This window comes from Halorutilus salinus (assembly GCF_026242195.1).
Taxonomy (GTDB): Archaea; Halobacteriota; Halobacteria; order Halobacteriales; family Halorutilaceae; genus Halorutilus; species Halorutilus salinus.
Genome location: NZ_RKLV01000012.1, coordinates 1 through 57193, shown reverse-complemented (window position 1 = coordinate 57193; position 57193 = coordinate 1). Strand labels below are relative to the sequence as shown.

59 protein-coding genes and 1 pseudogene (1 of these 60 cut by a window edge) are annotated in these 57193 nt (G+C 52.2%); 31 read left to right on the top strand and 29 right to left on the bottom strand.

Annotation, left to right across the window (positions count from 1 at the left end; genetic code table 11):
• The 4 genes from EGH25_RS10810 to EGH25_RS10795 all read right to left on the bottom strand — a co-directional run.
• Nucleotides 1-174, bottom strand: partial view of a sodium:calcium antiporter gene (locus EGH25_RS10810; RefSeq protein WP_266088470.1) — the 5' portion only. 879 nt of this gene lie to the left of the window's left edge; the window shows 174 of its 1053 coding nt (coding positions 1-174); its start codon is at nt 172-174; its stop codon lies beyond the left edge, outside the window.
• 265 nt (nt 175-439) lie between these two features.
• Nucleotides 440-2344, bottom strand: coding sequence for a heavy metal translocating P-type ATPase (locus EGH25_RS10805; RefSeq protein WP_266088468.1), 1905 nt, complete (start codon nt 2342-2344; stop codon nt 440-442).
• Nucleotides 2345-2415: 71 nt separating this feature from the next.
• Entirely contained in the window at nt 2416-3165 is a 750-nt protein-coding gene (locus EGH25_RS10800) for a helix-turn-helix domain-containing protein (RefSeq protein WP_266088466.1), read from the bottom strand.
• Between the two features lie 103 nt (nt 3166-3268).
• Entirely contained in the window at nt 3269-3544 is a 276-nt protein-coding gene (locus EGH25_RS10795; RefSeq protein ID WP_266088464.1) for a DUF7967 family protein, read from the bottom strand.
• Nucleotides 3545-3751: 207 nt separating this feature from the next.
• On the opposite strand from EGH25_RS10795, the gene EGH25_RS10790 reads away from it, so the two are divergent.
• Together EGH25_RS10790 and EGH25_RS10785 are read left to right on the top strand one after the other, a co-directional pair.
• Nucleotides 3752-4756 (top strand): Cdc6/Cdc18 family protein, encoded by a 1005-nt coding sequence (locus tag EGH25_RS10790; RefSeq protein ID WP_266088462.1) that lies wholly within the window; start codon nt 3752-3754, stop codon nt 4754-4756.
• Between the two features lie 97 nt (nt 4757-4853).
• Nucleotides 4854-5987 carry a PD-(D/E)XK nuclease family protein gene (locus EGH25_RS10785; RefSeq protein ID WP_266088460.1) on the top strand — a complete coding sequence of 378 codons (1134 nt, stop codon included), beginning with the start codon at nt 4854-4856 and terminating at the stop codon, nt 5985-5987.
• 29 nt (nt 5988-6016) lie between these two features.
• On the opposite strand, the gene EGH25_RS10780 is transcribed toward EGH25_RS10785, so the two are convergent.
• A complete protein-coding gene (locus tag EGH25_RS10780; RefSeq protein WP_266088458.1) occupies nt 6017-6553 on the bottom strand; it encodes a winged helix-turn-helix transcriptional regulator in 537 nt (178 codons plus the stop codon).
• 317 nt (nt 6554-6870) lie between these two features.
• On the opposite strand from EGH25_RS10780, the gene EGH25_RS10775 reads away from it, so the two are divergent.
• The 5 genes from EGH25_RS10775 to EGH25_RS10755 all read left to right on the top strand — a co-directional run bounded on the left by EGH25_RS10775 (nt 6871) and on the right by EGH25_RS10755 (nt 16374).
• The gene (locus EGH25_RS10775) at nt 6871-8640 is read left to right on the top strand and encodes a transposase (protein WP_266088456.1); all 1770 of its coding nucleotides are present in this window, start codon (nt 6871-6873) and stop codon (nt 8638-8640) included.
• Nucleotides 8641-9104: 464 nt separating this feature from the next.
• Entirely contained in the window at nt 9105-13511 is a 4407-nt protein-coding gene (locus EGH25_RS10770; RefSeq protein ID WP_266088454.1) for an NACHT domain-containing protein, read from the top strand.
• Between the two features lie 300 nt (nt 13512-13811).
• Nucleotides 13812-14633 (top strand): hypothetical protein, encoded by an 822-nt coding sequence (locus EGH25_RS10765; protein WP_266088452.1) that lies wholly within the window; start codon nt 13812-13814, stop codon nt 14631-14633.
• 452 nt (nt 14634-15085) lie between these two features.
• On the top strand, nt 15086-15886 hold the full coding sequence (locus EGH25_RS10760) for a ParA family protein (RefSeq protein ID WP_266088450.1): 801 nt from the start codon (nt 15086-15088) through the stop codon (nt 15884-15886).
• Nucleotides 15883-16374 carry a hypothetical protein gene (locus EGH25_RS10755; RefSeq protein WP_266088448.1) on the top strand — a complete coding sequence of 164 codons (492 nt, stop codon included), beginning with the start codon at nt 15883-15885 and terminating at the stop codon, nt 16372-16374. The genes EGH25_RS10760 and EGH25_RS10755 overlap by 4 nt, the downstream gene beginning before the upstream one ends.
• Nucleotides 16375-16766: 392 nt before the next feature.
• On the opposite strand, the gene EGH25_RS10750 is transcribed toward EGH25_RS10755, so the two are convergent.
• The 9 genes from EGH25_RS10750 to EGH25_RS10710 form a co-directional block, all read right to left on the bottom strand.
• Nucleotides 16767-17219, bottom strand: a complete 453-nt coding sequence (locus EGH25_RS10750) for a universal stress protein (RefSeq protein WP_266088446.1) — start codon at nt 17217-17219, stop codon at nt 16767-16769.
• Nucleotides 17220-17264: 45 nt separating this feature from the next.
• The gene (locus tag EGH25_RS10745; RefSeq protein ID WP_266088444.1) at nt 17265-18644 is read right to left on the bottom strand and encodes a permease; all 1380 of its coding nucleotides are present in this window, start codon (nt 18642-18644) and stop codon (nt 17265-17267) included.
• A 6-nt stretch (nt 18645-18650) separates the two neighbouring features.
• On the bottom strand, nt 18651-18986 hold the full coding sequence (locus EGH25_RS10740; protein WP_266088442.1) for an SHOCT domain-containing protein: 336 nt from the start codon (nt 18984-18986) through the stop codon (nt 18651-18653).
• On the bottom strand, nt 18983-19174 hold the full coding sequence (locus EGH25_RS10735) for a cation transporter (RefSeq protein WP_266088440.1): 192 nt from the start codon (nt 19172-19174) through the stop codon (nt 18983-18985). Before EGH25_RS10735 ends, EGH25_RS10740 begins: the two co-directional genes overlap by 4 nt.
• Before the next feature lie 77 nt (nt 19175-19251).
• Nucleotides 19252-21486, bottom strand: coding sequence for a copper-translocating P-type ATPase (locus tag EGH25_RS10730; protein WP_266088438.1), 2235 nt, complete (start codon nt 21484-21486; stop codon nt 19252-19254).
• A gap of 146 nt (nt 21487-21632) precedes the next feature.
• A complete protein-coding gene (locus tag EGH25_RS10725) occupies nt 21633-21830 on the bottom strand; it encodes a heavy-metal-associated domain-containing protein (RefSeq protein WP_266088436.1) in 198 nt (65 codons plus the stop codon).
• 145 nt (nt 21831-21975) lie between these two features.
• Nucleotides 21976-22371 carry a hypothetical protein gene (locus EGH25_RS10720; protein WP_266088434.1) on the bottom strand — a complete coding sequence of 132 codons (396 nt, stop codon included), beginning with the start codon at nt 22369-22371 and terminating at the stop codon, nt 21976-21978.
• A 137-nt stretch (nt 22372-22508) separates the two neighbouring features.
• Nucleotides 22509-22784 carry a DUF7521 family protein gene (locus EGH25_RS10715; protein ID WP_266088432.1) on the bottom strand — a complete coding sequence of 92 codons (276 nt, stop codon included), beginning with the start codon at nt 22782-22784 and terminating at the stop codon, nt 22509-22511.
• Nucleotides 22785-22787: 3 nt separating this feature from the next.
• Nucleotides 22788-23138 carry an ArsR/SmtB family transcription factor gene (locus EGH25_RS10710; protein WP_066419127.1) on the bottom strand — a complete coding sequence of 117 codons (351 nt, stop codon included), beginning with the start codon at nt 23136-23138 and terminating at the stop codon, nt 22788-22790.
• Between the two features lie 114 nt (nt 23139-23252).
• On the opposite strand from EGH25_RS10710, the gene EGH25_RS10705 reads away from it, so the two are divergent.
• Both EGH25_RS10705 and EGH25_RS10700 read left to right on the top strand, forming a co-directional pair.
• A complete protein-coding gene (locus EGH25_RS10705) occupies nt 23253-23813 on the top strand; it encodes a DoxX family protein (RefSeq protein WP_058365957.1) in 561 nt (186 codons plus the stop codon).
• A gap of 112 nt (nt 23814-23925) precedes the next feature.
• Entirely contained in the window at nt 23926-24240 is a 315-nt protein-coding gene (locus tag EGH25_RS10700; protein WP_266088424.1) for an SHOCT domain-containing protein, read from the top strand.
• Between the two features lie 11 nt (nt 24241-24251).
• On the opposite strand, the pseudogene acnA reads toward EGH25_RS10700, so the two are convergent.
• From acnA to EGH25_RS10680, 4 genes and pseudogenes are all read right to left on the bottom strand, one after another.
• A pseudogene (gene acnA, locus EGH25_RS10690) lies at nt 24252-27034 on the bottom strand (aconitate hydratase AcnA).
• A 96-nt stretch (nt 27035-27130) separates the two neighbouring features.
• Nucleotides 27131-27406, bottom strand: a complete 276-nt coding sequence (locus EGH25_RS12330) for a DUF7521 family protein (protein ID WP_123538929.1) — start codon at nt 27404-27406, stop codon at nt 27131-27133.
• Nucleotides 27403-27702 (bottom strand): DUF7521 family protein, encoded by a 300-nt coding sequence (locus EGH25_RS10685; RefSeq protein ID WP_123538928.1) that lies wholly within the window; start codon nt 27700-27702, stop codon nt 27403-27405. The genes EGH25_RS12330 and EGH25_RS10685 overlap by 4 nt, the downstream gene beginning before the upstream one ends.
• Nucleotides 27703-27704: 2 nt before the next feature.
• On the bottom strand, nt 27705-28055 hold the full coding sequence (locus EGH25_RS10680; RefSeq protein ID WP_123538927.1) for a winged helix-turn-helix domain-containing protein: 351 nt from the start codon (nt 28053-28055) through the stop codon (nt 27705-27707).
• Nucleotides 28056-28219: 164 nt separating this feature from the next.
• Between EGH25_RS10680 and EGH25_RS10675 the strand changes: the two genes are divergently transcribed.
• Nucleotides 28220-28834 (top strand): cupredoxin domain-containing protein, encoded by a 615-nt coding sequence (locus tag EGH25_RS10675; protein ID WP_123538926.1) that lies wholly within the window; start codon nt 28220-28222, stop codon nt 28832-28834.
• Between the two features lie 24 nt (nt 28835-28858).
• Here EGH25_RS10675 and EGH25_RS10670 read toward each other — a convergent pair whose 3' ends face one another.
• Nucleotides 28859-29341, bottom strand: coding sequence for a hypothetical protein (locus EGH25_RS10670; RefSeq protein ID WP_206425147.1), 483 nt, complete (start codon nt 29339-29341; stop codon nt 28859-28861).
• A 367-nt stretch (nt 29342-29708) separates the two neighbouring features.
• Here EGH25_RS10670 and EGH25_RS10665 point away from each other — a divergent pair, with 367 nt between their 5' ends.
• Nucleotides 29709-30284: a S16 family serine protease gene (locus tag EGH25_RS10665; protein ID WP_266088412.1), complete on the top strand. Its 576-nt coding sequence runs from the start codon at nt 29709-29711 to the stop codon at nt 30282-30284.
• A gap of 55 nt (nt 30285-30339) precedes the next feature.
• On the opposite strand, the gene EGH25_RS10660 is transcribed toward EGH25_RS10665, so the two are convergent.
• A complete protein-coding gene (locus EGH25_RS10660; RefSeq protein ID WP_123538924.1) occupies nt 30340-30537 on the bottom strand; it encodes a heavy-metal-associated domain-containing protein in 198 nt (65 codons plus the stop codon).
• 134 nt (nt 30538-30671) lie between these two features.
• Between EGH25_RS10660 and EGH25_RS10655 the strand changes: the two genes are divergently transcribed.
• From EGH25_RS10655 to EGH25_RS10625, 8 genes are all read left to right on the top strand, one after another.
• Nucleotides 30672-31262 carry an AsnC family transcriptional regulator gene (locus tag EGH25_RS10655; RefSeq protein WP_266088408.1) on the top strand — a complete coding sequence of 197 codons (591 nt, stop codon included), beginning with the start codon at nt 30672-30674 and terminating at the stop codon, nt 31260-31262.
• A gap of 94 nt (nt 31263-31356) precedes the next feature.
• On the top strand, nt 31357-33963 hold the full coding sequence (locus EGH25_RS10650; protein WP_266088406.1) for a heavy metal translocating P-type ATPase: 2607 nt from the start codon (nt 31357-31359) through the stop codon (nt 33961-33963).
• Nucleotides 33964-33980: 17 nt separating this feature from the next.
• Nucleotides 33981-34205 (top strand): DUF7123 family protein, encoded by a 225-nt coding sequence (locus EGH25_RS12325; RefSeq protein ID WP_420841102.1) that lies wholly within the window; start codon nt 33981-33983, stop codon nt 34203-34205.
• Nucleotides 34154-35203, top strand: a complete 1050-nt coding sequence (locus EGH25_RS10645) for a DUF63 family protein (protein WP_266088404.1) — start codon at nt 34154-34156, stop codon at nt 35201-35203. Before EGH25_RS12325 ends, EGH25_RS10645 begins: the two co-directional genes overlap by 52 nt.
• 2 nt (nt 35204-35205) lie before the next feature.
• Complete coding sequence (locus tag EGH25_RS10640; protein ID WP_266088402.1) at nt 35206-35670, top strand: hypothetical protein; 465 nt, start codon at nt 35206-35208, stop codon at nt 35668-35670.
• A gap of 5 nt (nt 35671-35675) precedes the next feature.
• Nucleotides 35676-36407: a DUF1405 domain-containing protein gene (locus EGH25_RS10635; RefSeq protein ID WP_266088476.1), complete on the top strand. Its 732-nt coding sequence runs from the start codon at nt 35676-35678 to the stop codon at nt 36405-36407.
• Entirely contained in the window at nt 36404-37114 is a 711-nt protein-coding gene (locus EGH25_RS10630) for a CPBP family intramembrane glutamic endopeptidase (RefSeq protein WP_266088400.1), read from the top strand. Before EGH25_RS10635 ends, EGH25_RS10630 begins: the two co-directional genes overlap by 4 nt.
• A 113-nt stretch (nt 37115-37227) precedes the next feature.
• Nucleotides 37228-37404, top strand: a complete 177-nt coding sequence (locus tag EGH25_RS10625; RefSeq protein WP_266088398.1) for a hypothetical protein — start codon at nt 37228-37230, stop codon at nt 37402-37404.
• Here EGH25_RS10625 and EGH25_RS10620 read toward each other — a convergent pair.
• The 4 genes from EGH25_RS10620 to EGH25_RS10605 form a co-directional block, all read right to left on the bottom strand.
• Nucleotides 37393-37908: a PDDEXK family nuclease gene (locus tag EGH25_RS10620; protein ID WP_266088396.1), complete on the bottom strand. Its 516-nt coding sequence runs from the start codon at nt 37906-37908 to the stop codon at nt 37393-37395. The genes EGH25_RS10625 and EGH25_RS10620 overlap by 12 nt on opposite strands.
• Nucleotides 37909-37913: 5 nt before the next feature.
• The gene (locus tag EGH25_RS10615) at nt 37914-38234 is read right to left on the bottom strand and encodes a hypothetical protein (RefSeq protein WP_266088394.1); all 321 of its coding nucleotides are present in this window, start codon (nt 38232-38234) and stop codon (nt 37914-37916) included.
• Nucleotides 38235-38624: 390 nt separating this feature from the next.
• Nucleotides 38625-38945: a hypothetical protein gene (locus EGH25_RS10610; RefSeq protein WP_266088392.1), complete on the bottom strand. Its 321-nt coding sequence runs from the start codon at nt 38943-38945 to the stop codon at nt 38625-38627.
• 313 nt (nt 38946-39258) lie between these two features.
• Nucleotides 39259-40563 (bottom strand): AAA family ATPase, encoded by a 1305-nt coding sequence (locus EGH25_RS10605; RefSeq protein WP_266088390.1) that lies wholly within the window; start codon nt 40561-40563, stop codon nt 39259-39261.
• A gap of 608 nt (nt 40564-41171) precedes the next feature.
• Here EGH25_RS10605 and EGH25_RS10600 point away from each other — a divergent pair.
• Nucleotides 41172-42173, top strand: coding sequence for a hypothetical protein (locus EGH25_RS10600; protein WP_266088388.1), 1002 nt, complete (start codon nt 41172-41174; stop codon nt 42171-42173).
• A gap of 131 nt (nt 42174-42304) precedes the next feature.
• Nucleotides 42305-42628, top strand: coding sequence for a hypothetical protein (locus EGH25_RS10595; RefSeq protein ID WP_266088386.1), 324 nt, complete (start codon nt 42305-42307; stop codon nt 42626-42628).
• Between the two features lie 30 nt (nt 42629-42658).
• Here the strand turns inward: EGH25_RS10595 and EGH25_RS10590 are convergent, their stop codons facing one another.
• Nucleotides 42659-43510 carry a DUF6036 family nucleotidyltransferase gene (locus EGH25_RS10590; RefSeq protein WP_266088385.1) on the bottom strand — a complete coding sequence of 284 codons (852 nt, stop codon included), beginning with the start codon at nt 43508-43510 and terminating at the stop codon, nt 42659-42661.
• Nucleotides 43510-44520 carry an ArsR family transcriptional regulator gene (locus EGH25_RS10585; RefSeq protein ID WP_266088383.1) on the bottom strand — a complete coding sequence of 337 codons (1011 nt, stop codon included), beginning with the start codon at nt 44518-44520 and terminating at the stop codon, nt 43510-43512. Before EGH25_RS10585 ends, EGH25_RS10590 begins: the two co-directional genes overlap by 1 nt.
• Nucleotides 44521-44639: 119 nt before the next feature.
• Between EGH25_RS10585 and EGH25_RS10580 the strand changes: the two genes are divergently transcribed.
• Complete coding sequence (locus EGH25_RS10580) at nt 44640-45260, top strand: hypothetical protein (protein ID WP_266088381.1); 621 nt, start codon at nt 44640-44642, stop codon at nt 45258-45260.
• 44 nt (nt 45261-45304) lie between these two features.
• On the opposite strand, the gene EGH25_RS10575 is transcribed toward EGH25_RS10580, so the two are convergent.
• Nucleotides 45305-45478, bottom strand: coding sequence for an AbrB/MazE/SpoVT family DNA-binding domain-containing protein (locus tag EGH25_RS10575; protein WP_266088379.1), 174 nt, complete (start codon nt 45476-45478; stop codon nt 45305-45307).
• Between the two features lie 105 nt (nt 45479-45583).
• On the opposite strand from EGH25_RS10575, the gene EGH25_RS10570 reads away from it, so the two are divergent.
• Genes EGH25_RS10570 through EGH25_RS10560 form a run of 3 tightly spaced genes read left to right on the top strand, consistent with a single transcriptional unit; the run spans nt 45584 to nt 48035 of the window.
• Nucleotides 45584-46327 carry a hypothetical protein gene (locus EGH25_RS10570; RefSeq protein ID WP_266088377.1) on the top strand — a complete coding sequence of 248 codons (744 nt, stop codon included), beginning with the start codon at nt 45584-45586 and terminating at the stop codon, nt 46325-46327.
• A complete protein-coding gene (locus tag EGH25_RS10565) occupies nt 46320-47108 on the top strand; it encodes a transcription initiation factor IIB (protein ID WP_266088375.1) in 789 nt (262 codons plus the stop codon). Before EGH25_RS10570 ends, EGH25_RS10565 begins: the two co-directional genes overlap by 8 nt.
• A 3-nt stretch (nt 47109-47111) precedes the next feature.
• A complete protein-coding gene (locus EGH25_RS10560) occupies nt 47112-48035 on the top strand; it encodes a recombinase family protein (RefSeq protein WP_266088373.1) in 924 nt (307 codons plus the stop codon).
• A gap of 42 nt (nt 48036-48077) precedes the next feature.
• Here EGH25_RS10560 and EGH25_RS10555 read toward each other — a convergent pair whose 3' ends face one another.
• Nucleotides 48078-49685: a recombinase family protein gene (locus EGH25_RS10555; protein ID WP_266088371.1), complete on the bottom strand. Its 1608-nt coding sequence runs from the start codon at nt 49683-49685 to the stop codon at nt 48078-48080.
• A gap of 176 nt (nt 49686-49861) precedes the next feature.
• On the opposite strand from EGH25_RS10555, the gene EGH25_RS10550 reads away from it, so the two are divergent.
• The 5 genes from EGH25_RS10550 (at nt 49862) to EGH25_RS10530 (ending at nt 55068) form a co-directional block, all read left to right on the top strand.
• On the top strand, nt 49862-51487 hold the full coding sequence (locus tag EGH25_RS10550) for a hypothetical protein (protein ID WP_266088369.1): 1626 nt from the start codon (nt 49862-49864) through the stop codon (nt 51485-51487).
• Between the two features lie 60 nt (nt 51488-51547).
• Nucleotides 51548-52783 (top strand): type I restriction endonuclease, encoded by a 1236-nt coding sequence (locus EGH25_RS10545; protein WP_266088367.1) that lies wholly within the window; start codon nt 51548-51550, stop codon nt 52781-52783.
• Nucleotides 52784-52965: 182 nt separating this feature from the next.
• On the top strand, nt 52966-53319 hold the full coding sequence (locus tag EGH25_RS10540) for a DUF5830 family protein (RefSeq protein ID WP_266088365.1): 354 nt from the start codon (nt 52966-52968) through the stop codon (nt 53317-53319).
• Between the two features lie 233 nt (nt 53320-53552).
• Nucleotides 53553-54605: a hypothetical protein gene (locus EGH25_RS10535; RefSeq protein WP_266088363.1), complete on the top strand. Its 1053-nt coding sequence runs from the start codon at nt 53553-53555 to the stop codon at nt 54603-54605.
• 103 nt (nt 54606-54708) lie between these two features.
• The gene (locus EGH25_RS10530; RefSeq protein WP_266088361.1) at nt 54709-55068 is read left to right on the top strand and encodes a DUF5830 family protein; all 360 of its coding nucleotides are present in this window, start codon (nt 54709-54711) and stop codon (nt 55066-55068) included.
• A gap of 20 nt (nt 55069-55088) precedes the next feature.
• Here the strand turns inward: EGH25_RS10530 and EGH25_RS10525 are convergent, their stop codons facing one another.
• Nucleotides 55089-56108 carry a hypothetical protein gene (locus tag EGH25_RS10525; RefSeq protein ID WP_266088359.1) on the bottom strand — a complete coding sequence of 340 codons (1020 nt, stop codon included), beginning with the start codon at nt 56106-56108 and terminating at the stop codon, nt 55089-55091.
• 93 nt (nt 56109-56201) lie between these two features.
• Between EGH25_RS10525 and EGH25_RS10520 the strand changes: the two genes are divergently transcribed.
• On the top strand, nt 56202-57182 hold the full coding sequence (locus tag EGH25_RS10520) for a minichromosome maintenance protein MCM (protein WP_266088357.1): 981 nt from the start codon (nt 56202-56204) through the stop codon (nt 57180-57182).
• The last annotated feature ends 11 nt before the right edge of the window (nt 57183-57193 follow it).

Genomic DNA, 57193 nt, shown 5'->3' with positions numbered 1-57193 from the left:
CCCGATTTCGGGACTGGCGGACGCGAGCCCAATCAGCGTCCCGCCAGCAACTGCTGTTATCCCCCACTGACGTCGCAGTTTCTTTAACGGATTGGCAAGTCTCTCTGCACCCCAGTGTGCGACGAAAACAGCAGCAAGGAGCACCCCGAACCAAAAGCCAATACGAAGAATCATTCCGGGCGTAGAAGGGGAGTAATTCTAGGGCAAACGCTGCTGGCCTGAGATTCGCACCACCTGTCCGTCTGGCATTTCCCTCGATTGGTCACACTAAGTCGCCGATACAGCTCACGATAGTAGGGAGACTTGGTGCGTGCGAAGGCCACGATCTCGGCGAGACAGTCGTATTGCCGCTTCGAGATCGCACTTGGGTCGTGCTTTCTGGCCGTGTGCGTGTCACGCAGTAACCCCAGGAAACTCTCGGTCATGATTTTCGTCCTCGTTAGCCGCGTCTCACCCGAAGCCCGTTCCCAATGGCCAGCAGCTCAGAGCCTTCATGCGCGACCACTGCAAGGGCGATCCCGATTACACCGAGCAGCGCACCGGGAATGAGCGCGGCCAACACAAGCAGCGAAAACACGATGTTCTGGCGGCTGATCCCCTGTGCTCGCTTTCCAAGTGACAGCGCGTACGTTACCTTCGCAATATCATCCGCCATGAGGGCGATGTCGGCAGCCTCAATCGCCGCATCTGTCCCTGCGGTCCCCATGGCGATCCCGACCGTTGCTTGGGCCAGCGCCGGTGCGTCGTTAATTCCGTCGCCCACCATAGCGACTGCCTCGTACTTCGCTGTGAGTTCTTTGACCGCCTCAACCTTCTCTTCCGGTTTCAGATCCGCTCGGACATCATCAATCCCGAGTTCTGCCGCGATGGCTTGCGCCGTTTCCTCATTGTCTCCCGTGAGCATGAGAACTTCAACACCCATCTCATGCAGGTCACTGATGACATCCTTAGCCTCTGGACGCGGCTCATCACGGAGGGCAATGACCCCCATGATCCGAGATTGGGTTCCAACAAGGACGACAGTCTTCCCTTCAGTTTGCAGTTCCTCAACCTCTGCAATCCCCTCCACGTCGAGCTCGAATCGGTCGAACAGCCCTGGTTTCCCGACGTAGACAGTCTCCTCCATGAGCTGGGCTTGTGCCCCATACCCGGTGATCGAGCTGAACTCAGATACCTCGGTCTGTTCGAGTCCGCGGTCAGCCGCGGCGTTCATAATCGCTTCACCAAGGTGATGTTCAGAGTATTGTTCGACACTCGCCGCTTGCCTGAGCACGTCGTCTTCGGTCCCCTCAAACGCAACAACATCCGTAACTATCGGTTCGCCCCGAGTGAGGGTCCCCGTCTTGTCAAAGGCGATTGCTTCGATTTTCCCGAGGTTTTCGAGGTGAATCCCACCCTTGACGAGCACGCCTGCTCGACCCGCTCGTCCAATACCGGATGCGATGGCAATCGGTGTGGACATAACCAAGGCACAAGGGGCAGCCGCGACGAGCAGAACGATTGCACGCCGTGCCCAGTAGTCCGGAAGACCGACAACAAACGGCGAAATCATGAGCCCGAGGGCAACCAGGAGAACAATCGGGGAGTAGACGCCACCGAATTTCTCGATGAAGAGTTGTGATTTCCCTTTTTCTTCCTGCGCCTCCTCAACGAGATGGATCATCTGCGAGAGCGTGTTATCCTCGAACGTCGTGGTCGCTTCAATATCGAGAACTCCTTCCTGATTGACGGTGCCAGCAAACACCTGATCATCCTCTTGCTTATCGACAGCAGCAGATTCACCGGTGACTGCTGCCTGATCGACAGTCGAACGCCCATCGACAACACGCCCGTCAGTCGGGATCGATTCGCCGGGTTTGACACGGAAGACATCACCGACGTCAAGTTCCCGTGCAGGAACCATCTCCGTGTTCCCGTCCGTGATGAGCCGAGCCTCTTCGGGCGCGAGATCGAGCAGGCTTCGGATTGAGGCGCGTGTCCGTGCGAACGTGTATTCCTCGACCCCTTCTGCAGCGCCGTAGAGAATAACGAGGAATGCTGCTTCCTCCCACAGTCCGAGCGCTACCGCTCCACCGGTGGCGGCTAACATCAGAATCTCAATATCGATCTCATACTCGCCAACTAATTCTTCGAATCCTTCTTGGGCCCAGTGGAAGCCCCCGAACAGCATCGCTACTGCGTACAGCCCGTTCTCTGCCAGCACTGGGAGATAGTCGTAGATGCTGAAAGCGAATGTGAGTATCGCTATAACGGCTGCAATGAGGGCGTTTCGAATCGGGGGAAAGAGGTACCACGGTCCACTCCACTGCGCGTGGCTTTCTTCTGAGTCGTCCGAATCTCTCATACCGGGATAGAGGAAGACTGACAGCATAAGACTTGATTTGGAATATTCTAAATCGAGTTAGAGCATACCGATTACGAAGTAGGTAGCGTGTCTGTTACCGGTTCGTGATCTATGAACTGTTTGGCGATCTGTGCCTCAGCACGCCGTACCCGGTATGTGAGCGTTGACCGCGGCACATCAAGTTTCTCAGCAAGCTCACCAAGATCGATCTCCCGAGGTGTCTCGTAATACCCGTGTTCTATAGCAGCGGTCAGCGCCTCGCGTTGTTCACGGGACAGTATCCCCTCGCCAGTGGTGAACTTCGTAGTAGGTGATGACGAAAAGCCCGTCAGGCGGACGATCTCCATTTCGACATCAGGGCCGAGTTCTCTGCGCAATGCATCGAAGAAGCCGTGGATGTCCGCGCCTTCTGAATGAATGATTTGCCATGTGTGGCGACGCTGTTCGTGCCGCGTTTCGAATAATAACCCGTCACCGAGATACTCTAGTGCGAGATGGGGGATGGATGTGCAGATTGACGTTCGTTGCCAGCACGTATAAAAGACGAGTGTTTCGTCTGTTCGGTCAAGGATTTGCGTTTCGGATTCCGCATCACACGGTTCGGCGGCGAGACAGTCTGCATAATAGTCAGCTGTGAGAAATGCTTCTTCGATAGCAGAGAGGGCTTCTGGTGACCCAGTAGCATGGTCAACGCGCCAGAGGCTGGTAGGTGTGGCGTGAAGAGATACAGACCGGATGTGAGCGTCTGGATGGCCGGCGAGGGTATCCGCGAGTGTATTCGTCCTTGGTTCGTAGTCCAGGGCGAAGACAAGTTCTCTCATATTCGGTAGTAGGATGGGCATGGACAAAACCAATCGGGATTCTCCCTACTACTCAATCTGCGTGTATGTGGGGAAGGCATCCTGAACATAAGAAAACGGTTAGTTAGATTGGGTCGTTAGAATCGTGGGTTTCAGCCATACGGGTGGCTTCTGAAGCGTATTGTTCTTGTTCGTTTTCGTTATCAACAGTTCCCAGATTGTCCGGGTCAACGTCTAGTGCAGCGGTCGTGTCGCGCATATCCGTGAAACTTGTGAGAGCGCGTTCTTTCCTGAAATATTGTTCCCCATCAGGAGTCGCGTAGATGAGGATGATCAGGTTTTGTTCGTCGTCAGAATACGTCCGCTCGACCAACCAGACACGGACTTTGTCGCTTTCCATACCCGTTTTATGTGCCTTGGAGTAAAATGAGTTCAGTTGTTTTATTCCAAACCAGGTGATAAGGCCCGGATTCAGGTGGGTTTCAGCTGGGATTACGGCAAAGATTCAGTCACTGGGTTAAGCAAGCTCAATGAGTGGTGGACATTTCGGAAATTCGGAAATCACACACTTCCATTTATTATCCTGGCAGTTCCCGTCGACGCACCCATGATAACAGATGCACGCGTCCTGCAACCAGAATTCATCCCTCGGGAGGTGCAACACCGGGATGCCGAAGTCAACTACCTCTCCAGCGTCCTCAATCCGATCACGGAAGGACAGCGAGCTGACCCAGCACTCCTCCATGGCCCATCAGGAGTAGGGAAAACGTGTATCGCACAGTTCCTCGTCGAGCAACTCCGCGAGGCCGTCGTGGATCTCAACTACCAGTACGTGAACTGCTGGGAAGACCATAGCCGGTTCAAAACGCTGTACAGACTGCTAGATGGTATCGGCCGAACCGTTGATGTCCACCGGCAATCCACTCCAAAGGACGTTCTGCTTGAACGGCTTCGGAACGCCGACGAGACACCATACGTCGTCATTCTGGATGAAGTAGACCAGTTAGAAGACAAGTCACTACTGTACGACCTGTACCGGATTCCGCACCTCACGATGATCCTTATCTCCAACGACGAAGAGGGTCTCTTCGCGGCTATCGATGACCGGTTGAACAGTCGTCTCACCGACTGTGAACGCATCCGATTCCGATCATACCACGAAGAGGAACTCGTTGCCATTCTTACTGACCGTGTTCGATGGGGACTCGCAGAGGACGTCATCGACACGCGCCGTTTGGAGTTGGTTGCGGCAAACGCCGCTGGAGATGCTCGTGTAGCAATCGGTATCCTCCGACGAGCCGCACGGAAAGCAAAACACGAGTCAGTTGCCGAGATCACAGCCGACATTATTCAGGAAGAGACTCCGGAAGCGAAATCGGAAATCAAACAGAAAACCATAGATCGACTCACAACGGACCAGGAACTCCTGTACAACATTATCTCGGAGCACGGAAAGATCACCCCACAGAAACTCTATGAGTCGTATTGTGCTACTGCAGGTGACCCGAAAACCAAGCGGATGGTCCGGAATTATCTTTCCAAACTCGAACACTACAACCTGATCCGCGCTGAGGGGAACACGAAGGCCCGAATCTACCGGACGAGAGTATGACTCGACACCCTTCAATGCGCTCACTTGGTCCATTGGTGAAGGATTCGGAAATTACACGCGGCTGCCTATTGTCCCCCATATTCTCACTCGAATTGTGATGAGCGGTCCATCCAGAGACAACCCTCTCGGAGCGGACTCACCGTCTCCGAATTCCGAACATGAAGCTCAACAGATCGTGCGTCAGCGCGTAACGAATCGTGAGTTCAACGAGTGGTACAGTGAACAGCAATTCCAGACGAACATCCTCGAAGGGAAGGCGTATTTCAACGGGCCGTCGCCATCCAAAGACCCGGAGCGTCATTCACCGAGCAAACTCCTCCAATGTCATCGGAAAGCTAGTTACGCCCGGAAGAACGCGCCACGCGAAGGCACCCCGCCGGAAGGCCTGTTCTGGATTGGATCCGAGTTCGAAGAACAGGTTATCGTCCCATTCTTGCAGCACATCACAACTCCAGAAACGTACGTAGCGAACTCACTATGGATTGACACCGAAATCGTCGTCGATGATACCTCACTCCACGTGCGCGGGTCAACTGACCCTGCAATCGTGAATACCGATGCAGACCCGTTGTTTCTGACGGAGATCAAAACGACAACCTCCGTCGATTATTTATCAGCCCCGAAGCCGCACCACCGGGCACAACTGCACGCGTACCTGTACGCACTCAACAACGAGTACGACCACTCAATTACGGACGGAATGATCGTGTATGGGAGCCGGACAACACTGGACATTGCAGCGTTCCACGTCGAATTTGATCCGGTATTCTGGGAGCGCGTCGTAAAATGGATGGCTACACAAACCCAGTACGAACAAGCATGTGAACTGCCTCCAGCCACACCTGAGCGCGACTGGGAGTGTAAATACTGTTCGTTCAAACATCGTTGTGGTGAGGCTGATACACCGTACGGAGATACCGGCTATGACGGTCTGCTTCCGGTGTTCGATAAGTACGACTGGCAGAACCTCCAAGAGTACCTGGAAGCACACAAAGAGCGTGACGCACAACTCACACCGACACTCGCTCACCGATTCCCTGATCTTGCCGAGGAGTACGGAGTCTACGATTGGAAGTGTTCTAGATGTGGTACCTCATTCGACTGGAATTCCGTTGACTGGGACGGCAACGCAGACAATCTCCCCTTCTGCCCGGATTGTGCTGAAGCTGGGGACCTTGTTACGTTGAGTGGTCCTGAAGCAGATTCGCAACTCAACACTGACCGTGAGTGAAACCACCACCAGGCCAGTTACCTAAGAGCCTACTCACCCACTTCGTCTTCTTCCCCATCCGGTTCAGTACCCCACTGCTCGACTCTGCCGAAATCTTCCTTAATCATTCTCTCATCGTCGTATTCCGGATCATCTCCGGTGTCAACAACAGACTCTCCAAAGGGGTCCTGATACGGTGTCTGGTCATCCAACCGTGCTAATTCCTCTTTGTGGGCTTCGACCCAGTCGAGTAAGTCAGGCAGTTCGCTTTCGACGTCTTGCTGGTAATCGAGGATCGTCCGAACAGCGTGGATGAGGCCCTGACTTTCCATACGTCGTGCAACGCGTTTCCCACGCGTCGTGATTCGGTATTCGTTGTTCACACTGGTTTCATCAGTGTCCATCCCGGGAACCACGAGCCCCAGGCCACGGGCTTCCGTGAGTCGCAAAGTGAGGGTCGATGAACTAATGGTGAGCTGCTCGTCTAAGTCTTTAAATCGCCGTCCGTCCGCCGTTGAGAGGAGTGTGAGAATCCCGAGAGCGCCGCGTTTCTGAAGGAAATCACTAATCGACTCAGATTCGGGCATTCACAGGACGGTTTCGTGTGGACCCTCTTAGAAACCGAAGGTAGGTCCGTTTCAAAGTACGCTTCGGTTCAAACCGATTTTGGTTTCGAATTCTGCTGTACGGTTCTCGGCTAATAACCGCAAGAACGTACGTTAATTCGGAAATTCGGAAATCTCGCCCGCGAGAATATGCTTCGATTCAAAGTAACCCTCTGGTACGCTATGGCTGATTCCCTGCTTTGCCCGATCACCTCCAGGGCGCAGTCGAGAAGCCATGCGTGGGTGACTGTTTACTCCCGCGTTAGCCAGCGGCTGCGTACTCTGCAGGGGTGGTGCCGGTGACGTCTGCCGATGCACCAGCTTCGCGGGACGAGATTCTCCAGTCTATAGAGGAGCAGACGGAGGATCTGTGCCACATTCACGACCACATCACCCGCATCATTACGAATCTCGACATAGAAGAGGACTGGTTCAGCGGATACGATGACCCAGGCCGTGCAAAGTTTGAACTGGAGCCGATGGTGCGGTTGTTCCTTTACAAGTACGCGCGCGAGTTGAACCAGTCAGAGCTTGCCCGCCGGTTGAGCGGAGCTGCGTACGTGTATCTGCGCCTCGGATTCGACCGGCCAGTCTCACAGCAGATCATCAGCCACAACAAGCGGCAACGGTTCGACCCAGCAGAGCGCAAACTTCTGCGAGACGCCGCTGAGGTGATTCGTACGGTGTGTAGCGAGCATGATGTTATCCGGACGAATGAGCCTGCGCTTGATCCTGCAGACGTCCAGCATGACCGGGTCAATGAAGCGGAGATTATGGATGCGGTGAAGCGCGCGACTGAGCTTGGATTCCGTGAATTCAGTGCTGATCGAGCCAGTAACGCGAAGTATCCGCTGGAAGCGTACTTCGAGCGGCAAGGTTACCTGAACATGTCTCGTGCCGGGACGACGACCGCATCACGACGATTCGCTCGACTCAGTGAACGGGAGACCGTCCCACACGGATCCTCGCACAATCGTACGATGAAGAAGGTCGCCAACCCGGAGTCACAGCTGACATTCGACGAATTCGTGACAGGGAGGCAGGAACCGGAGTGGAAGCGTATCCGTGACGAGGTGCTGGAGCCGTTCCATGCTGGCGTTGAGAACATCCTGGACGAACTCACCGATGATGACTACGATAATCCAGGGTTCAGAGAACCGGTGCATGCTGCGATTGACATCACCGCATGGAACTTCTGGGCATCACCGTTCATGTCCGAGAAGAAGGTCCGCAAGTCCGACAAGACACCCATCAAGGTAACCATCGATGGGAAAGAGAAATTGCTGGACCCTGACCACCCGGACCTGGTGTCCGGGCTCAAGGATAGCGATGAGCGCGGGTACAAGTTCGCCACGATCACGATTATCGCAGAGAACACGCCGATTGTACTTGGTGTGGAACCAGTACGCGATCAGCGACGGTGGGAAGCCGAGATGGGATGGGACGTTGAGCGGACATCTCGTGCTGACATCGTGGGGAGTTTGCTAGAGCAGGCTTCCCGCCACGTGGACATCAGTAAGGTGTTCCTCGACCGTGGGTTCAGTAGTCTCGAAACGCGTGACGTCATCGACCGGCGTGAGCATTTGTATGTGCTTGGGAAGCCGGCACGCGCACAGGTTGACAAAGACCACATCGACGAGATTCAGGAACACGATGTGTACGACAGTCGGATCGTGCATGGTTCCCAGACATTCGACGGTCGTGAGCACGACATCACGTACGTCTACACGCCGTCGAAGAAGGACGAGGACAAGTATGCGGTGTTCACGATCAACGAGCACGTTGACCATCACCGTGCGGAAGCGTTGCTCGGCCAGTACAGTCAACGCATGGAGATCGAGAACGAGTACAAGACCATCAAGAAACACTTCCTGCCGACGTCGGCGTCGAAAGACTTCCGGATTCGGTTCCTGTACTTCGTGATTGGAACGCTGCTATACAACGTGTGGCGAATGGCGAACTTTATCCTACGGGACGCAGTGGACGTCGATCTCGGTGAACACCCACCAATTCTGGCGGGCGAGCTCATCGAGCTGGTCGCATTCTGTCTGTTCGATCCTGGCGGCTGAGGACAGAGTTTTCTCCGCGTCATCACCGTTTTAACGAGCGACAGCTTTCTCCGTCCCACGCTATTTTCGCCGATGTTACCTCTGTTTCTTAGTAGAACAGTAACATAACTGTCAATTCGAGTGGCAGTTCGGTCTTCACGATCAGCTCAATCGGTGGAGGCGTCAACAACCCCTCCTTTTCGTTTGTAGAAATCCCAAACAGTCAGGTTGGGACTCTTCTATCGATACTCTCTCCATCTTATTTCTCTCTCCTCCGGTTTCTTACCAAACAAGTACTAGGATATATACCCGACTATGTTAGGTAAGAAAAGTAAACTTACCAGGCATGAGAGGAACTATCTACGCGAAACTCAGATAATAGGCAAAATAAGTTTCGGCAAAGCAACTCGTCTAGTCGGCGTATCACAACAGGAAATGCCTGACATTCCCCACGTTTTATTGTTAGAGGTGAAAACATATTGATAATGGGGAAGGGACTGGCCCCCACAGCCAGGGGGTATACGTTTCAAGACGTCATAGGCGGGTGTGCAGTACTCTCAGTAGTGTTCGAAGAAGCGGAAGCGGTAGCTATTGAGGACTCATTTCAGTCAGGAGATAAATTTGATGACCTTATCCTTGAGCAAGATAGTGATCAGATTTGCTTCCAAGTAAAAAACCGTCCAGGACAACAACTCAATTTGAGTGACTTGGAAAACGCCTCATCTAAATTTTATGTTGACAACTTCGTTGACTCGGCACGAGATCGATTTACTGCGGGAGAAGGATCGAGATTCGTCATTCTAACATCCCATCTTAGCGAACCTGGTGCAGATGTCGATTTAGAAGATGAGAGGGAAGTATCATTCTTTGGAGATCTGCGATTCCCGACCAAGCATTTAGCTAATGGTGATGGAGAAGTGTTCTCAGGAACTGAGATTGAGTATATCATGGGTGTTCCTGGTATTGATACAGCTGATGACAATGAACTTGCTGAAACAATCCAGGATACAGATCTGGTAGACCTAATTGAAAAGAATGTTGCACCGATTTTTGATGAACTGGAACATCCAGAGATTAGTGAACCTAAGACGCTTGTAACAGACGCTATTGACTTAGCGAGATGGGCTCGCAATCACTCGTCGATTACTCGACTTACCCGGGAGGATATTGTGAGGCGACTAGGATATATTCCGACTCCAGATATATCTCAAGAGTTCCCCGTTCAGGAGGGATATATCGAACCTCGGTGGGTTCAGGATTTAGAAGATCTCCACGAGGATGTTAGCCGTTTATTGATTGAGGGAGGACCTGGAAGCGGCAAATCGACCGGAATCGAGTTATTGCATAGGGAATGGTCGGAGACGATGAATAAGCGGGCGTTGTGGTTCTTCCTGTATGTACCCGACGACGCTGAACACGTAGAAAGAAAAAGAAACGACCCAGCTTGGTTTCGGCATCAACTGGCTGCGCAACTTCATAGCTCGTTTCCAGAAGCATTTGCTGACGGGGTCGCGGCTCCGGTCTGGACGGGGACACAGAATCTCCAAGAGTATATTGACAGCGTAGCAAACTGGGCCATCCGCGAAGATCAGCAGCCACTTTTCATTATTGACGGTCTTGACCATGCCTTGCGATCATTCGGCGACACCGCTCACGGTGATGAAATTGAAAATACAGTACTTGAGGAATTAACCCAGCTCGATTTCCCCTCTCCCTTAACCTTGATAATGGTCAGCCGTCCGCTCTCTACTGAACTCCATGAAGATCTGAGGATAAGCGAACATATTACTGTTCCCGAGTGGGAAACGAACGAGATTACTCGTTACCTCCAAGAGAACGATGTCTCGCCAACTGATGATTTAGTGGAACGCGTAGAATCCGTATCAGGTGGTCTTCCGGTTATCCTCTCCCACCTTCTCAGAAAGGCGACGACCTCCGGAAGCGAAGTGCAAGAGGGACTTCGGTTGGCCTTGGATGAAGCATCTGAGGTAGATGGTAAACTTGAGCAGTATTATGAAACAGTCTGGAAGCCCCTACGCCCACACGAACGAGACGCAGCGAATCTAGTTGCGCTAAATCCCACAGGTATTGATGCCGACATTATAGATGAAATAATCAACCTCCCTTGGACTCGACAAGAACTTTCTGTTGATGAGATGCCGCTATCCCATATACTTGATAAATTCGATGGCAGACGCCTGCAAGTGTTCCATGATAGCTTCCGGTCCTTCGTGCTAGACCAGGTCAGTCCAGATGAAATTGAGGAAGGGCACGAACAGATTTTCGACCATCTGGTTGAACGATGCGAAAAGACCCCTACTAGGTTGGATAGTCTTACATACCATGCAGAGAACGGTCCCGGACATGCCGCTCTCAAAGATTTGGTCTCCCTTGATCAAGTGCTGCAATGGTGGGAAAATGGTGCTCACGTAGACCAAGTTCTTCAGGCAATCAACCTTGCCTTCGACGCCTCACTACGTGAGGGGGACTACACAACGGCGTTTGACTGTACGATTCTAGGTGGAGTCACCCGAGATATGCTGGATATATACGCCGACGATACAGACCGCCTTGCCTTCTATACGGCGCGAGGTAACCGTGATGCAGCTATCCGGTTAGTCAACGCAATCCGAGAATACAACGGCGGTACAGAAGAAGCACTTTCGGCAATGCGGACGGTTGCTCAGGAATGGGAGGGTGAAGTCGAACGAGAATGGATGAGACAGTGGGAGAATGACTATCGCGAGGCCGAACAACCAAGTTGGGACCCAGAAGCCTATTTTGAACTCGGAGCGATTCTACTTCACCCGGACGAATTTTGGGACATCGCACAGGAAACCCGCCGTGCCGATACAGGAGAACATTTTCCCCGCGAAGTCCTCGCAACAGTCCGTCATCATCCAGATCTGATCGACTATCAAGTTCCTCCTCCTGATTGGCTGTTCAAAGACAGTGAGGTGGCTTTGGAAGCTTGCGGAGAAATAGACCAGCGGCTTCCAGACTCGTGGAGAGAAGAGCTCCGTGAAAATGCCCCTCCTCCCTCCGATGTGTCTATTGCTGGCCTCCATACGCTGTTTCTGTGTGGCGGTCCACAGGACGAAATTGTGGAGATAATCGACGATCAGCGGCTGGCAGAGCCTAAACGGAGTCCGACGGAGAACGAGTCAAAATTCAGTGACGCATACTATATTGGGGCGATTCTCGCGAGCTACGATCGGTCTCCAGACGAGGTCCTCTCTTGGTTGGCAGATATCTCTGCTGAACATCCAAAGGTACACCAATTCATTGCCTTGGTTGGAGCCGCAACGACGCGAGGATCTTCTGACGAAACGGGCCGATGGGTTGATGCTACCCTTGAGTTCCTTGAACAGCGGTTCAATGATCGATCACTTGCGGACGAATCAATTCAGAATAGTGAACACTGGAAGTATAGGGCATCCGTAGAAGCTGCTGTTAAAGAATTTGAGGATGTGATTGAGAAGGGATCTACAGATCAGGTACAGCGGGTTCATGAACTCGCTAACGATACTCATGGTGAGACCGAGAATCTGCTACCTTCGATCTCTTGGGAACTCGTTGGAACGTATCCGGACGATATGCTGCCACAGGCTTTTGACGAACAGTTTGAGAAAATTCTCAAACGACCGCCAGACGAAGAACCACCGGCGAGAGCCCTGACCGATTTAGCGTACAACGCCGCAGAAGCAGGATATCCTGACTACGCTGATCACTATTTTGACAGTGCGATAGAACGTTGTTTCCGTTATGGCTATCGGAAGGATGTCTTCTTGAACGATGTCTGGAAAGGGTTTCGGGATGTGGCTGGCAACGACTGGGACCGCCACATGGGTACTGCAATTCAGTTAATCAACTGGGCACGGCTTCTCCATGAATTGACCGACGGAAAGGAAACTCTGCATTACGAGGGTATGTTTTTGACTGATCTCTTGGACAAGGACCTTATTGATATTGACGCAGCTTTTGAAGGCGCGTCTAACCAACTCACGCTCAAGAAACTACGAAATTGGCGTTTAGACAATCCATCCGGGATAACACATGGTGAGTTAAGAGCCTATATCGACGCACAGCGAGCACAGGTACTTACAAATGAATACACAGATAAGAAAATCCGATTCTTTGGCAGGACCGCTAAGATTGCAGCAAACCACGGCTGGGAGGATCTGGTAACCAAATCGCTTGTCCTAATGAACGCAGGCGAGTATGTGGACGAAGGAGTGAGTGGAGATTTGGCGGAAACAGTTGAGGAACTCGTAGAGAACTACGATGTTAAAGCTCCGGAAAACCTCCGAAAAGAGGAGGAAGATGAACCTGATATAAAAGAGACTAATGAAGTGGAGGTCCCTGCCGAACAGGAGGAACTCCACCGGTTATTCTCTGACTGTTCAGAAGAGGATCCTCTCTCGGAGGATGACTTCCGAGATCTAAGTACCTACGAACTACGCACCGCTGGGAGACTACTACAAGAGAGACGGTATTGGTATGAAGGAATGGCGGCTGTACCGCTAGCCCATGTTCTAGCGGACCAAGAGGGCGCTGAGGAAGCTGTTGACTTCCTCGTAAAAATAATCGCTGAACATGATCTAATGAGCTGGTATATTGGTGGCCCTGGATTTGAGCGTCTTGCAGACGCCCTCATAGATATATCTCAAGAAGATGCACTGGAGGCAGTATTGAGAGCCTGGAGAAGGAGTTCTATTATTGATGAGGCATCCTACCAGAGCACTTTTCCTCAATTAATATGGATTGTAAAGCGGACAGAAGGTCAAATTGCTGCTGAAGAATTATTGTCACATACGATGCAGCGCCTGCGGAGGCTTTTCTGGCCTTATGAAGACAGGGTTCAGGTTTGGGGGAAGCTCTCTGACACTTGATGGAGGTAGTTGTTCTATTTCAGTCTGGATTCCGCTAGCTATCATCCCCCCATCTTGTTAGAAGTTTTCACTACGGCAGTTCACTCGTGGGTCGCCGTTCGTCTTAAATGGGGAAGTATAGTTTTCAGGACAGAGTTGCAAGTGGGAGAAAATCTGCTATTTTTCTAACAGAGTCCTGAGTCCTCAGCTATATCTCCCTACCCTGAGAAGTATAATATAGTATAGTAAATAGTTAGTAAAAAAGCCACGTACATAAGACAGGTTTCTTTACTTGTCACATGAATTTTTTCTTGGATATAGATGCAAGATTTCCAGGTTGGGGGTGAAAGACGGAGTAGGTCTGTAGCGTTCGACGCGACGAACAGAGACGGATTAATCGTAACCGCGGGAGTGCTAGCTAATAGGACGCAGGAAGGATCACTTCTTGATGAAATGTATCGAAAGCTGAGCGATGAGGGTTACGAACCTTTCGCAACTAAAAGCAGAGACCTAGATATTCCTAAGTACAAGATCTATAATATCTTGCAGGATCATAACGGAAGAGCAGGGATCTGCGCAGACAGAAACCCACCAAATCTGATGCAAGCAGAGGCAGCCCACTCAGCTATCGTACTCGATGAACTTGAGGTAGCAACGAAGGATAGTGTAGTTATCGTTGATGGTGATAGAGATAAAGGGAAGAATTTACACAGGGGCGTCAGAGGGATTGATATCGTCGCCCCTCCGATTGTGAACTGTATAAGATCCGAGATGTATTACCCACATTCGCTCCTAGCGGATTTAGTAGCCGGTGCCGTGGCAGATGATATCAACGAGAATGGATATGAGGCGGTACTTTCTAATCTCCTTGGAAGCGTCGTGCACTCGTATGTAGACACGACCCAAACACCAGAGAGGTTTGCGGAAGCGAATTACGCTATCGATAAAAAAGCTGAGAAAGTACCTGATATAACGTATGATCATGGTAGAGGAGAAACCCGCCAAGAGAGAGTGAGCTGCTGGTATCAGGGAGTGTTTGCGAGCACGAAATCAGAGCAGCCTATGAGTGACAGCATAAACCCTGCTGTACAGATTCTTAGAGGCATGGGTTGTAATGAAGTAGCTGATTGGCTTGCTGAATAGTTGGAAAACCTAGAGGGTACCTTTTCCCGCCTCCACCCCCGTTTCCACGCGGGACCTGTCCGGCTGAGTGCCGTTCGGACCGCGTCTTACCACGGTGGGTGGCAGGAGTGGTGCGACGGGCTTCAAACGCCGGTACCCTGGCGCTCTAACTGAGTATAAATCTCTAAAAATATAAGAGTGACGGAGATCCGCCGAATAGGGAAAAACCTCCCCAAACCTACGTCTGCTTCCCGCCACCCAACTATGATTACTTGAGGATATATTCGATTCCAATACGTCTACTTAGTATCAATCCTCTAGCGATCTAGCTGAATATCTCGAATTTACCTGCTTTCGGCACATCTGTGTCCGCATTCCGTCTGACATAGATTTATATTACTCGAGTGTTCTGCATAACGTGAGTTCTGCATGAAACCCGTATTATACGCGTTATGGAGGTGTCCCAGAATCCGATGAGAGTGAACGTTGGGATGCAAAAAGGAGGAGTAGGAAAAACAACCACGAGCATCAATCTAGCAGGCGCGCTCAGCGACAGAGGACACGATGTCCTCGCTATCGATGCTGACCCACAGGGCGGACTAACTCTCAAACTCGGCTATCGCGACCGATACAGAGAAGCAGAGTACGCTACCTACGATGTGCTGTCCGAGATGGGACAACTCTCGCTTGACGACCTTGACGAGCTCGTTGTTGAAGGAAAAGAGTTTGACCTAGTCCCGTCACATCTCCGGAACTTCCGGCTTGAGAAACACCTTTACTCGGAGGCTCGTGGCGTAGAGGCTCTCAAACTTGCGTTAGACCGGCATGAAGGAGGCTACGACTACATCGTTATCGATTCCCCTCCGAACCTAGGACCGTTGGCTGACGGAGCTCTACTTGCCGCTGAAAACGTCTTATTCCCAAGCCACGCGAACACAATAGCTCAGGACTCTCTACAGATACTTTTCGACGAGATAGATACCCTTGAGGATAAGTTTGACGACGTCGAGATCTCTACCGTCGGTGCTGTCCTCAACGAAGTAGGAAAGGACGGTGTGAGTTCGGAGATGAAAGATTGGTTCGTCGAGACCTTCGGCGAGGATTATGTCTTCGAGATTCCTGATTGGACAGCTGTGGAACACTCGATCGAGTCAAGGTCTTCGGTCTTTGCGTATAACCCGGATGATGCGGGTTACCCGTGGGATACGGATAAGGTGGAAGAACTGAGAGACAGGTACACGGAGATAGCGAAACACACGGAGAGCCTATCATGACAGACCCAAAAAGCGAGCTCGGGGCACGGTTTGACGAACGGCGCGCCGATACTGAAGAACAAGACGAAGAAGAGACGGAAGCCGATGAGCCGGATGATACGGATAACCCGGATAATACGGGTAACACGAATGATGTAGGTGTATCAGATAATTCGGGTGATACAGGTTATTCGGATGATTCGGATTATTCAGGTGATACGGGTGATGCGGATAATACAGATAAGACAGGTAACATGAGTAGTACGGACACGGAGAGTAAGCCTGGTCCAAACCGCGATGAGAATGCCACTAGACACCGTCGCCAGGTTCCGATGTACTTACCTGATGAGAAGGCTGACGCTTTGAACGGTCTGTATGAGCGTCTGGACGGTCGTTCGAAGGTTGCAGGGAACGGTGGAATAGAGAAACATGCCGACTTTATGGAAGAGGTAGTCAATCTTGCAGTTGATAACGAGGCGGAGTTAGCGGATAGGCTTGGGCTTGATTGACATCCTCACCCGCCTTACGTATAAACCGTATCTCGATATATTGCTTAGAGATTTCCAAGATTAGACTTTACCAATTTTATGCACAAATTGGACTAAAAATAAACTCCACAGTTTGACATGCTTCACTACTCAGATTCTGGAGTGAGATAGGATACTCCTAGATACTCCTATGAGTACCGAGGCTGCATCTTTACCTATAGATTCACGAGGCGAACTGAACGTGTGTGTGCTATTTCCTCCGACGAATAAGCTACAGAGAGCGGAACAGTCGTGAGTTCCGAGGTTCCGGATCTCTATTCATAGGCTAGCGAGAGGGTTTCGAACTCCGGGACTTTACCGCTATTATCGGACAGATCCTGTAACTTCGGAAACCAAGCTATTAAAAATAGAGACTAATTTTCTGCCACAGGTGTTTTAACCACGGTTACAGGAACGCTCGTCGTTCGTAGGACGCGTTCAGTAACGCTTCCCAACATCTGCCTGTACTCATCCGGACGCTCCTTCGTGCCCATGATGACAATTTCTGGACCTGTCTCAGCTATATACTCCAAAATCTCTTGCTCCGGCGTACCGTCACGCATCTCCGTCACGAACTCAACCCCCGCTTCGCGTGCCTCGTCCGCAACTTCCTCAAGGGCTTCCTCGCCGACCTCCCTAAGCGCGGACTCAAGTCCCTCGTGCTCGTGCACGTATTCGTCTCCGGAGTACGCGCTGTAGATGGGCTCGTCCACCACGTACAGCACTCGTAGCTCGGCGTCGTGTTTCGCTGCGGTCTCAACGGCACTCTCCGCCGCGTTTTCGCTGGCTACTCCCCCATTCGTCGGGAACAGTACGGTGTCGTACATGGTTAGACTATTCGTCCCCTCCAAGTATAACCATCGGATGGGCTCTCAAATGTACTCCTCTGGCGAACTCTTGAACTTCTCTCTCGACTCCTCGGTCTCGAAGTAGTATATCGACTCGTCGTACACCGTGCAGTAATCAGCGTTCTTTACCGTTATATCGGCTTCCGTCACGGGGTCTTGTACAACCCGGTCACCGGGTGCGCCACGTCTACCCGTCACTAGCAAGACGAGGAACACCAAGCCAATCAACAGGAAGACTAAGTTGAGTATCGTCGTCGGGGTCAGTCCGAACAGCGTGAACGGCTCGCCTTCTGAGGTTACTGCCGCGTCGGGAACCAGTCCGAGGAAAGCAAACAGGTAGTACACGATAACGCCGGTTGTAGCCATCGAGACGAACAGGATCAGCGTCAGACGCGTTCCTATCTTCTCGCCGAATATCTTGCGGTATATCAGTATCAGCTGCGGAACGATGAGGTCAGCGTATATGAAGGCGACGACGCCGGCGAACGCGAACCCTGAGTTCCAGAGGACAGCTGCGAGAGGGACGTTTCCTATCGAAGCCACGAACGTCGCTACGGAGATCAGCGGTCCGAGGATACTGTTGTAGAGTACTTGCGTGGTGCCTGTTCCTCCGCCTTCGAACAGCAACGTCCATATACTGTCGGGAACGGCTACAGCCACTATTCCTGCCAAGAGGAACCCAATACTCAGCTCCTTCCAGAGCATCAGGAGGTCCTTCTTCGTTTGGTTCGCCGCTTCGACCCATCCGTTCCAAGACCTTATCTTCTCCCTCCAAGGCGTCCTATGTACGTCCGGGTTCTGCTCGAAGAGGTCCTTACAGCCTTCGGAGCAGAAGTAGACCGTCTCGTTTTTGTACTCGACGGGGATACCGTTCTCCCGGTTTATACGCATCTTGCAGACAGGGTCGGTAACGACGGGCTGTTCCTGCTTGATGAGGCGTTCCCTGACCTCCTGTGCCTCGTCATAGGGTATCGTGAGATGCACGAGGACGATGGCAATCAGCATGAATATAGGTGCGCCGACCGCCTGTGCGACGGCGAACTCCCAGCCGAGAAGCGCCCATATGACGAAGGTGAGACCTATCACGAAGTTAGTCGACGCTATCAGAAACGTGACCGTCGGGATGATATGCGCCCCTTTCTTGAACAGCGTCTTTGTCGCGGCTATGTCGCCGAATGAACACGATGTCGAAGCGACGCCGAACCCCATAGCGTAGAGAACCGACCGCGGGCTTGGATCGCCCATGTACTTCACCATTCCCTCCTTGGAGACGAACGCCTGTATCGCACCCGAGAGCATGAATCCAAGGAGGAGCGCCCACATCGCCTGCCAGAAGAACTCTGCGGCGAGCTGTACGCCTTCGATCAGCGTTCGGAAGGCGACGGAAAGCTGGGAGGCGGGCATAGTTCTTTAGTCTTCCTCCCGTTTCAGGTTTTCACGTCTCTTCTCAAACTCCTCCTCAGATATGTCTCCGCGTGCGTACGCGACACGTAGCTCCTCGATAGCCTTGTCCGTGGAATCGCTACGGCTATACAGGAGATACCCTCCACCCGCGAGCAGGAGAACCGTGACGAGCCACGCTATCGCCATACCTCCGCTCCAGCCGCTTCCCCACATCATTCCATCGTGCCATGCTCCCCCTCCGCCCATCATCCCGAACGGCATGAACAGAACCATCATAACCACCGGTACGGCGACAAGAACACCTACCACGACGAGTACCGCCCGCGTCAGATCGTCGCTCATGTTTCCACCTCGTAGCCCGCCTCCTCAACAGCTTCGGCGATAGCGTCTTCGTCAGCGTCTCCTTCTACGGTAGCCGTGTCGGTATCTCTGTCCGCCCGGACAGACCGTACCCCGTCTATACCGCTGATAGCATCCTCTACGTTCTCCTCGCATCCCTCACATGACATACCTCGGATCTTAATCTCCATACTTGTCTTTTGGAGGTGCTCGTTTATCACGGTTGCGGCTAAAATACTTAGGTAGAAGTGAGTCCAGAAATGAATTATTAAGCCGATATGTCAGCTCTACGTAAGAGCTGAGCGTTGACGGCGACGATAACCGTGCTCGCTGACATCAGTAGCGCTCCAACGGCTGGCGAAAGAAGGAACCCGACGGGGGCAAGAACGCCGGCGGCGAGCGGAAGTGCGAAGACGTTGTAGCCCGCCGCCCAGACGAGGTTCTCCTGCATCTTCCGGTAGCTCGCCTTACTGAGCTTCACCAGCCGAACGACGTCCATCGGGTTGTTCTGCACGAGGATAACGTCGGCCGACTGGACCGCGACGTCGGTGCCACTCCCGATCGCAATGCCGACGTCGGCTCGCGTCAGCGCCGGCGCGTCGTTGACGCCGTCGCCGACCATCCCCACGAGTTTGCCCTGGTCCTGGAGTTCCTGGACTTTCTCGTCTTTGTCTTGGGGTAGGACCTCCGCGAACACCGTGTCGATGCCCAGTTCGTCGGCGACAGCGTTGGCGACGTCCTGGGAGTCCCCAGTCAGCATCGCCACCTCGATGCCCAGATCGTGGAGGGCGTCGACGACGCGGAAACTCTCCTCGCGGATCACGTCGGCCATCGCGAAGGCGGCGATCAGCTCTCCGTCACGAACGAGATACACCACAGTCTGGGCGTTCTGACCGGCCTCGTCAGCGAAGCGCTGGAGGTGGTCGGGAATTTCGCTATCGAGTTGGGCCAACAGGTTCGGGCCACCGACGTACACCTCGTTTCCGTCGACATTCGCCCGGACCCCTCGTCCTTTGATCGCCTCGAAGGCTGTCGCGTCAGGAGTAGTTACATCTCGCTCGTCGGCGGCCTCACGGATCGCTCGGGCGATCATGTGTTCGGAGTCACTCTCGACGGCTGCCGCCAGCCCGAGCGCGTCGTCCTCGTCAACGCCGTCGACGGTCGCCATATCCACGACGCCGTGTTCACCCTCGGTAAGCGTCCCTGTCTTGTCGAAGATGATGGCATCCAAGTTCCGCGCGTCCTCCATCGCAATTCGGTCGCGGACGAGCATCCCGTTGCGCGCTGCAAGTGAGGTGTTGATCGCGACGACCAGCGGGATGGCGAGCCCGAGGGCGTGTGGGCAGGCGATGACGAGCACCGTCACGACTCGCTCGATGACCGTCGCGTCGAACGAGACTGCGACCGTCCACGCAATCGCGGTCACGACTGCCGCCCCGAGCGCGACGTAGAACAGCCAGCCGGCCGCCCGGTCGGCCAACACTTGCGTCTTGGACTTGCTCTGTTGAGCTTCCTCGACGAGGCGCATGATGCCCGCGAGTGTTGTCTCCTCGCCCGTCGCACCGACGCGAACACGGAGACTCCCGTCGCCGTTGATGGTGCCGCCGATGACCTCGTCGCCGGGCTCCTTCGAGACGGGTTTCGACTCGCCGGTGATCATCGACTCGTTGACGTCGGAGTCACCCTCCTCGACGGTGCCGTCAGCAGGGACACTCGCGCCCGGCCGGACGAGCACGAGATCGCCTTCCGAGAGCTCACTGACGGGAACTTCTTTGGTCTCCCCGTCGTCGGTGATGCGCTCGGCGGTGTCTGGCATCAGTTTCGCCAGTTCGTCGAGCGCGCTGGAGGCCCGCCGGACCGACCGCATCTCGATCCAGTGGCCCAGCAGCATAATGTCGATCAGCGTGACGAGTTCCCAGAAGAATGCCGACTGTGTGGGGAAAATCACGCTCGCGAGGCTGTAGACAAACGCGACGGTGATCGCCATCGAGATGAGCGTCATCATCCCCGGCGCACGGTCTTTCAGCTCCGGAAGTGCCATCTTGAGGAATGGAATCCCACCGTACGCGAAGACGATCACCGCGAAGATGGGATTGATCCACTCGCTCCCCGGGAATGCCGGGACGGAGAAGCCGAGCCACTCCTGCAGCATTTCGCTGTACAGGAGAACGGGAATCGACAGGAGCGTCGAAATAAAGAAACGCCGGCGGAACATCTGTTCGTGGCCTTCGTGCATCCCGCTATGGCCCTCGCCGTGTCCTTCGTGGGAACCGTGGCCGTGCCCGTCGCCCTCGTGTCCGGCGTGTTCGTGCTGCTCGTGGGACGCCATCTCACCTGCCGCAGCAGGGTGAGCTTCCTCCTCTAGTAGCTCCTGTTCTACCCTTTCCTCGTCAGATTCCGCGACCGCTTCATCGTGGTCGCCGTGTTCGTGCTGGTGACTGGTGGTGTCCGGCTGGTCCTCTCCTCCCGGGGAATTCTCAGTTGTATCTTTGTGGTCGTCCATGAGTCATGTTCTCTATTGAGGTGGTTCCGCCGGCTTCTTGAATCTTCGGCTCTGAAACCGTACAGCAAGACCAGCGTAGACAAGCTCCGAAGACAACAGTTAGTCGTCGTCTCGAAGCGACTTATGCTATCCGCAGCGCACGATACTCAGGCGTGAGCGGTGTATCCCGCGTCTTCGACGGGCGCCACGAGGGCCGTGACCTCTGCCTCACCGTCGACACTTGCCTGTTCACTCTCCCTGTCGACGGTCACGGAAGTCACGCCAGTGACCTCTTCAAGGGCCTCTTCGACCGTCTGCTCACAGTGACCGCACGACATTCCTTCCACGGTGATGGTCGTCGTCATACAGAGGTACATACGGCTCCCTCTCTTTAGCGGATTTCCCCTTCGATTATACTGGTCTCTTGGGGGTCAAACTTTAGATTCCAAGTGATACGTGCAGCCGAAACGAACCAAATCTCAGATTCAGCAACTGACGATGCGGGAAGACTCAGGTACCGTTGTGGCGCTCCAGATACGTCTTCGCCGCTAAAAAGACGTATAGTGCGCCGATAGCCCGAATACCCGAGCGGAATCGCTCGTTCCATTCGATCGACTCCGGACGCTCGTACAGGAACGCGGTGGCAAATCTTCGATACAGATCGGGAAACAGGAAGACGATAGCGCCGAACACACCGGTAAGATTCATCAGCCACGCGTATGCTCGCCCATTGAGGAGGGAAATCGCAGCTATCAGAACGCCCTCAGACCGGATAGCTGGGCGGACCCACCCTCTCACTGTTCCCCCGCTTCGATTCGCAATCGCGAGTTTCTCGAAGAGACTGACGATTTTGTCCGGGAACAGCGCTGAGAGAGCGCCAAGGACACCCACGAGTGTTCGAATCATACGATACGGTACGACTGAGACGGATATAATTCCCGCTGTGATCCTACACTCCCGAAAACGATGGGAGTCCGAACAGTACCGGCTTCGAACCGAAGACGATACACAGAGACCGTTTTTCGAATGAACGTCCCGAATCCTCAAGGGTTCGGGGCATACAGGGCGTAGAGAATCGACAGCATCCCGGCTGCGGTGACGAGTGCTGCGACGAATCCTGCTTCGAAAATCGACACTTGGAGGAGTTCGAAGAGAACGCCTTCAACGAGGCCACCAAGACCGACCAGCGCGAAGCCAGCGGCGACGTACAGGAGTAACTGCGTGTGATGCCGTTGGTATCCGCGATAGGCCTGGTAGGCGATCACCAGCGCCAGTGCGGTCGTGAACAGCTTGCCGATGACGAATAACGTGTGTTCCATGAGTCAGTCTCCCCGCATTTCCTCGAAGATGGACGTAATCCGGTCGGCGGGGTCCGGCCGAACATCGATCTGCACGTCGAACCCCTCCGCCTGCAGGAGCACTTCGACACGCTCGAGTCGCGCCTCGTACTCGCTGTAGTGCCGGCCACCGGGGTCGACGTGCGTGTACTCCTCGAGGAGGCCCTGCTCGACGAGGCGGGTGACCCGGCGCGAGACGGTCGGGCGTGACATATCGCATTCCTCGCTGAGCTCCTTCGCGGAGAGTCGGTCGGTCTTCGTCGCCACGAGGATGTCGCGGGCGTACTCGTCGTCGAGCGTGGCGAAGATGTCCGACGGGTCGGCCTCCTCAGTCACACGTCCGTACTCGCTACAGGAGGGTAATATAGCCCGCCGGTTTTCTGACTCAGAACGCCGGCTCGCTATTATATCGTCTCTACCCGCCTACTGATAGTTGAAGGTGCAATAATTATGTCCACACTCGACTCCGGCATGAACCAGCTTGAGAGCAGAGTCGGCGGTCTGACCGTTGGCGGGAAAGTCCACAGCCTCAGCGCGTGGTTCGTGCTGGCGCTCCGTCTCATGATGGGGTACGCGTTCGCGTACTCCGGCTTCACGAAGATCACCGGCGAATTCGCTGCGGGCGGCTACCTGTCGAACGTTGCCGCGACGAACGGCAACCCGCTCGCAGGGATGTTCGCGTGGATGGGTTCGACGCCGTGGTTCGTCGAGTTCGCGAACGTCGCCGTCCCGTGGGGCGAGCTGTTCATCGGCCTCGGCCTGCTCGTCGGCGCGTTCGTCCGCCTCGCGGCGTTCTTCGGCGCGCTCATGATGCTCATGTTCTACTTCGGCAACTGGGACATGGGCCACGGGTTCATCAATGGGGACTTCGCGTACATGCTCGTGTTCCTCGCGGTCGCCGCGTTCGCCGCGGGCCGCATCCTGGGCCTCGACCAGTACATCGAGAACTACGACGTCGGCGGCGAGACGCTCGTCGAGCGCTACCCCGCCCTCGAATACATCCTCGGCTAACCACGCCGAGACCGTTGGGAGTACAACAATGCAAAATCCAATTCAAGCACGCGGGATTCGTTCTCTGGGACTCATCGTCGTTGGAGCGCTAGCACTGGCTGTCGTCGCCGGAATGGCGCTAACGCACGCGACCATCCCAGATGCAATGATGTGGGGCTGGCACGACGGTATGTGGAACGACGGCCACATGGCCGGATGGGGTAGCTGGGGCTGGAGGATGATGCTGTTCGCGCTCCTGTGGATGGCACTTCTGATCGCCCTCCCAGTCTACGCCGTTTACTGGCTGACAACGCGGTCCCCTACGGACGGCCATACTGATGACAGCGCACTCGCTGTTCTCCAGGAACGGTACGCTCGTGGCGAAATCGACGACGAGGAGTTTGATCACCGTCGCGCCCGCCTGGCGTCCGACGACGATCGTTTCTGACCGCGTTGGTGTTACTGTCTGAGGAGGTGTCTGAGGACGTAGTGGAGGATGCCGCCGTGTTCGATATAGGTCACGGCGGCCGGCGTGCCGACCTGTGCTGTGACCGGGAACTCGACAGTCGACCCGTCCGCACGCTCGGCGATAACGGTCAGTTCGTCCATCACGTCGAGGCCGTCATCGAGGCCGTGGATCGTGAAGATCTCCGACCCATCCAGACCGAGAGATTCCCACGAGTCGCCATCATCGAACTGCAGGGGGAGCACACCCATGCCGACGAGGTTGTCGCGGTAGATGCGCTCGTAACTCTCGGCGATGGTTGCGCGGACACCGAGCAGGTCCGTTCCTTTCGCCGCCCAGTCCCGGCTAGACCCAGTTCCGAACTCCTCGCCAGCCATCACGACGAGCGGTATCCCCTCGTCCCGATAGCGGCGACTGGCTTCGAACACCGTGGTTTGTTCGTCGGTCGGGTGGTGGATCGTATAGCCGCCCTCGACATCGTCGAGCATCTCGTTCTCGATGCGGACGTTGGCGAACGTCCCCCGCATCATCACCTCGTGGTTCCCCCGGCGCGAGCCGTAGGTGTTGAACTCGTGCGGCTCAACGCCGTGATCGAGCAGCCACTGGCCGGCAGGGAGGTCAGATCCGAAGGGACCAGCAGGGCTGATGTGGTCGGTCGTAACGGTATCGCCGAGTGTCAGCAGGCAGCGTGCATCCTCAATATCGGCAACGCCGGGTTTTTCAGGGGGAAGTCCTGGAAGAACGGCGGCTCTCGGATGTATGTCGAGTCGTCGTCCCACTCGTAGACGTCACCAGTGGGCGCATCGAGAGCAGCCCACCGCTCGTCACCCTCGAACACAGAGGCATACTTCTCCTCGAACATCTCAGGAGAGACGTTCTCGTGGATTGCTGCCTGCACGTCCGCTGCGTCGGGCCAGATGTCCGCCAGATACACCGATTCCCCCTCCTCGTCGGTGCCTAGCGGCTCGTTCTCGAGGTCGACGTCCATCCGCCCTGCGAGGCCGTAGGCGACGACGAGCGGCGGGCTCGCGAGGTAGTTCGCGCGGATCTTCGGGTGAATACGCGCCTCGAAGTTCCGATTCCCGGAGAGGACGCTCGTCGTCCAGAGGTCGTGGTCGTCGATCGCTTGCTCGATGGGATCGGGAAGTGGTCCGGCGTTCCCGATACAAGTGGTACAGCCGTAGCCGACGACCGCGTACCCGAGCGCTTCGAGATACGGAAGCAGGCCCGATTCCTCGAGGTACTGCGTGACGACGCGACTGCCGGGTGCGAGACTCGTCTTGACGTACGGCGGGACATCTAAACCTTTCTCGACGGCGTTCTGGGCAAGCAGACCAGCAGCGATCATCACCGACGGGTTCGAAGTGTTCGTACAGCTCGTGATGGCGCTGACGAGGACGTCTCCGTGTCCAATTTCCACTGTCTCACCGTCGAGGTCGACCTCGACGCGTTTGGTTAACGGGTGCAGTTCCGATTCGGGTTCGACCTGAACACCGCCGTCGGTCTCCGCACCAGCTGCACCACCTTCGCCGAGCCACCGCTGTAGGGCGTCTTCGTCGACATCATCGAGGTCGTCTTCGAACTCCCCGTGGAGAAGTCCCCGGAAGCTCTGTTTCACGTCCCCCATCGGAATCCGGTCCTGTGGCCGCTTGTGTCCGGCGAGACTCGGCTCAACAGTCGAAAGATCGAACTCGACGACCTCGGTGTATTCCGGTTCCTGTTCTCCGAATAGCCCTTGCGCTTCGAGGTACTCGCGAACAAGGTCGATGTGGGCGGGGTCACGCCCGGTGAGTTCGAGATACTCGAGCGTCTGCTCGTCGACCGGGAACATACTGATCGTCGAGCCCTGTTCGGGCGCCATATTGGCGATCGTGGCCCGGTCGGGGACTGTGAGATTCTCCACACCAGGACCGAAGAACTCGACGAACCGGTCGACGACGCCGACCTCGCGGAGCCGTTCGGTGATGTGGAGCACGAGATCCGTCGCCGTCGCACCCTCGGGTAATTCGCCTTCGAGACGGACGCCGACGACCTCGGGGAGTTTCATCGTGACCGGCTGACCGAGCATCGCCGCTTCCGCTTCGATGCCGCCGACGCCCCACCCGACCACACCGATGCCACCGATCATCGGGGTGTGGCTGTCCGTGCCGACGAGCGTGTCCGGCAGGAGCCAGTTCTCGCCGTTTTGCTCGCGGGCGTGGACGACCCGACCCAGATGCTCGAGATTCACCTGGTGGACGATACCGGTTCCCGGCGGGACGACGTTGAAGTTCTCGAAGGCGTTCTGCGCCCACTTGATCGCGCGATACCGTTCGGCGTTTCGCTCGTACTCCAGTTCGACGTTCTTTTCGTAGGCGTCCTCGGAGTCGAAGTAGTCGACCTGGACGCTGTGGTCGATCACGAGATCAATAGGAATCTCCGGTTCGACCAGGGTAGGATCCCGGTCTTTGCGGTCGACTTCGGATCGAAGGGCCGCCAGGTCGACGACCGCGGGCACGCCGGTGAGATCCTGTAGGACGACTCGTGATGGAGAGAACGGAACCTCTGCGTCCGGTACGTCTGGCTCCCAGCCAGCAGCATTCCTGACATCCGCCGCAGTAACGGTTTCGCCGTTGGCGTTTCGGAGCACCGACTCGAGGAGGATACGGATGCTCACCGGGAGCGTGTCGAGGTCACAGAGGCCCTGTTCTTCGAGTGCTCGAAGATCGGCTATCTTGTACGTCGTCCCGTCGACGTCGAGTTCGCGGACAGCATCGAATGGGAGCGGATCAGTCACAGTAGTTGAATATGTGATAGGCAACGATATCAATCTCCCCCCGAATCCGATTCGATGGGAATCAGGATTCAGTTTTCTGTGAGGATGTCCCTGGACTCACCGAATAAAAGACCAGAGGAGGACAGTGAATCCACATACCAACGCGACGGATTCAGCGATATGAACCTGTGTGAGTGTTAATGCTGAAAATTGATAGAGAAACCCCTCTATGAGGACGCCGAGTGTAATGAATCCGAAGCCGATCGTTGCATCACGTAAGTATCGAGTCTGTTCCTGACGATAGGCGCGAAAACTGATTGTTGTCGTCGCAACGCCCAATAAGAGGAGAAAGACACGGACTCCAATTAGCGTAACTTCCCACCCACTAGTCATGAGTCACCCCCTCCATCTGTCGGTTGAGACATTCGTCCGTATAACGAGTAGAGGATGATAAGCATGCCCACCGCGACAATAGCAGTCTGAATCGTCCCGGCCACGAAGATGGACAGCCCGACGACGTCGAAGAGGATGCCTTCGATTACGGACCCGACACTGATGAAAAGGAACCCGATAGCGACGTACAGCATCGGTTCGCTACCGTGGACTCTGTACCCACGAAACGCTTGGTACGTTATTAGCAGTCCCAGTCCGACTGTGACGAGCTTTGCGATGACGAGTTCGATGTGCATGATTAGGTGTCCCGGATGTCGCTCCAGATCCGCGAGAACCGCTGTGCGGCGTCCTCACGAACGTGCATCTTCACGGCGATGGTTCCATCTTCGACGTCGACGTTGAGGTGGTCGACGTTCGCTTCATAGACGCTATGATGGCTCCCGTCGGCCTCCATCTGTGTCCGTTCGACGAGCAGGTCGTGGGCAACCATATCCTCGACTCGGCGATAAATCGTCGAAAGAGCAACGTCGCACTCTTCACTCAATTCCTTCGCCGAGAGTGGTTCACGGCTCGTCGCGGCCAGAATCTGACGAACCCGCTCCTCTCCGAGGAGCTCCAACAGTTCGTCAGCGCTGTCGTCCGTGGACACAGCTATTCCTCGCAATACCAGATGCTTTCCCGCCGAGACGTAAGTAACAGCCAGATTTGCGTGGCGTGCAAAACAGGTCTTCCACCTTTTTCCACAGCTCTCATACGTCCATCTGTGAGGTGACCCACGCTATGACAACTAATTCAGGACTAACGCGTCGGCGGATGCTCCAATTGACCGGCGGTGCAGCTGTCGTTGGGCTCGCGGGATGTACCGGGACGCAAACAGACGATAGTGGCGGCGGGGCAGACAGTACCTCCACAAGTACTGAAGAGGGAAGCCACACCGAGGACGGCGGTGAATCGGGGCACAACGATGAAGGTGGCCACGATGAAGCTGTCGGTGCACCGAGCGATTCGGTTGATGTCTCCATGATCACCGAGGACGGGGGGTATCACTTCGAACCGCACGTCGTCCGCGTTAATGTCGGCGGGACGGTCACGTGGACCAATGAGAGCGGCAGCCACTCGACGACGGCCTACCATCCAGACAACGACCAACCCCAGCTCGTTCCTGATGGGGCTGCATCATGGGATAGTGGCCTTCGCTCGGAGGAAGGCGCGACGTTCGAGCACACCTTCGAGACCGAAGGTGTCTACCACTACTACTGTACGCCCCACGAGTCGCTCGGCATGCTCGGGAGCGTTATTGTCGGTGATCCGGACCCGCACGAACAGGTCGCGCTCGAAGACCCGCCCGCTGATAAACCGGAGACCGTCCGCGAGAAACTCACCGAGCTGAATGAGATAGTTCGGACGGCGCTCGGCGACGACCACTAATTACCACTTCGACTACGTTCTTTATTAGATGAGGAGATTGAACACGACGTGAGCCAGCCCAAGGACGAGATAGCCCCCCAGAAGTAAACCGAGAGTTCTCCGGGATAGAGACGGTAACCCAACGGTATCGGTTCCGTGGATTCGCTCGCCGAGTGTGTAAACGAAGCGTCCTGCCAGCAGCGCGAACGGAAGATGAACGAATAGTAGGGGGAGGAGTATGGAATCGAACTGGGCGGTCCTTTCGAGACGGGACAGATACTCGAGTTTGAGGACCAGTTCTAACCCACCAACGGTGAGTCCAGATGCGACAGTTGCAAGGAGTCCCTCAGTTTTTGAGAGCAATCGATCTCGGGCGTAGCTCCAGACGTAAAAGACGAGTATCAAAGGGAGCAATCTGACGAACGCTTCCTCGATGAAGCCAGCGAGCCACATCCAGAGTCGAGAAGTTGTCGCTGATAGTAGTACGAGTTCAACCCGATAGGCGATTAAAACACCGAGGGCTGTCACTAGAGCACTGAAAGTCGCGAGCCCGAAGAGCGACCGGTACCGAGCGGACACGCTCGACCAATAGCGGTCCAACAAGATAGTCATGGGGACTTTCTCGCAGTGACAGTTGTTTTGCCTCGGCACCCTGACGACACCACTCTTATACCCATACGCGTGTTACCTGTTACCACAGGATCTGTCATCTGCCACAATAAGCTATTCCAGCATGGGCTCCTCAGAACAAGGCGACACATGCGATTCCGCATCTGGGCCTAGTGGCGACATCGTTGATCGTATTGAGCGGGAGGTCCTCTCCCGACGGGCGTTTCTTGCTGGAGTTGGTCTTGGATCGATAAGCGGTGTCGGGGCAACAGTCACCCTTACTCGAATGGATACAGGCTTCCAGTCGCTGGCGACACTGGCAGGTGGGGCGACGACCCCGTTGGATACTCGGTACTATCTTCCAGCGGTGGACGCAGATGGCGCTGGCCTTGTCGTCGAGACCACCTTCAAATTCGCTGCTGGCGATGGTGAGTTGTTCGTCAATCTGAACGGGATTGAACTTCGACACGACCTCCAGCGCGCACTTGACGAAGCAAAGCAAACTGCGACTCGTCTCACCGGACGATCGTTGGCAGATATAGCCATACACGTATCGTTCGTGTCACCCGAGTCCGACACCCTTGCACTCCAGGGGAAAAGTTGGGAGGCTGGCCTCACAGTCGCACTTATCGCTGGTCTCCGTCAGCAGCCGTTGTCGTCTGAGACACTCATTACTGGAATCGTTGACGACAATGGACACCTGCTTCCAGTTGGCGGAATCGAAGCAAAAGCCCGGAGTGCTCGGGCGTTCGGAGCGACCGAATTAGTCGTTCCGAGCGGTGCCGATTCAGGCGGAACTATCGAGGGGGTTCGTCTGACACCGGTTGAATCGGTCTCAGACGTACTCGATCGACTGTTCTAACGGTATATTCCGCTGTGACAGAGTGTCGCTGCCCTTCAGTTGTGGCGTGGTCGGATTACGCAGACGCGTCGTATCCAGCGTCCTTGACGGAGCTGACGAGTGTATCTGAATCAGCGGACCCCTCGATCGTCGCAGACTCGGCGTTTCGATCAGCAGTCGCCGCGGAAACGCCCTTGACATCTTCAAGTGCGTCTTCGACGGTCTGTTCGCAGTGTTCACAGGTCATCCCTTCGACGGTGATGGTCTGGCTCATAGCCATCTACAGATAGAGGATGTGCTTCTATGTGGTTTTCCACTTAGAAGCAAATGTATTCTCCACCCCTAATCCCAACCTTCCAAAGTTTATAGTGCGTAACAATAATGTATCCAGCGTAATGAGGCAGTAGTATGCGCAATCTGGACGAAACCGATCTGGAGATACTCTCGTTACTGGCCGAAAACGCCCGCCGTCCATTCAGTGCGATCGGGGAAGAAGTTGATTTATCAGGCCCAGCTGTTTCCGACCGGGTCAAACGATTACAGGAAGCAGATATTATCAACAATTTCACAATCGACGTAAACCGGGCGCACCTTCGGGCCGGGGTTCCTGTGTTCATTCAAGCCGAAATCGAACCGGGATCACTCGAGGAGGCCCGCACGCGAGTTCGCGGATCGGATGGCATCGAACACGTCTTTGCGACAGCCGAAGGCGATCTCTGGTTCTATGCCCGTGTTGAGGCACAGAACGTCCGCCAGTGGGTAGACAGCCTTTTTGATGGTCTTGAGATATCGGGATATTCAGTCACCTTGATCGACGAAACTGAATGGACACCTTCAATTGACGGCGTCGAATTTGCCCTCAACTGTACCGAATGCAACAATACCGTCGACAATGAAGGTGAGACGACGCGCATCGATGGGGAGATCTATCACTTCTGTTGTCCGTCTTGTCTCGCACGATTTGAAGACCGCTATCAGCGGCTCGAAGAGGGAGTATAGTACGCTCTTTGGATTCCAAATTTCATTGGGGTCGATAACCACCATCTCGCAACAGTAAACCGCCTAAACATAGACCCCGTATAGTAGAACGAGCATGACAAGCCGAACAACTCATCTCGACATCACGGGGATGTCCTGCGCCAACTGCTCGGCGACAATCCAGGACACTCTCGAATCCCTTGACGGAGTATCGGAGGCGGATGCGAACTTCGCCACCGACGAGGGGTCCGTCACCTACGACCCCGACGAGGTATCGCTCCAAGAAATCTATGACGCGATCGATGAGTCCGGCTACGGCGCAGTCTCGGAGACGGTGACGGTTGCCATCTCCGATATGACCTGTGCTAACTGCGCCGAGACCAACGAAACCGCTCTCGAGAGCACACCAGGTGTCATTAACGCGGAGGTCAATTACGCCACCGATGAAGCGCAGGTCACGTACAACCCTGCGGAGGCGTCACTCGATGCGATGTACGATGCCATCGAGGACGCTGGCTACTCGCCCGTCCGCGAAGATAGGGACGACAAAGAGTCGGGCCAAGACGCACGTGATGCTGCCCGGCAGGCCGAGACCCGGAAGCAACTCAGACTGACCCTGTTTGGGGCAGTGTTGTCGGCGCCGCTGCTGTTCTTCCTCATCGACAGTTACCTCCTCGGCGGCACCATCGTCCCCGAGACCGTCTTCGGCGTGGAACTCGGCTGGGTCGAGTTCCTCCTCGCAACACCGGTGCAGGCGCTTCTCGGATGGCCGTTCTACAAGAACTCCTATAAGGCGGTGGTGAAGAACGGCCGCGCCAACATGGACGTACTGATCGCCCTCGGCTCGACCACGGCGTATCTATACTCTGTGGCAGTCCTTGCCGAGCTCATCGCGGGTGGGCTCTACTTCGACACGGCAGCCCTCATCCTTGTGTTCATCACCTTGGGTAACTACCTCGAAGCTCGGTCGAAGAGTCAAGCTGGCGAGGCCCTCCGGAAGCTCCTCGAAATGGAAGCCGAAACGGCGACTATTGTCCGCGAGGACGGCAGTGAAGAAGAAGTTCCGCTTGAAGATGTCACAACGGGTGACCGGTTGAAAGTCCGTCCAGGTGAGAAAATCCCAACAGATGGTGTCGTTGTCGATGGTCAGTCCGCCGTTGACGAGTCGATGGTCACTGGAGAGTCTGTCCCTGTCGAGAAAGAGGAAGGCGATGAGGTTGTCGGCTCGACGATTAACGAGAACGGGGTCCTTGTCATGGAAGCGACGAAGGTCGGCGAGGATACGGCGCTCCAGCAGATCGTGCAGACTGTCAAGGAAGCACAGTCGAGCCAGCCTGATATCCAGAACCTCGCGGATCGTATCTCAGCGTACTTCGTGCCCGTGGTCATCGCGAACGCCCTCCTGTGGAGTATCGCCTGGTTCCTCTTCCCCGAAGCGCTCGCTGGCTTCGTCGACTGGCTCCCGCTGTGGGGGCAGGTCGCTGGCGGGCCCGCGCCGGTCGGCGGGACTGTTTCGGTCTTCGAATTCGCGATCATTGTCTTCGCGTCCTCAGTGCTCATCGCCTGTCCCTGTGCGCTCGGGCTTGCAACCCCGGCTGCCACGATGGTTGGGACGACGATTGGTGCGCAGAACGGCGTCCTGTTCAAAGGCGGTGATATCCTCGAACGCGCCAAGGACGTCGATACAGTCGTCTTCGACAAAACGGGTACGCTCACCGAGGGTGAGATGGAACTCACCGACGTGGTCGTCTTCGATAGCGATGGAAATGCGGTGACTGATGGAGGTGAGCCGGCACCAGATGGTGGACAGCTCAGCACTCGTGAGCGCCTCTCTGAGGATGATGTGCTTCGGCTGGCGGCGATAGCCGAAAGCGGCAGCGAACACCCGCTTGCCCAAGCAATCGTCGAAGGGGCTGAAGAACGCGGACTAGACGTGACTGAGCCCGACGACTTCGAGAACGTCCCCGGTCACGGCATCAAAGCAGTCGTTGGTGACAGCGAGGTACTAGTCGGTAACCGCAAGCTGCTGCGGGACAACGGCATCGACCCGTCTCCCGCCGAAGAGACGATGGAACGCCTCGAAAATGAGGGGAAAACGGCGATGCTCGTTGCCTATGAGGGCGAACTCGTGGGTGTGGTCGCCGACGCCGACACAGTGAAAGAAAGCTCCAAACAGGCTGTCACAGCCCTTCAGGAGCGCGGCGTCGACGTGATGATGATTACGGGCGACAACGAGCGAACTGCCCGTGCAGTCGCCAAACAGGTCGGCATCGATCCGGAGAACGTCCGTGCAGAGGTCCTCCCAGAGGACAAGTCCAACGCAGTCGACAGTATTCAAGACGAGGGCCGGCAGGCGATGATGGTCGGAGATGGCGTCAACGACGCGCCGGCACTCGCGGTCGCACACGTCGGGACAGCCATCGGCTCGGGCACGGACGTCGCCATCGAGGCTGCGGACGTCACGCTGATGCGCGACGACCCGCTCGATGTGGTGAAGGCGATCCGTATCTCGGACGCGACACTTAAGAAAATCAAGCAGAACCTCGTGTGGGCGCTGGGGTACAATACGTCGATGATTCCGTTAGCATCTCTCGGCCTCCTGCAGCCAGTGCTCGCTGCAGCAGCGATGGCGTTCTCCAGCGTGTCGGTACTGACGAACAGCCTGCTATTCCGTCGATACACGCCCGATCACGACTACAAGCTCCTCGGGTTCCTTCGCTAACCGCTACCTCTATATCAATGTCGAATATTTCCCGCAAAACCGTCCGGAGGTATCTCGTCGAAACGGCCAGTACAGAACCGACATACCTTCGGGCTCGTGAGATCGCCAGTGACATCGATGGCTCGCCCAAAGCTGTCGCACAGTATCTCAGCCAGCTCCAAGACGACCTCTCATCTGTTTCACTCGAACAATGGGGGCGCTCAAAGAGTACAACGTGGCGCTTGGAGGTGAACGAGTCGTGAGTACTGTCACGCGACGCGTAGAGACTGCCCTGCCGGAGACCGGCACACGTGAATGGTGGACACTGTATCTGCTCGCCCCGCTCGTCCTTGTCGGGGCGGGCCTCCTCGTATTCCCCACGCTGGTCTACGACCGGTTCATCTGGCAGTACCTCTGGGGGCCAGTCATCGCCGATGCGGCTAGTCAGCCAGTCACGCACGAGGGAATTCGTGCTGTCCGGGGATACAACGCTGTAAATACGGTGACCTATCTCGCGGCGGTCGTGTACAGCCTCCCTGGACTACGGGCATATCTCGACCAGCTCGACGTTACGTTCGACGCACGACTTGCCTACGGATTTGCCCCGATAATTATCGCCGGCGGGGCGATGCGCGCCCTCGAAGACATTGGCCTGCTCGGGGACTACGCAGTGTGGTTCATCACGCCGTCGATTTACTTCGTCGTCACAGCCGTTACCGTCCTCGCGCTCGGCGTCGGTGCACTCGTGCGTGACATGGATGTCGCTTCGATCCCGCTAACAGTCGGGCTTGTCGGGTCGGTGTGGGCTGTCGGTGCCGTCGGGTGGGCAGTTTGGCACGGTCTCTCGACGTCGACCCCGCTCCGCCTGTGGGTTCCTGTCGCGACGACGGGGATTGCTCTCGGCGTGACCGCACTCTACTACTGGGGTGCGAGTTTCGCTAATGTCGCACACCTTCGAAACCCGCTAATTCTGCTGGCCGTCTTTGGCCAGGTGTGGGACGGGGCGCAGAATCTCATCGGTGTGACGTTCCTCGGCTACTCTCCCAAGCTGGTCGTCACGAATCTCGTGTACCAGGCGACTGGATTCTCCGGATCGACGTTCGTCCTTAAGCTCGTCGTGACTGTCGGCATCGTATGGTATCTCGCTGATGCGAAAGACGAGATGAATCACACGTGGTGGTGGCTTATGACGTTCTTCATCGGGGCGATCGGGCTCCCGATGGGTGTACGCGGGTCACTTCGGATGATGCTCGGGGTCTAACAATGGACTCGATGAATACGAACACTACGACACGGCAGTACGGTGCGGCAATCGCCCTAGTTTCGGGACTCTATTCGCTACTCTCGGTGACTGGCAGTAGCGGGATGATGAGTTCGAATAGTGGCCTCTTGATGGCGATCCTCGGTGTGGTTGTCGTTGTTCATGGTGTTGTGTTGCTGACGCCCTACGCAGACCGACTAGGAACTGCGAGCGGTCCGCTAATGATCGCTTATTCGCTGCTAATGTTGCTTAATCAGGTTCTGGTAGGAATCACCGGAAGCTCAAACTGGGGGATGGGAATGAGCGGCGGTATGGAATCAGGGATAAACGGTGGTATGGAGGGAAGCATGGGTTCGACGATGACCGCAGGAATGGGATGGGATCTCGGGATGGTCGCCCTGGCATTCCTGATGCTCATCAGCGGGCTCATTATGACGAATCGAAGCACAGACGATTCCGGGATGTGAACGTTATGTCATCTCCAACACGGTCAGCTCGTCTACCTGCCTACGTAGCACCACTCCCACAGCGTCTCGAGGACCTCGCACTCCACTACGCGTGGGTTATAGTGGCGATCAATCTCGCGGGGACCGCGTTCGGATTCTGGTACTATCGCTTCCAGTTCGCACAGACCCCACTCGTGATGTGGCCGTTCGTTCCCGATAGTCCCGGAGCGACGCTGTTCATCGCGCTCAGCCTTGCCGCGTGGAAATTGGACTACGATGTCGAATGGCTCCACATGCTCGCCTTCTTCGGAAACATCAAGCTCGGCCTCTGGACGCCGTTCGTCCAGCTGTTTCTCAATGGGGCGGGCGGCATCGAACCCTGGCTCTACTGGTTCCTCATTGTGAGCCATCTTGCGATGAGTCTGCAGTCGTTCCTGATCTATCGCTATGCCGAATTTCCGGTCGGTGCGGTCGCTGTCGCCACCGTTTGGTACGGACTTAACGACGTCGTGGACTACTTTGCGCCCCTCGTCGGAGAGTTCCATCACACGTTTCTTCGGGCCGAACTCGTCGGCACGACACTTGACCATTCACTACGAGCCCACGATCTCGCCGCAGCGGCAGCAGTCACGCTTACACTCGCGGCGACGTTCCTGGCCCTCGCCACACGGGTGAAGAAAGTCGAAGTTCAACGGTCTCCCGCCCCGCTTGGAGGCGACCCACCAAACGACAGACCTGACGGAGGGGGTGAGTCATGACGACACTGCAAGAACGGCTCCGTGCCGTGGGAGTAACCATCGGGATCGGATTCGGGAGTCTCGTAGCTGGAGCGCTGCTCCTAACGGTCGTGTCACAGTTGCTCTCTCTGGTCGGAGTTCAGCTCCAGAATCGACCAGCGTTGCGTCTCGGCCTGAGCACGGTATTACTCCAGGGGGTGGCGTTCGGAGGCGTCGCGCTCATCTATTTACGGATCAGCGAACGAGGTGTAGGCTTCATTCAACTACGTATTCCGACACGACGAGATATCGGATGGTTCATCGGAGGACTCATCTCGCTACTGATTACGGTTCGCGCGCTCTCAGCGATTATCGCGTATCTCGGATTCGAGCAGGCCACCAATCAGATCATCGAGGTCGGCCAAGAAGCCCCAGCTGTCTTCCTGGTACTGATCCCACTCTCGTTCCTGTTGGTCGGTCCCGGTGAAGAACTTCTGCACCGAGGGGTCATCCAGGGGACGTTGCGAGAATCCTTCCACCCGGCTCGGGCAATCATCTTGGCCAGCCTCATCTTTGCGATGGTACACGTCTTCTCCCTTCAAGGAAACGGGAAATTCGTGTACATCGGTGTGGTCTTCACCCTTGCACTCGTGCTCGGGGTGGCATACGAACTCACGGATAACCTCGCTGTCCCAGCCCTCATTCACGGGGCGTTGTGGTCCGTAAGGTACTTTCAGTTGTCTAGCTAACCAGATTCTAATGGATTCAGAGAATTTCCGCGCATATCCGTCACTAACTGACAAAGAGAAAAATATTGCTACTAGGGGGTTTCATACCAACTGAGGAGGGAAAGCAGATTCATATGATGATTGAAGAAGATGAGATCTGGCTCTCCGAAGCTCAGGCACGAGACTTACAGAAGAAGTTAGAGGAGATACTTATGGATGAAACCCAGATGAACGCAGGAGGCATGATGAACGTGGTCGAGGAAAATGGGGATATATTCTCTGTGGACACAAAGGAAGATTCAGACTCCTAACTCTTCCTGTACCTTACCCGTATCGAGTATACCACTTTCCGTCAGGATATCTTGGAAGCCGGCTCGGTCGTATCCAGAGCCCAAATCAAACTCTACGTCTCGGAGATCTTTCTCCAGTATCTTCAGCAGAGCCTCCGCTTCCATCAACAGTACCTCCTGGATATCCGTATCTATCTTCAAGCTCTTGATTACTTCCTTAGCCTCACCGTCAAACTCACTCGAAATGACAGCAAAGTAGACGTTCTGGAACCCCTGTCGACGCAACTTCGGAACTTCACGGTTGATATAGTCCTGGAACTTCCTCTCCTGCGCGGTATTCAACGAGAAGCTGTCTTCGGTCGACTTCGCGTCATAGATTATCGCATATCTATCCTTCTCGTTTTTCGCTATCCCATCAGGACGCCGACCTCTACCCTGACCCAAGTTATCGACCTCGAAACCCAGCATTTCAAAACACTTCGCGAGACGGTTCTCAAAGAGGTTCTCAACACTCTGTCCTGTCATCTCTGCTATTCCGTCTTCCCTCGCGACAACTCGGGTAGGACAGACACTATCGGCGGAATATAGCTATCAGGGATAGTCTTCGGCTTAGTCACCCCTACCGAAGTACCGCCTGTTACAGACTCTTTCTCTTCTGCGTCCTCTTCGAACTTTTCGCGTTGCTGCCAGAACCAGAATGCGTGCTCTATATCCCATAAATGAATGTCTTCATCAGTATAGTCTGAGAGTATATCCCGTATCTCCTCATTCAATTCCATGAAAGAGACGTAGTTACTCTGGAGGTCTTCATCAGGCTCCCAAATGGCGAGGTCGGAGAAGGCATTGACCATCGATTTGTATTGACCTCCTCCTCCGCCTGAAGACGGAGGAATCCGCGAAGCGGAAATTAAGGTTGGGCGTTTCCTAACGGTCAAGTTTCCTTTCGGAAGCCGTGTCGTAGGTTCCCGCCTAATTATTACCGAAGGCGTGGTTTACAGCCCGTACAGCACGGTCAAACGTGCCTATCTCCCCACTCATGGTGAGCGTGTCTTCGCAAGGTCGAAGACCTTGCCCGACGGCAGGTTGTTCAGCCTGCGAGTTTCCGCTTACGTCAACCTAATGTTACGGCGGTTACATCCAATATACATTTGAGCAATATATTCTTTGTGCTGAATATCCGGTTAAGGCATACAAATTGGTTAAGTCAAATAGCATGACGTATTCATCCTGACCCTAAAGGGTCAGGCATTCTGCTGTCTCATCTGTAAACGACCCCGGTGGTCTTCTTTCTCTTTTATCCGAGTATTTAGTCCTCTTTCCGACGCCCAGTTCATCCACTCTTTCGCTCTTTGATATGAGTTCGATTCAGATGTATTCCCTCGGCTCTCTGCTACATCTATATTTATTACCTTTGGTGTACCCTTCCGAGATTTTGCTACGTCTACTTTGTCTTCCCACTCGAGTGCATTAGCCTTGGTTTTCAGTCGTTCCCACCTCTCTTCGACGTTTTTCGATGGTTCTGTACTCTTGCGTAACTCTATCTTCAGTTCATCATCTGTCATCTCATACGAATAATCAAAGTAAGGGTATAGTAGTTTCCACGGTGATCAGAGCGTTCTAGGGTAGAGGCCAGTAGTCTTACCAAACATTAACCCGATTTGTAAGAGAGTGTGTTAGGTAAGAAATAGAGTGAGGGAACTGAGTGAGGCAGAGTCCCCTAACATCAGTATAAGAACTCTCCGAGTCGACGGCAAACCAGAGAATAAAAAAGAAACACCCTTTTCGAATTGTCGGGGGGTATTTCGAATAACCCCCACCCCTTTCGACTTGTACACACCCTTTTCGATATGTTCTGGATGTCGGCGAGTTCAAAGTTCAGCGGGTGAAGCTCTCTCGTATAGTCTGGCGTAACCGACTCTCGTCGAGCCTATTGTACCACTCCTCCTGTTCTAACGTCTCCACGATAGCGTCCAAATCAGTCTCGAATTTGAACTCTAAGAACGCACCGGAGGAAGGTCCCTCGCTGTTCCGTTCCCAGTTCAACAGAGAGTAAGTCGAGAGTTCCTTCAGCTTGTTCGTGTAAGTCTCTTTAATCCGCTTGTCAGCATCTATCTCATCCATCATATGCTGGTAGACCCGATATCCTTCTACACTCCGAGCGGTCCTGTTTTCGGCCATACTCGCGACCTTAGCCGTCGAGTACAGGCTATACTTCTTCTGGGGAGAAAGACCTCTTATGACCTCGAGAACTCGGCTTTCCTCTATCTTTTTCTGGGCTCGTTTGACGTGTTCTTCAGTTACTTCTTGTTCGTTATCCAATTCAGCCATGTCGCCGGAGATACGGAGGAGATCTATAGCCTTCCTCGCGTCTCCGTGGTCTTGAGCTGCGAGAGCGGCAGCCAAAGGTAGGGTACTCTCTGAGAGAACACCTTCTCGAAAAGCATCTCGTCGACGGTCAAGTATAGAACGAAGTTGGTTGGCGTCATAGTCATCGAAATGGATCTCTTCGGGAGAGAATGTGCTTTCTGCTCTGCTGTCTATCTGGTCCATGAGGCGGGTGTCGTTCGAGATAGCTATCGTAGTTACGTTGGTAGAAAGAGATCTAGTTTCCTCTAGCCTGGAGAGAGTGTATAGAAGACGGGAGAAAGCAGGTTCGTCTTTGTCAGATCTACCCGATAGCATATCAAGTTCGTTGAAGATATAGATAAGAGAGTCAAAGTTTTCTTCGACTAACTCGAAGAGTTTGTCGTACTTGTATTCTGTAGAGTATCCCCGTCGAGGGACGTCGTAGTCGGTACCTGCTTCTTTAGCTGTTTCTTCCCCCATCTCGTGGACTGCCGTGTCTAGAGTCTTTAGGTTACGACAGTTCATTTCGACTGTTCCTAGACGTATTCCGTTATCTTCAGAGAGGTTTTTGAGGTTTCTACAGACGGCTTTTGTTATCAGTGACTTTCCGGTTCCAGAAGGTCCGTAGAGGAAGAGGTTAGCTGCTCGGTCTCCTTCAAGGATGACTCTTAGAGCTCTCGCGACTTTGTTTAATTGTTCGTCCCTTCCTACTATCCTATCTTCATCGACGATGTAGGTAGGATCGAGAAGTTTTCTGTTTTCGATTAGTTTGGATTCTTTCTCACCCTCTTCCAGAAGAATACTTTCGATTGGGTTGAGATCGTCTTCGGTCATAACGATAAAATGAAGTAGGATAGTATTAGTTTTTCCCTGCTTCTTTAAATACCCCTTTCGAATAACCCCCACCCCTTTCGATATGTACACACCCTTTTCGATATGTTCTATTTGTACACACCCCTTTCGATATGTTCCGTTCAGAGCTATCGTCTAGTTCTTCGTTTAGTATCTTCTTCTGTCGGTTATCTCAGCTATAGAGTATTTGAACGGGGGGACACCCTTTTCGATATGTTGGGGTAAAATCCGATATGTTCGACGTAGAAACCGCACTCAACCTGTTTAATTCGGAGTTCTGTCTAAGGAAACGTAAGAATCTCTATAATAATATATAAATCTATTTGTTATAGGTTAGGTTGGTTGGTTATAATATACAAAACATATCGAAAAGGGTGTGTCCCCCCTACGCTCAGAGACCTTAGCGGCCCTCTCCTCCCAGCTGCCGTTACTATCTTCAAGAGCAGCAGTAGTCTACATCTTCTTCTTACCTAACACGGAATCTTCCATATCGACGAAATGTTTGGTAAGATACTGGCTTGCTCGTGACACAGTGGTGTGTTTCTTAACCTTGCGATAGGATTTATACACGTAACCACTTTGTGTACGGTATGACGGATGACGAAAATGAGACAAAGGAACTTGGAGATTTATCCGACGAAGAGGTTCAAGAGATTAGTAGTGAGGTGATGGAGTCAATACCAAAATTGATGAGTGAATCGCTTGGGATGGATTTCAGGGCTGATATCGACCACGATGAAAAGGCCACTAATGAATTAAAAGAAATTTTATTGCGTTTTCGTGACATAGGCCAGATTGAGTCCGAGGAAGAGCAGTTTGAGAGTATACTGAATTTTTTTGATGAGACGGTTGGTCAGATGTTTTCTCAGTCGGATATGACTGAGGGAGATGACGAAGGTGGGTTTGAAATATTACTTAATTATTACGAAGAATCTCTATATGGGGCACGCGAAGATTTGGATAGGTGGGGGTATGATGAATATTTTGAGAAAGTGGATCAGTTGGCTGTTGAATTGATAGAGGAGGGAAAGAACCAGAAGGTGACCGACTTGTATAGGGATGAGTTGGATCGAAATACAGGGATCATGCAGAGGTTCATTAATCCATTAGTTGAAGAACATCTACCGCTCCTGGAGAACATCGAGATCGAGGACGCGACCGAGGCTAGAGAATATCAGGATATGTACCAAGAGATGGCGGAGCTGTATGCTGGTTTACTTCCGGAGTTCATCTCAGTCCTGCAGATAAAGAAGGATGATGAGCATGAATATCAAGAGTTGAAAACTACTAGACTACACAACCTTTTACAGAAGCTAGGGAGCAAGAAGTATGAGGAATACAATATCTTCGCTGAGTGTTTGGATAGGAACCTCCGTAACTCCATAGTTCATAGGGATTCGAAAATCAATCCGAATAGTGAGACTATCGAATTCTATGACAGAGGCGACTTTGCCGATGATCTTTCGTATAAAGAGTTCAGCGAAGAATCAAGGAAGCTGTTTTCTGCCCTCTATGCCTTGTGGGTATTCAACAGTCTACTTACCTACCACCAAATAAAGCAAATCCCCGAAATATTAGAGGACATTGAGTGAATATATAATAAAACCACAGTATCCATTCTACTATGTACATAACATAACATAACTGTGTTTGACTTCAGTCTTTGATCAACAATTTCTTACCAAACAATTATACTCCACTACTCGTATATCGTTAGGTAAGAATGTCCGAGCCACCCGAACCTCCCGAAGAGATACCGAAGTACATCCAGGAGGGACTGGAGAAGCAGGACGTCGACACCCTTGAAGAGGTAATCGACTACGCTCGCGAACTCCGTGAGTATTTGACAGAACCTCCGGAGGAGGTTGAAGCTAACGAGGACGAGGAGCTAGTCGAGAAAGAGCGACGGAGCGGGTACACGAAGGTAGTGAAGAAGGTACCCTGCGGAAAAGACTGTAGCGGCTGTCCGCATGGTCCCTATGTCTACCACGTCAGCCGGAGCGGGGATGGGCTAGACTGGGAGTATATCGGACCTCAGGAGGAGTAGAACTTCGATAGCCTCCCACTATCAACGAATCTAATCTTCATCCACTAACACTAACCTACCACTTTCTCGTCTTATTTTACCCAGCATTTCAAGCCATTCCACTGCCTCCTCCACCTCCTCACGGCTATATTCCATCTGCGTTTCGACGAGTCCTATACTCATTCCTTTCAAGCCGTCAGAGTGATCTTCTTCAACAAGCCCGGGCAGCGTTGCTATCTCACTAGCCCGTTTGGATACCTCGTTCATCTCTTCTACCCTTTCAGAAAGATCCGTTCGGATACCCGTTTCCTCTTCCAGTCTCTTAAGCTTCCTGCTAATGGAGGTCACAAATTCGTCTTTTCTTGTTTCTTTGATCTGCCTTCTCAACTCCTTAACTACTATATCGAAGTCTAAGCCAACTCCTATGAGTACTTCCATATCACCCATATCATCCGGTCTATTAGCCACCGACTTGAACAAGAATATATCTTCATTCGAGAACATCCGAACGTTCAAATCCAACTCCTCAAAAACAGTCTCTGATCTTTCCTTTATCTCCTTAGTGAGAATCAATTCTCCCGCAACCTGGTGATTGAATATATCAAACCGCCGGTCCCCTTTCTCCAATATCACCGCAGCTCTGAGTTCACGATATTCTTGGCTGAGATCCCCTTCATTTTGGGGGCTGTAACCGAATCTATTGAGGCCGTCACATATCCTTTCATATACCTCTCTTGACTCGACTACAAGGTCTATATCCTTCGTCGCCGTCTTTTGATTTCTTAGGGTCATTGCCCCACCTCCGATTAAATATACCGTAGTCTCTTTGCTGAGCGAGTTGGACAACTCCTCAAATTGCTCTTTTATACGATCTCTTCCGAACCTAGACTCTCTGCCTGACATCAGATATCCACCTCATATTCCTTCGCCAAACCCTTGAATTCGCCCCATGTCGGTAAATCAATTTCTGCTTTTTTAACACCCTTTTTCTCGATATATGTGAGGAGGTTGTCGACCTCATTAGATATATCATAGTGTATTGCCCTTTCTCGGAGATCTTCTCTGTTGATATCATCTTGTACTTTAGCCAAGTACAGTAGAGTATATCGCTGTCCTACCGGCTTATCCATTCTTTTGTGTATAAGAGTCATATGGCATACAAGATCCTCTTGAGAGAGTCCGTGAAGCGTCGATTGTTGCTGGTCTTCTTCACGTTCCTCCTCTGTATAGAATAGGTATGTTCCAGGTGTCGTCATAAACTTCAGCCCCCGATTTTGGATTTCGTTTAGTCCTGTCAAGTAGTACTTTCTCGCCTCATCGGGGCGTAGGTTATCTATCTGGTTTTTAACCTCTATCTCGGATTTCAATAGGGATATATTCTCATAATCATTGTTCCAGACGACGTATACTTTTCCCGATGGAAATGTCTTCTTGACTTTGGAAACGTGCTTGAGCATAGCTAACTCTTGCGCGAACTCTGAGAGGGGCTCATAGGGTTTTCTGATGACGTATTTGCTATCCTCTTGTGTGAGGATTCCTCTGTTCCTGAGTTTCTTGAGTACTCTATATACTGTAGCTCGACTGGGCTTGGATAATTTCGTGAGGGTATCTGCGCTTCTCCTTTTGTCTAGATGGTAGATAACGTGTAGAGAGGAAGGTGTTAGTAGCTCCGGGAAGTCTATATTCGGATGTCGCGTCGTAAGTTTTCGATATTCTCCTACTGCATTTACTTCGGTGGTGTCATACAGCTTGTGGCGACCTCGTTCTTTACTTTTTATTAGACCTAGTTCCTCGAGTTCTGAGAGTACTTCGGAGACGTGTTTTAGGCTGTATTCAAGTTTCTCAGCTAGCTCACTCGGGGACTGTGGCTGTCCGAGTTCTTGGAGAAGCCTTAGGTGTGGTTGACCGATCATCTCCTTAGTCTCAAATAAGGTAAGTGGTATTTAAATAGTTTACCTTAAATGAGACATCAGAACTTTGTCTATAATTTTCATGGGAAGCTTTTATATATGTCTACCATAGATATGTAGGCATGGGGAGTAACTCTCATTTCGACACCGGTAAAGTTGACGACAACGGTCGTGTCTACGTTGGACCCCAGTATAGCAATCAGACGATTGCGTATCAACTCCTGTCGGAGCCAGAGGATACAGTTCCTGTTTACTTCATCCGGCATGGGACGCGGGAAGGGAATAAGTTCGGTGCATCAATCGAAGGTCTTCGTAATCTCTCTCTTGACCGACGAATCGCTATCGACTGGAATGCCGATGGTCGACTTGATCACGGTTACTATCGTGAAGAACATAGCAAAGATGCTCTCAGAGATATCAAGGCTATGCAAGCTCTCGACCGCGGATTCGGCCGCGTCGTAGCTATATATCCGGAACTTTACGCCAAAGGAAACAGGGATAAGTTCGCTGTTATCGGGGATGTGACTCCCGATGCGCATCTGGAACGGATTGCATACGACAGAGAAAACGACAACGGTCTAAAGTTCCTCACGCTAAGGCTTGTCAACTGTATCGAGGTTACACCGGATTCAGCACCTGAGTTATACGAGGAAATGCCTCTCCTCCGCCGCCACACCATACGGCGATCTCGTAAACATGCTGAATTAGTCCATTCGACGTACCAGGACTATATAAAGCGTTAGAATAGGTGGTACGTACTATCTGGGAAGTCGACGGATGTAATCACTTATTCGCTGTCTTGCTTTCTAATCCGTAGCTCATCGTCGACAATTTCTATCTCGACCTCGTCGCCTTCCTCGAACGGGAATGAAGTATCGGAGGCCAAGCCTGCAGGTATAGTTAAACGCATGGTTTTAGTATTCCCGACTCTCCCGAGCTTGCCCGTGGATTTCCCTACCATCGGCTAATCGTTTCCAAAATCCTATCCAAAAGGCTTATATCTTCTTGAAAAGTATATATCCAAGATGCTTGGAAAGTATCTTACAAACCAAACCGAGATGAGTGGATGAGTAAAACAGATACGCAGATTGAGCAACCCGTTATTCTGGACGAACTACTCGAAGAACACCCGCCCAGCAGCCTCGACAAAATAGTCGAACACACCTGCCCCGACTTTCTGCCAGGTGAGACAAACCTGACTTCGGCATACAGCGCGTTACACAGCGCCGTCCAAGGAAGAATCATAGTCAACCTACAACTCGCGTTAAACAACCTCAGAATCACCGGAGAAAGCCCTAGAGACGGATATAGCCTTGACGGAACCGCTGGAATAGAAATCAACGACAAGAAAGCCGAGATACACGACGAACAGCATACCCTCGAAATCGCTATAATCGAAGTCAAAACAGGGAATATCAAACCGTTCCAGGCAGCCGCATACGCCTACAGGGAAGGTGTTCCCGTCCTAACAGCGGAACTACAGACAGGAAACGTCCATTACCTTGACCAAGAGATGTCGTCGACGTTCCTCAACGAGTTCGTCGACCACCAACGAGACCTCAACCAACTCGGAGAACTAGAAAAAAGGATACCTGGGAAGTTCCAGTGCCGGAACTGTGCCTTGACTAGCTGCCCCCACAACCGTGACGACACATACAGTCACGAAAACGTCCTACGAGACAAGTCCGAGATATTCGACAACGTCTCTTCTGTCTCGGATAAACTCGTCAAGGAAATCCGCGACATAATCGAGGAAATGGGCTACGAAATAGACGTCACGGCTGGAATGGAGGGGGGAATAGATGTTTGACAGCTGTCCACAGTGTGGTTCAGATGAACTCTCAGATGGTTCAGAACTCCCTGGGGACGAAGTTGAAGCAGTCTGTAATGACTGCGGGCGCATCTTTTACTCTCTCGGCGGCTTTGATTCCGACCAGCCAGATACTGAACTTCAGTCCAGTCCGGATACTCCGGAGGATACCCAATGGTCGGAAGTTTCGAAAATCTCTGACGGCACAGAGGCAAACGTTTCTCGGGCTCTTGAGTATCTAGAGCAATTCTCCGACGAACTATCCGTCTCTGACTCCGTCAGAAAGCTCTCAGCGGAGTTCTACGCCGAAGCAATGAGTAAAGGCTTGACCGCCGGCAGAAGCATGAAACTCGTCGTGACAGTCTGTCTAAGGGCGGCTATGCACAAAGAGGGAGCTATTCGTCCTGACTTAGAGATCTCGAAAGTTGGCGACCTTGACCAGGCTAAGATATCTAACTTCTCCAGAGAGATAACTCACGAGCTCGGAATAGAGAACTCGATACCTACTCCTGAGGATCATATCTCGTATCTGTCGGATGAACTCTCCGTCGACGCCGAAACCGAGGACAGAAGTAGGGAAATCCTCCGAAACGTAGAACAGGCCTCCACCTCGGGTAAGTCCCCCGTCAGCTATGCAGCCGCTGCATTATACCTAGGTTCGGAGGGTGATGTCACCCAACGGGAGGTAGCTATCGCGTCTGGAGTAACTACTGAGACTGTCCGGGTTCGCCTCCGTGATCTTGAAGACCAGAACAACAGCCGTGACCATATATGGGCCTGAATTATGTCCCTATCTAATTCTCAGGTACCAGCTCGCTCTAACGATGAAGAGAGTGATGCTGAGACAGCAGCTATCTATGCGAGAACGTCGTCGAGGAATCAGCTTCATGGATATTCGATTAATGAGCAGGTACGGTGTTGTTGGGAGCGGTGTAGCTTGATGGGATGGCAGGTCTCTCGAGTCTTCCAAGACGAAGTTGAGAGCGGGAAAGATACCGACCGTCCGATGTTCCAGGAGATGATGACTGCAGCGGAAGATGATGTCTTCGATGTCGTCGTATTCTGGAAGCTCGATAGGTTTTCGCGAAGTCTAATGCATACGGTGAATCTCGAGGAAAAATTGAGCGATTTAGGAGTGGCTCTTCATAGTGTTACAGAACAGATAGATACGACGACTCCTGCCGGACGGTTTAATTTCCGGAATATCGCGAACGCTGCTGAGTTTGAACGAGAGATGATCAGTCAGAGAACTCAGATGGGGCATCACGCGATGGCGTTAGACCACAAATGGCCGAACGATAGCCCGCCTCTCGGGTATACTCGCCTCGATGACGGCAAACTTGAGGTTAATGAGGACGCCGGGTTGGTGGAGCAGATCTATCGGATGTATCTCGAACTCGAGTCTATGCCCCAAGTCGCATACGAACTGAATCAAGAAGGAATGACAACTCCCAAGAAGGGTAAGTGGACGCCAGACTACATTGGTGAGATACTCCGAAACGAGCTCTATACAGGCCGATACAGCCTTTCTGACGTCAGTGATTATGTACCGGAATATCGGATTGTGTCAGACGATTTATTCGACGAGGTAACTCAGACTAGGTTCCGATTCCGGAATGGAGACGCAGATAATCCAAATATGCCTGAGGACAGAAAGCAAGATGCCATTGATGGTGTGATATCCCAGTACGTGGACTACCTCAACTGAACTCTCTATTATTCATTCAAATTATGATGCTTGATCTCCGGCTTATATCTCACACATCCTCAGGATAACCACATCGGAGTATTGTGGATACTCCTTGTTGAGGTGTTCTTTGAGATCGTCCCACTCACCGTTTCTCTCCTTCGGGAACTTCCGGTGTGTGTGTTTTCTACTTTCCTCACTTTCTCCTGAATAATCTGGGCACATCCAGTAGTGTACTTCCGTACCTCCGTCTATTTTGCCGGTCCCGTTTTTAGTCATGGGGCTCCCGCATTCTTGGCAGACTACATCAACTACGTCTGTCTCATCAACGGCTTTTAACAGTAGTCCTTTCTCACTCAGCTCCTCGAGATCCACGGTATCTTGACTTAGCGAGTTCTTCTCATAAATCTCTTCAACGACCCTGTCCACCTCGTCGAACAACTCCTCGAAATCTTTTCCATCAAACCCTAGTTCTGGTACCTCCATTACCTTTTGTTCATCCTCATCCGCGCTCCGAGGATACCTAATTTTGCCTACGTATACCGGATTCGTTATTATCGACTTTATTTTCTGACCAGTTAACTCGCTTATTTCGTAGTCAGACTCTTCAAATACCGATCTTATCCTCTCATCTTCTAATCCAACTGTCTCGAACTTACCATCCGCTTTATTATCTAGCTTCTTGTTCTTAGCTGACTTCTTGACTAAGTCGGCTACCGCTGAGTAATTCTTAGTCTCAAGAAAGTCCTCCATGATAGCCGATATTACTTCTTTTCCGTACTCTGTCTTTTGTATCCATTCATTCTTCTGTTTGAATGCTACCGGGATCTTATTGAACCATGTATACCAACTTTCACTCTCTGTGAAGATAGTCTCAATTGCATCCCAGGCTGCTCTTATCCTTGCCTTTACCGATTCACCAGCCACTATTGCTCTGACTGCCAACTGCATCTGGTCAGACATCTTATCTAACTCATACTTTCCATAGGAATCGGTTATTATCGGAACCTCATGGTGGTAGTGTAACTTCGCTGCCACGTAGAGTGTTTCCAGTGTTTCTCTACCGAATCTATCAGCTCTGTCCAGTATGACTGGCTGAGGATTCTTCTCGACTTCCTCTCTCAATTCATCCAGACCGGGTCTGTTGAACGAGAATCCACTTTCGTTTTTATCTACGTATATATTTTCTACTTCCAAGCCATGTTCGTCGGCGCATAAATGGATATTTCTCTTTTGACTGTTGATGCTGGCGGATTCTTCACCTTCTGATTCTTCATCAGTTTTACTCTGTCTTGCATATCCATGTGCCGCTGAATAATCTGTTTCTTGCTTTTCCTCTGTCTTTTTTGATCTTCCGTTAGTCCTTACTTTTGATTCTCTCTTGGTTTGTTCTTCAGGTGAACTAGAGAAGTCGTTGAGGGTTGAGTTGTTTTCAGAAGAACCGTCTATTGCAGTGTATGACTTGGGGGATGTCCTAATGTATGATTTGAACGCTGTGGATAAACTCTTCAGTACAGCGCTTATATCCGAATGTATGATTTGACCACCGTACAGCGCCCAAATCATACACTGCACATAACTGCTGTACAGAGTAAGTGATGCATTCTCTATCTGGTTGTTCAGTTTACCTATGCGCTCCGGTAATTCCGATTTTTTTCTTTCTATTTCCATTCTGCCTCCGGAGCGGGCAATCAAGGTTTCCTGAGGACCGAGCGGTACCAGGTCTCAGGAAACGTTTTATTCACGAGACCCGCTCCACCTGAGGAGCGGGTCACAGGGAAGGGCCTACACTTAACCACAAACCAACATTTAACTGGAAATCAGTACTAGTTGAGTACTGAACTAGCATGACTAGGGAAACGGTTCAGTCGTCGATAAACATTCCAAGGGAGCTGAAGGAGGAGTTCAAGGGCTTCGTACAAGAGATCGAAGGCAAGTCGAAGGGTGCATACTCGGATCATATTCAGAAGGCGATGAGGTTCTACATGCGGAAAGAAAAGAACCCCTCCAAAGAAGAGGTAGATGACCTCAGTGACATAGCTAGAAGTCTAGATAGAATAGAGCGGGGGCTCGGTATATCAGAAAGAAAATACGATAGAGAGTATCTCGTGAGAACCCTCTCAGAAAGATTCCCGAAAGTCGACGAAGGAGAAATTGAGGACTCTGTTGAATCCTACATAGATCACGATGTCCCCCCTGGAGAGATTATAACCGCTGTTAGTGAGAGAATGCAGCGAGATAACCAAGATGAGGTAATGGATCTTAACAGTCTACAGATGGGAGACGAGGGGGTAACCGTCGAAGTGAATGTTACCAACGTCTTCGGAGCTAGTAGCAAATCTTCTTCAGGTATAATAGCTGACAGAACTGATTCCATGAGGTTCCATCTTGACTATGATGGGTTTCTGGAGAAAGACAACAGCTATCGCCTTAATAACGCTACTGTAGTGAAGCGGGAGGATATTGAGGATGAAGAGGATTCTGGGGAATGGGTATTGAAGATAGATGATGAAGACTTAGTGAACGAGCTCAATACCCACGTCTCCGCACATGGTGGGGGAAGGCAATTCGAAACCGGCGGCATGATCGTGGCTCTCGATACCGTGGCAACTAGACCCTCCACCTCCAACCAGGAAGCGAGGGTGGTTGCTTTCCTAGACACAGGAACCCGTGTGTGTCGAGTGTTTATAGATGAATACCTACTTAGGAAGTCTGTCCTGACGGACTATACAGGCGATATAGATGGGGAGCAAATCAACATGGTGAGAGAGCGCCTTCTCGGACGTTATTACTCTATCACCGGTTTTGACAATACCGGACAGGAGACCGAAGGTAGAAGCAAGTTTAGCGGAGTTGTGGTAGCGGAGATGAGAAGAGGAATGAATCGCTTGTGGGAGAGTAATCTTAATTCTCCTCAGTTTCCAGAGGATGACAAGAAGCCGGGTGTGCGGCTTTTCGCCCCCGAGATTGAGCTTGTAGATGAAGTCTTTGAGGAGGATGCCTCTAGTAATGCTAACTTGGATGCGGAGAAAGTGGACTACGTAATAACGCCTATTGGAGGTCATAAAGCTGGAAAAATTCTTATCGCCGGCACTTTGACCAGGGTTGAGAAGACGGGTGATGCCACCCGTGGTTATCTAAACGATGCCACTGGAACCACTCTTCCATTCTTAATCTCGGATAGATATGCGGGAGATATAGGTGGGAGACTTCGTGGCGGCATTACTCCACCTACTCGTATATTTGTCAGGGGGTCGATTAAACAAGGGGATAATGGCTTACTGCTCAACGTCAGGGACCTCGGTGAAATAGACGAGTATACTGAGGAGACTTGGGTTCGTGAAGCCGTGCAACGAACTCAGGTACGACTCAGGAATCCTCGAGATAAGAATCAGTATGAGACTCTGTCAGAGGGGGTTTGGAGGGATATACGTGATAGGTTGCATGAGAACTACGGTACTGATGTTGCCTAACTGTATAAAAAGACTCAAACTGTGGGTAAGAGTTTTTACCCCCGACTCGAACGGTTCGGTATGCGCCCGGAAAATGTAGAGATAAAAGAGCGTTGGAAGGAGTTCTACCGCCGATACTGTAAAAACGAGATCAGTAAGATAGCGCAGAACGAGAAGACGTCACTCGTTGTCAACTTCGGCGAAGTCGAAAAGTACGACCCCGACCTTGCCGACGACCTGGTTCTACACCCCGATGGGATACGCCGTGCCGCTGAGGACGCACTCGCGGACTTCGATATCGCCGCCGAGACCTCACTTGAACACGCTCGGGTTCGGTTTTCCAATATATATCCCAGTACCAAGATATACGAGCTTAGTAGCGACGACGTAAACAAGATGGTATCTATTGAAGGTATTGTGCGTAAATCGTCGGACGCCGAGCCAAAGGTTCTCGAGGCCGCATTTGAGTGCCAGCGTTGTGGAAACCTCACTAATGTCGAACAGACCGGGAAAGAGTTCACGGAGCCTCACCAGTGCCGCGGATGTGAACGCCAAGGTCCATTCCGTCTTCTCGAAGACCAGAGTGACTTTGTTGACGCACAAAAGCTGCGCGTTCAGGATATATCGAGTACCGAGGCAATAGACGTCAATATAGAGGGGGATATAACAGGGTCGTTTGTTCCTGGTGACCGAGTGAATGTGACGGGTGTTCTACGGGCTGTCCCGGACGATGGAAAGACAACGTTCAGGGTATTTCTTGAGGGGAACAACGTAGAGAGATTGGGGGAGGAAGACGAAACACCGCCGACAGAGTTCGACCCCGAGGATATCGAAGAGTTCGTCGACGACGCTATCTCAACGGTAGCACATCTTGAATCCCGAAATATTCAGCATCAGAAGGAGCTCGTGACACGAGAGAACCTCGTGACGCCATTTTTGAAGGCACTAGGCTGGAATGTGACGAATGAGGACGTCATTGTTGAATACAATGGGGATACCGACGGATACGTTGATTATCAGTTGATGTGCGATGGCACACCGTTCGTTTGTGTTGAGGCGAAGTCTCTTGGGACTACTATCGCGGACGACAGTAACTTCGACACCTCGTATGATCCTAACGCTGCCAAGCAACTAAGGAGATACATGAGGACGACGGGTTCGGAGTACGGCGTTCTGACGAACGGCAAAAAGTACGTTATATACGAGGATGTGAGTGATGACCGACCTGAGGAAGAGATACTCCTAAGTGTTACCCTCGGAGATCTCGCCCAGTATACCGACAGACTAGCACGGATCACTCCAGTGGAAAGCTCTTGATTCGGTTTAGATCTGCTTTCTCGGAAGAACCGCGAATGGAGGCTATTCTCCTGCCGATGAATCGGCTAGAACGGGAGTCCATGCTGAAAGCCCACGGCTAAGACGTGGGTTAGCTTACTTGCTTTCTGTGGGAGGGGAGTAAGTTCCTAACAAATATTATCCTGTGAATTTTATCGTCTTCCGTGGAGACAAAACACCCTGACCTACGGTTGTTTAAATCTCTGTCTGGGGAAGTTCCTCTCCCAGAGGTCGTCGGGTTTATCGAGAGCAAAATATCCTCCCAAAAGAAGGATTATCTTACTAGGATCTACATAGACGCCCTCAACGAATCTGACTTTGCAGAACGACGTCAGAAGGACAATGATATTACTTACTTTTTCTCTCCTCGACAGGACTTCGAATTGATCAAAGATAAGGATGGGAGTAGGAACTGTCAGAAGTGTGGAGTTTATTTAGAAACCGGCTATCTAGTGAAGTACAGTTCTGACGATTATGATGGGCCTTTCTGTAGTGACTGTATTAGATTCTTCCCCTAAACCTCTTGGCGGGGTATTATCATACTCTTTTCTACCAAGATCCACGAGAAAGACGATATCAACATCGGATTTTTCGTTCTCTTGGTTTCTACAGATGACTGAACAACACCCGTGGCTAGCGTTATATTTTTCTGCGCACTCTACCAGACCTGATATACTGAAAATACTATTTGTCTATATATACTGAATATACCAAAAAGGTTAAGTTAGGTAGGTTCTTTGTAAGTGATACAATGCGACCGAATATTGACATCCCTTGGGATGTTCACGGCGGAGTAAAAGAATACGCTGAGAAGAATAATATCAGCCTTGAGCAGGCGTACACCAAAGTTCTCAAAAGGGGTTTACCGGCATCACCGATGGCTGACGGAAAAATACCCCATTCGGAGAGTGAGGATACAGTATTCATCCAAGCTCCTGACGGACATATAGCTAGAGTATGTACGTTCTCTAATGGATTTCGAGAACTTCAGGAACCTGAAATATTCCGAACGAGGCAGAGATTTGAAGATCCTGAGAGAGTGGAGAGCCTACTTTCTGAGTTGGCTCGATTCGAGTTCTCCAATACAGGACACTGGAATGAAAACCATGGGACATTTACTATACATCAGTCGAATGGAGCATGGATAGGATCCGGGCTCAGAAGCTTTTTTGAGCTACTCCAAAACCCAGACAAGAGGAACATACCTGTCGATTACGAGGTGGACACTTACAAAAATGATTCAGCTATTTATATATGCGAAACAAATAATCCTCAAATAAGGGGAATAGCCTTATCTGCTTCACCTAGATTTGACTCAGATTCAATTGAGGATTTCCATATTACTTTCATAACGGATGGCGGAATAACGGATAATCGGAATATAATAGACTATGCTGAGGCTGCTGATGTTGATCTCACAACTGCTAACTCATGGAATCCCGATAGAGAGATAGCGTCTGACTTAGACAGTCTGGAACTAGAACCGATGGAGAAACTAACCTTAAAACGAGGGAGAGATGAGGAAGAATGGGTGTATGGAATAATATGTAAGAATCCGTTTTTCAATGACGAGGAGTTATATGAGGAGAAATTTGATATGGACACAGATACCCAATACCCGGTTAGTATGGCTGATAAAGTCACGTCATATAAATCAATGTACTGCAAGATATTGGATCATCATCCGGTAGATGAAGAGAAGGTCTACGATAGCAGGATAGAAATAGAAGTAACGGATATGAGTGCCTTAGCTCCGCTAAGTGGTTTCAGCGTAGCTAACGTATACGCTAAAGCTACATGGTAATGCTGTCATCCCTTGACAGGAGGTTAGGCTACAGATAGGCTGGATTTTTCTAATACCTTTTCCGAGTAAGGTTTATTTTCCTGTAAGGCGTTTATTGGGTAAAATGGAGATAGACAAGGATAGCACGGCATGGAGGGCTATTTGTTCCATGAATGGCGAAGTATCTTTAAAAGAGATAGTTGACGTTCTGGAAGGACTTGGTGTCCCCCCTCGCCACACTCAGGATTACATAGAAGCCATAAAGAGGGAGGGTATTGGGAAACCAAGCGAGGACGACGACGGTGATATCATCTACAATATGTATGGGGAGTTTGACCCTGATGTGGTTTCCCGTGAAGGCGACTACTCGTGTAATAAGTGTGGGCAGTCTCTAAAAAATGGATACTTCTTACGGTTTGACAAGTCTGAGGATGGACCCTATGGACCTGAATGTGTCAGGAAGATTGGGATAGCCCGTCTCTGACCTCCTTTACCTCGAATCTTCTAGTCGTATGTTTTCCTCTCTATTTTTTCAGGGGAACAGTTCGTGTTGTCCACATGTAGTTTTACCGTCTCTTCACTCTCACTTTCGTAGTCACAGTCCGGACAGACGTAATAGGTAACTCCCTTTTGTTTTATGCTACCCTGTTCACAGTCCGCCTCGTGATAGTGAAATATCCCTGGAGGTTCCATCACCACTTGATTCTCCCATTCCTCGCCGCAGTCTGCACATACGAAGTCCGCAGTCTCAACGGAGTAATTGTGCCGACACTTCTTACACTCATCCCTGTGTTCGGGGTTGTACCAGTTTTCCCCGCACTCCGGACACTTCTCCAATTCTTTTATCTCTACCACACAGTCCCAGCAGACGTACTTCTGTAGATCTCCTCTGTAGTCCGCGTATGTCTCGCCACACTCCGAGCAAATCTTTTGGTTGTTCTCATGGTAGGCATAATGACAGCTTTTACACACGGTAGCTGTGTACTCCATATTGAAGTAGGACTCCCAATACTCCTCGTATATTTGACCGAACTGTTCCGTTATCCATTCACGGACATCGTCCCTCTGGACGTATTCATTCATCGCCTTCCAGTATCTCTCCGAGTTCTTCAGGCTTCCTTCCTTTTCAGCAGGTTCGTCAAATTCACTCTTGCATTTTTGACACCTGTACTCAGGCTCTTTCGTTTCACGGGTGTATATTGATTGGCTCTTACAGTTAGGGCAGCACTCGTTTGTGGGGATTTCTAGCTCTTCGTAGGCGTCAGATTTCTCAAACGCGTAGTCTCGTATCCTATCCCATAACTTCCACCACTGCATATCCTCATGCTCCTTGTGGTGTATAACGAGATCTTCTTTACCTCCACACCACTCACACTCGTCGCCTATTGTCTCTTCCCGCTTTTCCTCCCATTCCTCTGTGTCCCAAGGCCTCTTACTAGCCTCACTCGCATTCTCCTCGAAAAAGGCATCTAACTCTTCGTCTCTTATTTCGTTCCGTATCGGCTTTTCAGATTTGTTTTCCATCACCGTAGCTGAAAGACTGATAGGGCTTAGGGTTTACGGGGGTTCTAGAACTACCCCCAAAACGGCTAAGTTTCCCGCGTACTTCCACAATCTATGGCATCAGATGACCGAGAGAATGTATGGGAAAATTTTCTGCGTCGCTACTACAAGGATGAGATAGAGGATCTGGTCGCGTTTGGACGCTCTTCGCTTGAAGTTGACTACCAGGATTTAGTAACATTCAACCGTAAACTAGCTGATTCTTTGGTTGGTAGTCCTAAATCTGTTCTATCAGACGCCGAGGATACTTTATTAGATTTCAACGTTCAGAATGAAGCCGATCTCCCCGAGGACGCTACACTCATTTTCTCCAACTTACCGAAGACAAAGCTAAGCGAACTGAGCTCTTCCAGTATTGGAAAACTTGTTCGTACTTATGGAGTTGTCTCCGAGATCTCGGATGAGTATCTTATTGTCAGCAGAGGTGTCTTTCGGTGTCAGAGTTGCGCTACCCGGCATGTCGTGGATATGGATATAAGCAGAGAGGAGTATCAGGAACCAAGCCGATGTAAAGGATGTCAGAAACAGGGTAACTTCAAAATCGTTGAAGACGAATGTGACTTTGTCTCAGTGCGGGATGTCACTCTATCACCTCCGCTTGAGGAAGAGGAATTTAAGAACTCTCAGAACTATTCGTGCGTATTCTTCGGGGAGGAGGCTAGAGAGGTTAGTCTTGGTGATTACGTCTCTGTTAACGTTATCCCTACTACCAATGGCAATGACGGGAGCGATTTATCGTTCTATCTCCGTACTCGCAAGGTTGTACCTGAAGAACCGAGTTACTCTTATATGTTCGATAATCTTGACGACGATGAGAAAGAAGCTATACGAAAACTCGCGGATGAGGATATATATCAGAAGTTCGTTGACTCTATAGCACCTACCGTACCGGTGGATGATACAATAAAGCTGGCTATGCTTCTGCAACTCTTTGGAGGGGTTGAGAAAGAGGTCGAGTACACGGAATACGGTAGTGTTCAGATAAGCATATTCCAAGCGAAGCTGAACGACCTAAGCCAGTCGTCGGCTGTTTGAGCGTGAGCGTT

Bases quoted from the DNA above. Each gene is read 5' to 3' on its own strand.
- EGH25_RS10805 (WP_266088468.1), bottom strand. From the start codon at position 2,344: ATGAGAGATTCGGACGACTCAGAAGAAAGCCACGCGCAGTGGAGTGGA.
- EGH25_RS10800 (WP_266088466.1), bottom strand. From the start codon at position 3,165: ATGAGAGAACTTGTCTTCGCCCTGGACTACGAACCAAGGACGAATACA.
- EGH25_RS10795 (WP_266088464.1), bottom strand. From the start codon at position 3,544: ATGGAAAGCGACAAAGTCCGTGTCTGGTTGGTCGAGCGGACGTATTCT.
- EGH25_RS10790 (WP_266088462.1), top strand. From the start codon at position 3,752: ATGATAACAGATGCACGCGTCCTGCAACCAGAATTCATCCCTCGGGAG.
- EGH25_RS10785 (WP_266088460.1), top strand. From the start codon at position 4,854: ATGAGCGGTCCATCCAGAGACAACCCTCTCGGAGCGGACTCACCGTCT.
- EGH25_RS10780 (WP_266088458.1), bottom strand. From the start codon at position 6,553: ATGCCCGAATCTGAGTCGATTAGTGATTTCCTTCAGAAACGCGGCGCT.
- EGH25_RS10770 (WP_266088454.1), top strand. From the start codon at position 9,105: ATGGGGAAGGGACTGGCCCCCACAGCCAGGGGGTATACGTTTCAAGAC.
- EGH25_RS10765 (WP_266088452.1), top strand. From the start codon at position 13,812: ATGCAAGATTTCCAGGTTGGGGGTGAAAGACGGAGTAGGTCTGTAGCG.
- EGH25_RS10760 (WP_266088450.1), top strand. From the start codon at position 15,086: ATGAGAGTGAACGTTGGGATGCAAAAAGGAGGAGTAGGAAAAACAACC.
- EGH25_RS10755 (WP_266088448.1), top strand. From the start codon at position 15,883: ATGACAGACCCAAAAAGCGAGCTCGGGGCACGGTTTGACGAACGGCGC.
- EGH25_RS10750 (WP_266088446.1), bottom strand. From the start codon at position 17,219: ATGTACGACACCGTACTGTTCCCGACGAATGGGGGAGTAGCCAGCGAA.
- EGH25_RS10745 (WP_266088444.1), bottom strand. From the start codon at position 18,644: ATGCCCGCCTCCCAGCTTTCCGTCGCCTTCCGAACGCTGATCGAAGGC.
- EGH25_RS10740 (WP_266088442.1), bottom strand. From the start codon at position 18,986: ATGAGCGACGATCTGACGCGGGCGGTACTCGTCGTGGTAGGTGTTCTT.
- EGH25_RS10735 (WP_266088440.1), bottom strand. From the start codon at position 19,174: ATGGAGATTAAGATCCGAGGTATGTCATGTGAGGGATGCGAGGAGAAC.
- EGH25_RS10730 (WP_266088438.1), bottom strand. From the start codon at position 21,486: ATGGACGACCACAAAGATACAACTGAGAATTCCCCGGGAGGAGAGGAC.
- EGH25_RS10725 (WP_266088436.1), bottom strand. From the start codon at position 21,830: ATGACGACGACCATCACCGTGGAAGGAATGTCGTGCGGTCACTGTGAG.
- EGH25_RS10720 (WP_266088434.1), bottom strand. From the start codon at position 22,371: ATGATTCGAACACTCGTGGGTGTCCTTGGCGCTCTCTCAGCGCTGTTC.
- EGH25_RS10715 (WP_266088432.1), bottom strand. From the start codon at position 22,784: ATGGAACACACGTTATTCGTCATCGGCAAGCTGTTCACGACCGCACTG.
- EGH25_RS10705 (WP_058365957.1), top strand. From the start codon at position 23,253: ATGTCCACACTCGACTCCGGCATGAACCAGCTTGAGAGCAGAGTCGGC.
- EGH25_RS10700 (WP_266088424.1), top strand. From the start codon at position 23,926: ATGGCGCTAACGCACGCGACCATCCCAGATGCAATGATGTGGGGCTGG.
- EGH25_RS12330 (WP_123538929.1), bottom strand. From the start codon at position 27,406: ATGACTAGTGGGTGGGAAGTTACGCTAATTGGAGTCCGTGTCTTTCTC.
- EGH25_RS10685 (WP_123538928.1), bottom strand. From the start codon at position 27,702: ATGCACATCGAACTCGTCATCGCAAAGCTCGTCACAGTCGGACTGGGA.
- EGH25_RS10675 (WP_123538926.1), top strand. From the start codon at position 28,220: ATGCTCCAATTGACCGGCGGTGCAGCTGTCGTTGGGCTCGCGGGATGT.
- EGH25_RS10665 (WP_266088412.1), top strand. From the start codon at position 29,709: ATGGATACAGGCTTCCAGTCGCTGGCGACACTGGCAGGTGGGGCGACG.
- EGH25_RS10660 (WP_123538924.1), bottom strand. From the start codon at position 30,537: ATGAGCCAGACCATCACCGTCGAAGGGATGACCTGTGAACACTGCGAA.
- EGH25_RS10655 (WP_266088408.1), top strand. From the start codon at position 30,672: ATGCGCAATCTGGACGAAACCGATCTGGAGATACTCTCGTTACTGGCC.
- EGH25_RS10650 (WP_266088406.1), top strand. From the start codon at position 31,357: ATGACAAGCCGAACAACTCATCTCGACATCACGGGGATGTCCTGCGCC.
- EGH25_RS12325 (WP_420841102.1), top strand. From the start codon at position 33,981: ATGTCGAATATTTCCCGCAAAACCGTCCGGAGGTATCTCGTCGAAACG.
- EGH25_RS10645 (WP_266088404.1), top strand. From the start codon at position 34,154: ATGGGGGCGCTCAAAGAGTACAACGTGGCGCTTGGAGGTGAACGAGTC.
- EGH25_RS10640 (WP_266088402.1), top strand. From the start codon at position 35,206: ATGGACTCGATGAATACGAACACTACGACACGGCAGTACGGTGCGGCA.
- EGH25_RS10635 (WP_266088476.1), top strand. From the start codon at position 35,676: ATGTCATCTCCAACACGGTCAGCTCGTCTACCTGCCTACGTAGCACCA.
- EGH25_RS10630 (WP_266088400.1), top strand. From the start codon at position 36,404: ATGACGACACTGCAAGAACGGCTCCGTGCCGTGGGAGTAACCATCGGG.
- EGH25_RS10625 (WP_266088398.1), top strand. From the start codon at position 37,228: ATGATGATTGAAGAAGATGAGATCTGGCTCTCCGAAGCTCAGGCACGA.
- EGH25_RS10620 (WP_266088396.1), bottom strand. From the start codon at position 37,908: ATGACAGGACAGAGTGTTGAGAACCTCTTTGAGAACCGTCTCGCGAAG.
- EGH25_RS10615 (WP_266088394.1), bottom strand. From the start codon at position 38,234: ATGGTCAATGCCTTCTCCGACCTCGCCATTTGGGAGCCTGATGAAGAC.
- EGH25_RS10610 (WP_266088392.1), bottom strand. From the start codon at position 38,945: ATGACAGATGATGAACTGAAGATAGAGTTACGCAAGAGTACAGAACCA.
- EGH25_RS10605 (WP_266088390.1), bottom strand. From the start codon at position 40,563: ATGACCGAAGACGATCTCAACCCAATCGAAAGTATTCTTCTGGAAGAG.
- EGH25_RS10600 (WP_266088388.1), top strand. From the start codon at position 41,172: ATGACGGATGACGAAAATGAGACAAAGGAACTTGGAGATTTATCCGAC.
- EGH25_RS10595 (WP_266088386.1), top strand. From the start codon at position 42,305: ATGTCCGAGCCACCCGAACCTCCCGAAGAGATACCGAAGTACATCCAG.
- EGH25_RS10590 (WP_266088385.1), bottom strand. From the start codon at position 43,510: ATGTCAGGCAGAGAGTCTAGGTTCGGAAGAGATCGTATAAAAGAGCAA.
- EGH25_RS10585 (WP_266088383.1), bottom strand. From the start codon at position 44,520: ATGATCGGTCAACCACACCTAAGGCTTCTCCAAGAACTCGGACAGCCA.
- EGH25_RS10580 (WP_266088381.1), top strand. From the start codon at position 44,640: ATGGGGAGTAACTCTCATTTCGACACCGGTAAAGTTGACGACAACGGT.
- EGH25_RS10575 (WP_266088379.1), bottom strand. From the start codon at position 45,478: ATGGTAGGGAAATCCACGGGCAAGCTCGGGAGAGTCGGGAATACTAAA.
- EGH25_RS10570 (WP_266088377.1), top strand. From the start codon at position 45,584: ATGAGTAAAACAGATACGCAGATTGAGCAACCCGTTATTCTGGACGAA.
- EGH25_RS10565 (WP_266088375.1), top strand. From the start codon at position 46,320: ATGTTTGACAGCTGTCCACAGTGTGGTTCAGATGAACTCTCAGATGGT.
- EGH25_RS10560 (WP_266088373.1), top strand. From the start codon at position 47,112: ATGTCCCTATCTAATTCTCAGGTACCAGCTCGCTCTAACGATGAAGAG.
- EGH25_RS10555 (WP_266088371.1), bottom strand. From the start codon at position 49,685: ATGGAAATAGAAAGAAAAAAATCGGAATTACCGGAGCGCATAGGTAAA.
- EGH25_RS10550 (WP_266088369.1), top strand. From the start codon at position 49,862: ATGACTAGGGAAACGGTTCAGTCGTCGATAAACATTCCAAGGGAGCTG.
- EGH25_RS10545 (WP_266088367.1), top strand. From the start codon at position 51,548: ATGCGCCCGGAAAATGTAGAGATAAAAGAGCGTTGGAAGGAGTTCTAC.
- EGH25_RS10535 (WP_266088363.1), top strand. From the start codon at position 53,553: ATGCGACCGAATATTGACATCCCTTGGGATGTTCACGGCGGAGTAAAA.
- EGH25_RS10530 (WP_266088361.1), top strand. From the start codon at position 54,709: ATGGAGATAGACAAGGATAGCACGGCATGGAGGGCTATTTGTTCCATG.
- EGH25_RS10525 (WP_266088359.1), bottom strand. From the start codon at position 56,108: ATGGAAAACAAATCTGAAAAGCCGATACGGAACGAAATAAGAGACGAA.
- EGH25_RS10520 (WP_266088357.1), top strand. From the start codon at position 56,202: ATGGCATCAGATGACCGAGAGAATGTATGGGAAAATTTTCTGCGTCGC.